This is a genomic window from Caulobacter sp. GW822-FHT01G02 (assembly GCF_058802865.1).
On sequence record NZ_JBXAON010000002.1, the window covers coordinates 110779 to 166750 of the forward strand.

Below are 55972 nucleotides of genomic sequence, written 5' to 3' on the forward strand. Positions count from 1 at the left end.
ACAACCGCTTCACCCATCGCGACGTCACCGGCGCCGTGGTCGAGCAGCGGGACCTCACCGTCGACGAGTTGGAAGCGACCCTGCGCGACGTCATCGGCCTGCCGGTCGAGCCTGAATGGCGCGACGTGCTGGAGAAGGTCGTCGCCTGGGGGACCCCCGCTTGACCACCGAATGGGAGGACGAAGCCTACGTCCTCTCGGCCCGCTCGCACGGCGAGACGGGGGCCATCGTCGAGCTCTTGACGGAAGGTCACGGCAAGTTCGCCGCCCACGTGGCCGGCGCGGCCTCGCGGCGGATGAAGCCGTTTCTGCAGCCCGGCGCGCGGGTCATCGCCCGCTATCGCGCCCGGGTCGCGGACCAACTGGGCTCGGCCACGCTGGAGCCGATGGGCGAGGGGCCTTCCAGCCTGTTCGACGACAGCCTGGCGCTGGCGGGCCTGTCGTCCGCAGCCGCGATCGCCGCGTCGGCCCTGCCGGAGCGCGAGGCCCATCCGGGCGCCTTCCATGCGCTGGAAGCCCTGATCCGCGTGCTGGAGATCCCCGACATCTGGCCGGCCGTCTATGTGCGCTACGAGGCGGGCCTCTTGCAGGAACTGGGCTTTGGCCTGGACCTCTCCAAATGCGCGGCGACCGGCAGCTTCGACGACCTCGTCTATGTCAGCCCGCGAACGGGGCGCGCTGTCAGCCGAGGGGCGGGGGCGCCGTACCATGACAAGCTGCTGCCGCTGCCGCCGTTCATGCTGTCCTCGCAGGGCGGCCTGGCCGAGGGCGATGTGAAGGCGGGCCTGGACATCACCGGCCACTTTCTCGAACAGTTCGTCTTCGGTCCGCTGAACCGGCCGCTGCCCGCGCCGCGCATGTGGCTGATCGATCGCCTGACGGAAGCGGGCCGACTGTGAGCGCCGTTCCGACGCTTTCCGCGCGAATTCGGTCGCCATCCGCGCTGGAAGCCGGAAAACCGGGGATCGTTCAGGCCTAACCGGTCGAATCATCGCGGCGATGTCTGCTAGGATCGCTACCCGGAGTAACGAATCCCCTCGATGAACAAGCCTGTCCTTCCTCCCGGCGGTCCTGACGACGGCGACCGCATCCTCGACGAGCCGCTGACGGAAGCCCTGTCGCGCCGCTATCTGGCCTATGCGCTCTCGACCATCGGCTCGCGGGCGCTGCCCGACGTGCGCGATGGCCTCAAGCCCGTGCACCGTCGCGTGCTGTACGCGATGAGCAACATGCGCCTGAACCCCGACGCCGCGGCGCGCAAATGCGCCAAGGTGGTCGGCGAGGTCATGGGTAACTTCCACCCGCACGGCGACCAGTCGATCTACGACGCCCTGGTGCGCCTGGCCCAGGAGTTCAGCCAGCGCATCCCGCTGGTCGAAGGGCAGGGCAACTTCGGCAATATCGACGGCGATAGCGCCGCGGCCATGCGCTACACCGAGTGCAAGATGACGGAAGCGGCTACGCTTCTGCTGGACGGCATCGACGAGGACGCGGTCGACTTCAAGCCGACCTATGACGGCCAGGACGAGGAGCCTTACGTTCTGCCGTCGGGCTTCCCGAACCTGCTGGCCAACGGCTCGTCGGGCATCGCGGTCGGCATGGCCACCTCGATCCCGCCGCACAACGCCGCCGAGCTGATCGACGCCTGCCAACTGCTGCTGGCCAATCCCGACGCGACGACCGAGGACATCCTCGAAAAGGTCCCAGGACCCGACTTCCCGACCGGCGGCGTCATCGTCGAGCCCCGCGCCTCCCTGCTGGAAACCTATGAGACCGGCCGTGGCGGCGTGCGGGTGCGGGCCAAGTGGGAGAAGGAGGACACCGGTCGCGGCACCTACCAGATCGTCGTCACCGAGATCCCCTACCAGGTGAAGAAGTCGGATCTGGTCGAGCAACTGGCCGATCTGATCGAGAGCAAGAAGGCCGCCCTGCTGGGCGACGTCCGCGACGAGAGCGCCGAGGACATTCGCCTGGTGCTGGAGCCCAAGTCCAAGAACGTCGAGCCCGAAGTGCTGATGGAGAGCCTGTTCAAGCTCTCGGCGCTGGAGGCTCGCTTCCCGGTCAATATCAACGTGCTGGACGCGCGCGGCACGCCGGGCGTGATGGGCATCAAGCCGGCGCTGATGGCCTTCCTGGCCCACCGCCGCGAGGTGCTGACTCGTCGGGCCCGTCACCGCCTGGCCAAGATCGAAGCCCGTCTGCACATCCTGGACGGCCTGCTGATCGCCTACCTCAATCTCGACGAGGTCATTCGGATCGTCCGCTACGAGGACAAGCCGAAGGAAAAGCTGATCGAGACCTTCGGGCTCTCGGACATCCAGGCCGACGCCATCCTCAACACCCGCCTGCGCCAGCTGGCCAAGCTGGAGGAGATGGAGATCCGCCGCGAGCACGCCGAGCTGGTCGAGGAACGCGACGGCATCCTGGCCATGCTGGCCAGCGAGGCCAAGCAGTGGAAGCTGGTCGGCAAGGGCCTGTCGGATGTCCGCGCCACGCTGCTGAAGATCAAGCATCCGCTGGACAAGGCCGGTCGAGCGACGGGCGTCATCGGCCGTTCGATCTTCGCCGACGCGCCGGTGGTCGACGCCGACGCCGCCATCGAGGCGATGATCGTCCGTGAACCAATCACCATCATCCTGTCGGAGCGCGGCTGGATCCGCGCCGCCAAGGGCAAGGTCGAGGATCCGTCCGAGCTGAAGTTCAAGGACGGCGACAAGCTGGGCTTCCTGGTCCCGGCCGAGACCACCGACAAGCTGCTGATCTTCTCAAGCGACGGCCGCTTCTTCACCCTGGGCTGCGACAAGCTTCCCAGCGCGCGGGGCCATGGCGAGCCGGTGCGTATGATGATCGAGCTGGACGACAAGGTGAAGATCATCGACGTCTTCCCGTTCAAGGCCGGCCGCAAACGCATTCTGGCCTCGAAGCTGGGCTACGGCTTCCTGATGCCCGAGGAAGAAGCGCTCGCGAACCGCAAGGCCGGCAAGCAGGTCCTGAATGTCGACGCCGCCGGCGCGGCCTTCTGCCTGGAAGCCGTGGGCGACCAGTTCGCGGTGATCGGCGACAACGGCAAGATCCTGATCTTCCCGATCGAGGATCTGCCGGAAATGCCGCGCGGCAAGGGCGTCAAGCTGCAGGCCTATCGCGAAGGCGGTTTGCGCGACGGCCTGTCGTTCAACGCCGAGACCGGCGCCTACTGGATCGACACCGCCGGCCGCCGCCGCGACTGGGCGGAGTGGAGGGAATGGATCGGTCGCCGGGCCGGGGCCGGCAAGCTGGCGCCCAAGGGCTTCGCGACCAATAAGCGGTTCAAGCCGAAATGAGCAGGGGACGGCTGCGTCGCCGCGCGCTGAGCTTGCTGGCCAGCGTCTTCGGTTGCGCGGCCGTCGCCGCGACCCCGGCCCTGGCCTTGCCCCTGCCGAGGGGCAAGCCGGAAGAGCAGGGCTTCAGCGCCGAGCGGCTGAAGAAGCTGGACGATCACATGCAGGCCATGGTCGACCGCGGCCAGATCGCCGGCGGCGTGACCCTGCTGGCCCGCCACGGCCGCGTCGTCCACGCCAGGGCCTTCGGCCATCGCGCCCTGGGCGGCGAGCCGATGCCGATCAACGCCATCTTCCGCATCCGCTCGGAGACCAAACCGGTCACCGGCGTGGCGATGATGATCCTGTACGAACAGGGTCTGTGGAACCTGGACGACCCGATCAGCAAGTTCGTGCCGGAGTTCGCCAATCTCCGCATCGCCACGGGCGTCGACGCGGCGGGCCAGCCCATCCTGGCGCCGATCACCCGCCCGCCGACCATGCGCGAGCTGATGACCCATACAGCCGGCTTTGCCTACGGTATCGCCGACGATCCCAGCAGTCCGGCCGACCAAGCCTACTACCGCGCCGGCGTGTTACAGTCCGGCTCGCTGAGCGAACTGGTTCAGAAGGTCTCGGGCCTGCCACTGTTTTCCGAGCCAGGGCGATTGTGGCGCTACAGCGTGGCGGCCGACATCCAGGGCTACATCGTCGAGAAGCTGTCGGGCGAGACCTTGCCGGTCTTCATGGAGGAGCACATCTTCGCGCCGCTCAAGATGAAGGACACCGCCTTCTACGTGCCGGCCCAGAAACAGCCCCGCCTGGCCGCGCTCTATGACGGAGATCCGGCGACGGGTGCGCTGGCGCTGGCCATGGAAGGCGCCTGGCGCGACGTCAGCAAGCCGCCGGCCGCGCCGTTGGGCGGGGGCGGCCTCGTCTCGACCGCTGGCGACTTCGCCCGCTTCGCCCAGATGATCCTGAACAAGGGCGTGCTGGACGGCGTGCGGATTCTCAAGCCCGAGACCGTGGCGCTGATGACCCAGAACCATCTGCCGCCCGGCTTCGTGGTCACGACCAACGGCACGACGGGCGTGCTCAACCCCGGACCCAAGCCGTTCCCGTTCGCGGCGGGCATGGGCTACGGCATCGACATGGCCGTGGCCGTCGATCCAGCCGCCTCGGGCGCGCCTGTAGGGCCGGGGACGGTCAGCTGGGGCGGCAGCGCCGGCACCTGGTTCTGGATCGACCCGGCCAACGACCTGTTCTTCGTCGGCATGATCCAGCGGCTTGGCGGCGTCGGCCCCGGGTTGGACGCCCAGTCGCGCGCCCTGGTGTACCAGGCGATCGAACGCCCGACGGAGATCGCGCTGGGGCAGCAGCCCGCCAGACCCTCCGCCAGGGCGACCGCCGCCCGTTAGAAGCAGGAAAGCTCCCTCCGCGGGGCGGAGGGAGCTTGTTTGCGGCCTGGTGAGCTGAAAACTAGGCCGCGAACAGGATATCGACCGCTTGAGTGACGCCGCCGACCACAAGGCCGGTGACGCCAGCCAGCTTGATCAGGCCGTCCCCCGCATCGACGCCGGTGACGCCGTTCTGGTGGAAGACATAGGTGTCGCCGTTCCACTCGAAGACGGTGTTGCTGTTGGCGGCCGTGATGCTCGCATAGGCGTTCAGCGCGTCATCGAAGGTGGCGTTGGCGACGAAATAGAGCTGTTTCTTCTCGCCTGGCCCGACCAGGCCCGGGAAGCTGAGGATATCGAAGCCCTTCTTGAAGTCGTCGATCACGGCGATGTCGGTGACCTTGCCGTTCACCAGGTGCAGGCCGGCGAAGCCGCCGATGTCCACGGAGTCGTAGCCCGAGCCGGTGGTGACGCCGCCGTCCAACTTTTCGACAAAGATCTGGTCATTGCCGGTTCCCGTGTCGATATGTCCGCGCATGATCCCGTTGTCGACAAAGACGATGTCGTTGCCGCCTCCGGTGTTGATGTGCTTGCCCGCGTCCAGTCCGCCGGGGCCATCGGTGATGATCGGCTTGATGACGTCGTTGCCGTCGCTGGCCAGGACGTGGGTGTTGTCGTCGGGCTCCCGGTTGTAGACGTCGACGTTCCAGTCGTGGGCGAAACGCGCGCTTTCGCCGGGCAATCCCGGGTCGTCGGGGCCTCCGGCCGCGTGGTGTCCGCCCTTGCCGTAGACCGAGAAGAACACCGACAGCGGGTTCGTCTTGCCGTCTATTGCGACGTCGGCGAGAAAGGCGCGGACGGCGTCCGCGTACGGGCCCTGGCTGCTTGTCATGGCCTCGGCCATCAGCGCGCCGACCATGGCCGCGCGCGTCCCGATGCCGTTACCGCCGTCGCCGCCCAATTCGGCGAAATATTCGCCCCGGGTGTAGGTCCCTCCGCGACCGTTCGGCACCTCCGCGTCGAGATAAGTCAGAATTTCGTCATAGGTGCGCTCGACGCCGAAGAGCTTCAGATAGGCCTTCTGGAACGTCGAATACATTGTTCCGTTTTCGCCGTAGGCCTTGATGAAGTTCTCCCGACCTTCACCGAACTTGGCCAGGTTGATCGCGAAATTGATGTAGCGGTTCACGAGATTGAACTGCGCGTAATAAGCGCTGTTCAGATTGTTCGGATTCCCGCCGACCGGCGAGAGCAGATAGTCCAGCCCCTGCGTGCCCAGGCTTATGTCGGCAAGGAAACCGTAAGCCATCACCGCCACCTCGGTCGTGGACTTGGCGCTGTCCTGGATCCAGCGCACAGCGGAGGCATAGCTCCAGAGGTCCCCGACCATGCCGCCTCTGTCGGCGTCGATGCCTTGCGCCATCATGGTCAGTTGTGCCGAGGCCGAAAGGGGAAGTTCCGCCTGCGTCGGCAAGCGGTGGATATTGCGGTAGATCGTGATCAGGTTGTCCAGGGTGGCCATCGCCAGCGTCGCCTTAAAATATCGTAATCCCTCGTGCAGTAAAAAATATACATGAACGACGTTCGAACAACCCGGTTCTTGATGAAATAACCTTAACCTTGGGCGTGACGGATCGCCTGTCATCCGGACGTTGAAAAAGCGGGTTTCAACGCGGATGCGCCCGCTCTAAGGTCGCGTCAAACATCTGTTCGGGGAGGACGCCTTGGCGTTTCGGAAGTTCATCGCGGCCGCGCTGGTCGCGACGCTGCTCGGCGGCGGCTCCACCGCGACTCTGGCTGCTCCCCTGGGGGCAGCGTCCAGCACGCCCGCCATCGCTCCCGCCGCGCCGGAAAGCGTCGGCTTCTCGGCCGAAGGCCTGAAGAAGCTGGACGCCCATATGCAGAACTTGGTCGACACCGGCCACCTGCCGGGCGTCACCACCATGCTGGTCCGTCACGGCAAGGTCGTGAACTACGAGGTCCACGGCAAGAAGGGCTTCGACGGCCCACCGATGACCAAGGACACGGTCTTCCGCATCTATTCCCAGTCCAAGCCGGTCACGGGCGTGGCCATGATGATCCTCTACGAAGAGGGCAAGTGGAAGCTGGACGACCCGGTCAGCAAGTACATCCCCGAGTTCGCCTCCCTGCGCGTCTTCAAGGGCGTCAATCCCGACGGTTCGTTCGACACCGTCCCGGCCGACCGCCCGCCGACCATGCGCGAACTCATGAGCCACTCGGGCGGCTTCGCCTATGGCTTGGTTCCCGACAACCCCATCGACAAGGCCTATGTCTCGACCGGCGTCCTGAGCGCCAAGTCGCGCGAGGAGTTCGTCCAGAAGGTCGCCGCCCTGCCGCTGGTGGCCCAGCCGGGCGCGCGCTGGAAGTACAGCGTCTCGGTCGATATCCAGGGCCTGATCATCGAGAAGCTGACCGGCATGTCGCTGGGCGACTTCATGCAGCAGCGGATCTTCGGGCCCTTGAAGATGGTCGACACCGCCTTCTGGCTTCCCCCCGAGAAGATGGATCGTCTAGCTTCGCTCTATCTTTGGGGACCCAAGGAACAGAAGCTGGTTCCCGCGACCGGATTCATGGTGCTGGACATCACCAAGCCGCCGGTCGCGGCCTCGGGCGGCGGCGGCCTGGTCTCGACCAACGCCGACTACGCCCGCTTCGCCCAGATGCTGTTGAATGGCGGCGCGTTGGACGGCAAGCGCATCATCAAGCCAGAGACCGTCAAGCTGATGCGCACCAACATGCTCAGCGACACGATCATGAATTCCAACGATCCGCCGTTCAATACGGCCGCGGGCAAGGGCTTCGGCCTCGATTTCGCGGTGGTGCTGGATAGCGCCAAGGCGGGGCCGTACGGGCAGGGGACCTACAGCTGGGGTGGCGCGGCCGGCACCTGGTTCTGGATCGACCCAACCAACGATCTCTTCTTCCTGGGCATGATCCATATCCTCAACAAGGGCGGCGATCCGACCATCAAGGACATCGACGATGACAGCGCCAAGCTGGTCTACGACGCCCTGATCGACCCTAAGAAATAACGCTCCTTCAAGAGCCAAGAACAACAACAGGGAGAACACCATGAAGGCCGCCGTCTATTATGAGACAGGGGCGCCGGACGTCTTTCGCTACGAGGACGTTCCCGACCCCGTCTGCCATCCGCAGGGCGTGGTGATCCGCGTCGAGGCGGTCAGCATCGAGGGCGGCGACACCCTCAATCGCGGCGGCGGCCAGATGGCGGGCAGCCCGCACATCGTGGGCTACCAGGCGGCCGGCGAGATCATCGAGGTCGGCGCAGAGGTCACCCACCTGACGGTCGGCCAGAAGGTCGTCACCGTGAACGCCTTCGGTTCGCACGCCGAGCTGCGCGCCGTTCCGGCCCGCAACGCCTGGCCGATCCCCGACGGCTTCGACATCCAGAAGGCTTCGGCCATTCCGGTGCCGTTCGGCACGGCGCACGAGTGCCTGTTCGGCGCGGGCCGTCTGAAGGCGGGCGAAACCGTCCTGGTCCAGGCCGGAGCGGGCGCTGTGGGCCTGGCCGCTATCCAGCTGGCCAAGCAGGCCGGCGCGACGGTGCTGGCCTCGGCCTCCAGCGACGAGCGACTGGAGCGCCTGAAGGCGTTCGGCATGGATCACGGCGTCAACTACAGCCGTGACGACCTGGTCGAGCAGGTGATGAAGCTGACCGGCGGCAAGGGCGTCGACCTGGTGGTCGACCCGGTCGGTGGCGCGACCCTGCAGGGCAGCCTCGGCGCCCTGGGCTATCGTGGACGCATCTCGCTGGTCGGCAACGCCGGGCGCGAGCCCATGAAGGTGGACGTGTCGTCGCTGATGGGCGGAAATCGCTCGCTGACCGGCGTCTTCCTCGGCGCGGAGATCATGACCGACCGCGTCCACGACATGATCCAGGAAATGATCGACCGGGCCGCCAAGGGCGAGCTGAAGGTCGTGATCGACAAGACCTTCCCGCTGTCCGAAGCCGCCGCCGCCCACGCCTATATCGAAAGTCGCCAGGCTGTCGGCCGCGTGCTGCTGATCCCCTGATGACCAGAATGACCAACCGTGTCCTGGCCCATACGGGCGTGAAATATCCGATCATCCAGGCTCCGATGGGCTGGATCGCTCGCTTTCCGCTAGCCTCGGCTGTCTCCAGGGCTGGCGGCCTTGGCGTCATTGAGACCTCTTCCGGCGAGACCGAGAATTGTAAGGTCGAGATCACCAAGATGGCCGCCAGCGGCCTGCCGTTCGGGGTGAACCTGCCGATCCTGTTCCTGCGCGACGACGCCATGCTGCGCTTTGTCTGCGAGAGCGGGGTCAAGTTCGTCACCACCTCGGCCGGCAGCCCGGCCAAGTTCGTCGGCCCGCTGAAGGACGCCGGCATCGTCGTCTATCACGCCGTCCCCACCGTTGACGCGGCGGTCAAGTGCGTCGAGGCGGGCGTCGACGGTCTCGTGGTCGAGGGCGCCGAGGGCGGCGGCTTCAAGAACCCGGAGGAGGTGTCCACTCTCGTCCTGCTGCAAGCGATCCGCGCGCGGGTCGACGTGCCCATTGTCGCCGCCGGCGGCATCTGCGATGGGCACGGCATGGCGGCGGCCTTCGCCCTGGGCGCCGAGGCGGTCCAGATGGGCACTCGCTTCGTCAGTTCGGCCGAGAGCCCGGTTCACGCCAACTACAAGGCGGCGATCACCGGGGCCAAGGAAACCGGCACCTGGGTGCTGAACAAGAAGGCCAGCCCCTGCATCCGCGCCATCAAGTCTGACCTTACCAAAGAGATCTACGACGCGGGGGTCATGCCGCCCGATGTGCTGAAGAACATCCTCGACGTCTATTTCGGCGGTGACATGGAGGCCGCGCCCGCCTTGGCCGGTCAGACCGTGGGCCTGATCGACGAGATCAAGACCGCCCAGCAGATCATCGACGAGACCGTCGCCCAATTCCACGACATCACTGGCCGGCTGGGGGCTTTGGCCGCCGCCCGCGCCTTCTAGGAGCTACAAAATGCAAGACCTGTTTTCCATCGAGGGCCGCGTGGCCCTGGTCACCGGCGGTTCGCGCGGCATCGGCGCGATGATCGTCAAGGGCTTCCTGACCTACGGCGCCAAGCGCGTGTACATCACCGCCCGCAAGGCCGCCGCCTGCGACGCCGCCGCCGAGGCGCTTAGCCAGTACGGCGAGTGCGTCTCGCTGCCGGGCGACATCTCGACCATGGAAGGCATTCAGGGCCTGGCCGATCGGATCAAGGAGCGCGAGGAAAAGCTCGACATCCTGGTCAACAACGCCGGCGCGGCCTGGGGCGCGGCCTTCGACGAGTTCCCGGAAAGCGGCTGGGACAAGACCGTCGACCTCAACATGAAGACGCCGTTCTTCCTGACCCAGGCCCTGATCGGCCCGCTGCGCGCCGCCGCCAAGGATCGCGTCGCCAAGGTCATCAACATCTGCTCGATCGACGGCCAGTCGGTGAGCAAGGAAGAGACCTATCCCTACGGCGCGTCGAAGGCCGGCCTGCTGCACATGACCAAGCGCATGGCCCTGCGCCTGGCGGTCGACAACATCGCCGTCAGCGCCATCGCGCCCGGCGCCTTCGCCTCGGACATGAACAAGGTCGCCCGCGATCACGCCGACGCGGTGTCGAAGGCCATCCCGGCCGGCCGTATCGGTTCGGAAGAGGACATGGCCGGCGCGGCCATCTACCTGGCCTCGCGGGCCGGGGACTATGTGATGGGCGGGGCCGTCACGGTGGACGGCGGGGTCAGCTTCGCGCGTTAGGAGGCCCATTCCGTCAGAAACGCCAAGGCCGGTCTACCGGCCGGGGCGAAGCGGCCGCGCTGGGCTTGAGACCAACCGCGCCGCGCTGACCCCAGGTCCCGGGAGAGCCTTCGCGAGGCTTCCGGGACCTGGGGGCGATGGCGGAGGCTAGGCCGCCCGGGCGACCGACGGGTTCTGGTCGTCTCCGATGCGGAAACGGCCGACCAGCCGCGTCAATTCATTGGCCTCGCCGCGCAGATTGCTGGCCGCGGCGGTGGCTTCCTCGACCATGGCGGCGTTCTGCTGGGTGACTTGGTCCATTTGATTGACCGCGGTGTTGACCTGGTTGAGACCGGTGGCCTGTTCGCGCGACGAGCGGGCGATTTCGGTGATCTGGTCGGTGATCTCGGTCACCTTGCCGACGATGCCGCTGAGGGCCTCGCCGGTCTGACCGACCAGCTTCACGCCGCGCTCGACCTGGGCGGTGCTGCTGGCGATCAGCGTCTTGATCTCCTTGGCGGCGTCGGCCGAGCGTTGAGCCAAGGCCCGCACCTCTTGCGCCACGACCGCGAAGCCCCGGCCGGCCTCGCCCGCCCGGGCCGCTTCGACCCCGGCGTTCAGGGCCAGAAGGTTGGTCTGGAAGGCGATCTCGTCGATAACGCCGATGATCTGGGTGATCTGCCCCGAGCTCTGTTCGATCTCCCCCATGGCCGCGACCGCATCGCGCACCACTTCGCCCGAACGCTCGGCGTCGATTTTCGCCGAGGCGGCGGCGTTCGAGGCCTGGATGGCGCCCTCCGCGCTGCGATTGACCGTCGAGGTGATCTGGTCGAGGGCCGCGGCGGTCTCTTCCAGACTGGCGGCCTGCTGCTCCGTGCGATGCGACAGGTCGTCAGACGCGCTGGCGATTTCGGCCGAGCCTCCCCGGATGGAGCCCGCGGTCGAGGCGATGTTGACGAGCGCGTCGCGCAGGCGGCTTACGGAGTGGTTGAAATTGTCCTTGACCGGCTGGGCCCTGGCCGAGAAGGCCGCATCGATCTTGTGGGTCAGGTCGCCGTCGGCCAGGGCCTTCAGGCCGTCCGCTAGGGCGTCCAGCGCGATCTGGTTCTCGGCGGCTTCGTCGCGCGCCTTTTGCTCGATCAGCGTCTGCTCGTGAATATCGGTCAGCGAGCCGCATGCGCGGATCAGGCCGCCTTCTATGTGAATGCACCCACCGGTAGCGCGGTACCAGCGATAGACGCCCTGCCGGGTCATCAGGCGATAGGTGACATTGTATCGCGCGGCGCCGGTCTTGTCGGTCAGGTGGGCGGCGAAGGCGGCGAACGTGGGTTCGACATCGTCGGGGTGCAGCTTGTCCGACCAGGAGCGGCAGACATTCGGAAAGTCTGCCTCGCTGGTGTAGCCGATCAGCCGGCGAAATTCCGGCGACCAGGTCCAGACGCTCTTGGGGTGCAGGGCGTCGGCGTCGTGCAGCACGGCTTCCCACAGGCCGATGCCACAGGCCTGATCCAGCAGTTCGGATCGTTCCTTCAGGTCCGCCAGTTGCTTCTTGAGGAGATTGATCTCGCCCGTCTTGCGTTCCGAGAAAAACATAATCCACATCCCCCTAACTGTCGCCGCGTTCACCGAAGCGTTTCACTAAATTTGGGATGAAGTGGTTTCCTGGGCGTTAACCAAGGTGCAGATTCAATTCCTCTGACCGCGATCTTTTGACATTCTTGCCAAGTTCACACGTTCCACTTTTGCGTGTCTTGAGGTTATTGCCGTTGGGAGACGTGTGCTCCGAGGTGTCTTCGGAAACGTTCCGTTACGGCAGGTCGTCCAGCGAAGCCGGCTCGGCGTCGCTGAGGTCGAGGTCGCAGGTGTCGTGCGAGTTGGGGCGCGAACTGGGCGGACGAGCGCCGCGTTCGCGGGCCGACATCAGCGACCAGCCGCCGGGCTTCAGGATTTCCAGCGGCGAGTAGCGCGCCTTGTAGGCCATCTTCTCGCTGCCCGGGACCCAGTAGCCCAGATAGACGTAGGGGAGGCCGCCCTGCTGGGCCTGGACGATGTGGTCCAGGATGACGAAGGAGCCCAGGCTCCGACGGTCAAGATCGGGATTGTAGAAGCTGTAGACCAGCGACAGGCCGTCGGCGAGCACGTCGACCAGCACGCAGGCGATCAGGTCGCCCGGGCCGCGGTCCTGTGACTTGCGGCGATATTCGATCAAGTGGGTGCGGACGGCGGTGTCCTCGACCATGGCCACGTAATCGGGCCAGGTCATCTCGGCCATGCCGCCGTCGGCGTGGCGAGCCAGCAAATAGCGGCGCAGCAGTTCGAACTGCTCCAGAGTCGCCTCGGCCTCGACCAGGTGGCGCTCGAGGTCGTCGTTACGGTTCAGGACCTTCCGCTCCGAACGCGACAGCACGTAGTCGGCGGCGGGCGCGCGAGCCGACTGGCAGGCGCGGCAGGTCTCGCAAGCGGGACGGTAGGCGATGTTCTGCGAGCGACGGAAACCGACCTGAGTCAGGCTGTCATTGACCGTCGGGCCGTCGGACAGGGGCAGGTGGGCGAACACCTTCCGTTCCTCGCGGCCGGGCAGGTACGGGCAAGGCGTGGGCGCCGTCAGAAAGAACCGAAGCTGTCGCGTCGGAAAATGCTGCGTCACTTGTAGGCCCTGTCCCCTTCAGCGTGTCTGCCGCCCAGAACGGGATTAGGGGGCATAGAGTTCAGTTGCGCAAGCTTCACGGAGCGCTTGCGCGTCGAACGGTCACAGGTTGTCCGGCAGGACCGGCTTTTCACGCAGCAGGATGATCGAGATGCGTCGGTTGCCCGCCAAGGTCGGGTCGTCGGCGTACAGCGGTTCGGAATTGGCCTTGCCCGACACCTGATAGATCCGGTCGTCGTCGACCCCGGCGCCGCGCAGCACCACGCGCGAGGCGTCGGCGCGCTCGGCCGAGAGCGCCCAGTCGCCGTCCTGCTTCTTGCCATAGGCGTTGGCGCTGGTGTGACCCGAGATGGTCACGCGGTTGGGCAGTTGGTTGATCACCTTGGCCACGGCGCGCAGCAGGATCCTGGCGCGGTCGTTCGGCTCGCGGGAGTTTTCCTTGAACATCGACCGGCCTTCCTGGTCGACCAGCTGGATGCGCAGGCCTTCCGGGGTCTGGTCGATCATGATCTGTTTCGACAGCTCGGCCAGTTCTGGCATGTCCTGCAGCGACTGGCGCAGGGACTGGGCGGCCGAGGCGAAGGCGTCCTGTTCCTTCTTGGCCAGGGCGTCGCGCAGGGCCTGCTCGCTGGCGGAGGCGAGGGAGGCCTGTTCCGAGCTCTGGCCATCCTTGCTGACATTATCGGGGGCTTCGGGCGCCATTTGCTGAATGACCGACAACTTGCCGTCGGCCTTGGCGCCGTCGTCGCCCAGCGAGGTGCCGCCCAGGATGCCGCCCGACCCGCTGGTCGTGGACGAGATCGAGGCCGGCGCGAAATAGTCGGCGATGCCCTGCTTCTGCTCGGGGCTGGTCGTGTTCAGCAGCCACATCAGCAGGAAGAAGGCCATCATGGCCGTCACGAAGTCGGCATAGGCGACCTTCCAGGCGCCGCCGTGGTGCCCGTGACCGCCGCCCTTCTTGACCTTCTTGATGATGATCGGCTGTTCGCTGTTGACCGCCATCGTGCTTAAGCCTGCTTAACCATGCGTCGCAACGTGCCCAAAGGACGTTAAGATGGGGTTGCCGAAGCCGCCGTCGGGCGCGTAATCCCGGCCTCTATTAAGTGGAGCAGCGGCATGAAGACGGCGTTTATCGGTCTGGGTGTGATGGGCTTTCCGATGGCGGGCCACCTGAAGGCGGCCGGCCATGAGGTGGCCGTCTACAATCGCACCGCCGAAAAGGCCCGCCGGTGGGCGGAAAAGCACGGCGGCCCGGCCTTTGAGACCATTCCTGAGGCCGTGACCGGCGCCGAGATTGTGCTGCTCTGCGTCGGCAACGACGACGACCTCCGCGACGTCGTGGCGCAGGCCCTTCCGGCGCTCGAGAAAGGCGTAACGGTCGTCGACCACACCACCACATCGGCCAAGGTCGCTCGCGAGATGGCCGAGTTGCTGGCTACGAAAGGTTGCGCCTTCGTCGACGCTCCGGTCTCGGGCGGCCAGGCCGGGGCCGAGAACGGCCAACTGACCATCATGGTCGGCGCCGACCAGGCGTCCTATGACCACGTGCTGCCGGTGATCGGGGGGTACGCCAAGGCCGTGCGTCGGATGGGCGAGGTCGGTTCGGGACAACTGACCAAGATGTGCAACCAGATCGCCATCGCCGGCGTCGTCCAGGGCGTGGCCGAGGCGCTGCACTTCGCCAAGCGCTCGGGCCTGCCGACCGAGGACGTGCTGGCCGCCATCTCCAAGGGCGCGGCCCAGTCGTGGCAGATGGAGAACCGTTGGCCGACCATGTCCGAAGGCAAGTTCGACTTCGGCTTTGCGGTCGACTGGATGCGCAAGGACCTCGGCATCGCCCTGGACGAAGCCCGCTCGAACGGCGCCCAACTGCCGGCCACCGCCCTGATCGACCAGTTCTACGCCGAGGTGCAGGCCATGGGCGGCAACCGCTGGGACACCTCCAGCCTGGTCGCGCGGCTAGAGAAGTAGGTCGGCGAGTTCGGCCGCGCTCCAGTCCGGATCGCGCGGCGCGACCACGATCGGGGCGGTCTGCTCAAAGGCCCGCGTCATCTCGACGGTCTGATCAAGATCGGGGGCGTCGAGGCTCTCGCTGACCACGATCGCGGTTACCGTTAGGTCTCGCGCCCGCAACACCTCCAGAGCCGTCAACAGGTGGCTGGCCGTGCCGAGATAGCTGCCGGCGACCAGCAGGACGGGCAAGCCTAGCGCGACCATCAGGTCGAGATTTGTGGCGTCGTCGGTCATCGGCGACATCACCCCGCCGGCGCCTTCGACGAGGGCAAGGTCGGTGTCGCGGCCGTCCAGCCAGGTTCGGCAGTCGGCGACCAGGTCGGCCATGACCAGGGTGTCGTCCTCCAATCTCGCCGCCAGGTTCGGGGCCAGCGGTGCGCGATAGCGGCGGGGCGAGATCTCGGCCCAGGCCTCGGGACGGCCGATCGCGATGGCGAGACGGGCGGGATCGCTGGTCTCGGGCGCTTCGGGATCGAAGCCGCTGACGACGGGCTTGAAGGCGTCGACGCGGAGGCCGCGCGCCCGAGCGGCCCGGAGCAGGGCGCACGCGACATGGGTCTTGCCGAGGTCGGTTCCCGTTCCGGCGACGAAAAGGGCTTTCATCGCAGCGCCGCCACGGCGTCGGCCAGGCGGATCACGTCGGCGTCGTCGTGCTCGGCGCTGAAGGCCACGCGCAGGCGGGCCGTACCCTCCGGCACCGTCGGCGGGCGGATGGCGACGACCAGGAAGCCCCGCGCCTCCAGCGCGGTCGAGGTGGCGAGGGCGGCCTCGGCGCCGCCCATGATCACCGGCACGATCGGGCTCTGGGCGTTGGGCAGGCCTAGGTGCTGGGTGAACAGGCGCGCCTTGGCGAGGGGGCGCTCGGTCAGTTCTGGCTCGCTCTCGATGATGTCCAGCGCCGCCAGGGCCGCGGCGGCCGAGGCCGGCGGCAGGCCCGTGGCGTAGACCAGCGTGCGGGCGCGGGTCTTCAGCAGGTCGATCACCGCCTGGGAGCCACAGACATAGCCGCCGTAAGAGCCCAGGGCCTTTGACAGGGTTCCCATCTGCAAGGGGATGTCCGCATCCGGGAACAGCGCCGCCGAACCTCGGCCTTGCGCCAACACCCCGACTCCGTGGGCGTCGTCGCTGAGCAGCCAGGCGTCGTGCTCGGCGCACAGCGCGGACAACTGATCGAGCGGCGCGATGTCACCGTCCATCGAGAACACGCCATCGGTCGCGACCAGGACGCGGCGGGCGAGGGGACGTTCGGCCTCCAGCAGGCGCGTCAGGTCCTCGACGTCGTTGTGGGCGAACTTGACGATCCTGGCGCCGGACAGCTGCGCGCCGCTCCAGATGCAGGCGTGGGCCAGGGCGTCGACGAAAACCGCGTCGCCGGGACCGACCAGGGTCGGGATCGTGCCGGTATTGGCCAGATAGCCCGAGCCGAACACGCAGGCGGCCTCCGTTCCCTTCAGGCGAGCCAGGCGCTTTTCCAGATCACTCAGCAGCGGATGATCGCCGGTCACCAGCCGCGAGGCGGCCGCGCCCGCGCCGTAGTTCAGCGCCGCCTCGGCCGCCGCCGCGCGAACGAGAGGATGTTGCGACAGGCCCAGATAGTCGTTGCACGAGAACGAGATCAACCGCTTGCCATCGCGCTCGACCACGGCGCCGTCGTGGTGGCGGGTGGGCTTGAGGCGGCGGCGCAGGCTCTTGGCGTCCAGGGCGGCCAGCTTCTCGCCAGCGAAGGCGTCGAGGCTCTGCATGTCGTTTCTCTTTGCCGTGGCTGGTGGGCGGGAATAGGCAGAGCGCCCCGAGTCCGCAAACGGAAACCGTCATGTCCGATCCAGCCTGGCTGACCGCTGGCGCGCCGCACGTCTGGCGTCCGTACTGCCAGATGAAGACGGCGCGGCCGCCGCTGCCGGTGGTGGCCACGCGGGGCTCGCGGCTGGTGCTGGCCGATGGGCGAGAGCTGGTCGACGGCTTGGCCTCCTGGTGGACGGCCTGTCACGGCTACAACCATCCGCATATCGCCGACGCGTTGCGGACGCAGGTCGAGGCCATGCCGCACGTGATGTTCGGGGGCCTGGCGCACGAGCCGGCCTATCGCCTGGCGGCGCGGCTGGCCCGGCTGCTGCCGGGCGAGCTGGACCACGTGTTCTTCGCCGAAAGCGGCTCGGTCTCGGTCGAGATCGCCATGAAGATGGCGCTGCAGTTCCAGATCAATCGCGGCGTTCGAGGTCGCACCAAGTTCCTGGCCTTCCGGGGCGGCTATCACGGCGACACCCTGGCGACGATGACGGTCTGCGACCCGGAGGAGGGGATGCACAGCCTGTTCGCCGGCGTCATGCCCGAACAGGTGATCGCCGATCTGCCGCGCGATGCGGCCAGCGAGGCGGCGCTCGACGCCCTGCTGACCGAGCGCGGCCACGAGATCGCGGCGATCCTGGTCGAGCCGTTGGTCCAGGGCGCGGGCGGCATGTTGCTGCATTCGCCGAACGTGCTGCGGACCCTGCGTCGGCTGGCTGACAAGCACGGCGTGCTGCTGATCTTCGACGAGATATTCACGGGCTTTGGCCGAACCGGGCCCCTGTTCGCCATGCAGGCGGCGGGGATCGAGCCGGACATCGTCACCCTCTCCAAGGCGCTTACCGGCGGAACTTTGCCGCTGTCGGCGGCGGTGGCCTCGCGCAAGGTGTTCAAGGCCTTCTGGTCCGATGATCCGGGCGCGGCCCTGATGCACGGACCGACCTACATGGCCAATCCGCTGGCCTGCGCGGCGGCCAACGCCTCGCTGGACCTGTTCGAGGATGGATCCTGGGCGGCCAATGTGGCGCGGGTTTCCACGGCCTTGGCCGACGGGCTGGAGCCTTGCCGAGCGAAGCGTGGCGTCGTCGATGTCCGGATCCTGGGGGCGATCGGCGTGGTCGAGTTCGACGCGCCGGTGGCGGTCGGTGATCTCTGCGCGCGCTTCGCCGAGCTGGGCGTCTGGATCCGGCCGATGGGCAAGGTCGTCTATCTCACGCCGGCCTTCACCACCCCGGACGGGGATCTCGAGCGGTTGACCTCGGCCGTCCGCGAGGTGGTCGGCGTTTATTGACCCGGAGGGCCTGGTCTGGTCCAAGCCCCCTCATGTCCTCCAAGTCGTCCCCACTGACCGGTCTGGAATACCTCGCGATACTGGGGATCATCCTGACCTGGGGGATCAACAACGCCGCCGCCAAGGTGGCGACGCACTACCTGCCGCCGATGCTGATGGGCGGGCTGAGGTTCGCCTCGGCGCTGGCCTTCCTGTTCCCGTTCATCAAGCCGCCGTTTCCCGAGCCGAGGAAGCTGCTGACCATCGTACTGCTGACGGGGCCGATCCATTTCGGCGTGATCTATATCGCCTTCAGCATGGCCGACGCTCTGAGCCCGCTGGTCGTGGCCAGCCAGCTCTGGATCCCGTTCACCGCCATCTTCGCCTGGCGGATGCTAGGCGAGACGATGCGAGCGCCGGCCGTGGCGGGCCTGGCGGTGGCGTTCATCGGCGTGGCGTGGATGAGCCTGGATCCGCACGGGGCAGGAGACCTGCCGGCAATCCTGCTGATCGTTTTCTCCAGCGCCTGCTGGGCCGTGGCTACTGTGCTGGTGCGCAAGACGCCCGGCATCAAGCCGTTGAAGCTGCAGGGCATGACGGCGCTGGTCGCCGCGCCCGTGCTGCTGATCCTGTCGGCCCTGTTCGAGACGAACCAGGTCGCAAGGATGCAGACCGCGCCGCCGATCGCCTGGCTGTGCGTGCTGTTCGCCGGCGTGGTCTCGACCATCGGGGCCAGCGCCCTGCTGTTCTGGCTGGTCCAGCGCCGCGAGGCCGGGCGGGTTACGCCATACTTCCTGCTGACGCCATTGGTCTCGTGCTCGATCGGCGTGCTCTTCCTGGGCGACAAGCTGACGGCCCAGCTGCTGATCGGCGGCGGCGCGACCATGGTCGGCGTGGCCCTGGTGGCCCTGACCGAGAAGCGCGCCAAGGCCGCCGAGGCCCTGGTCGAAAGCGCTAATCCCTAGGGGGCGGACATTCGGCGGCGGGTTCGCGCCTCAGGAGCGCCGATGTCGCCGCGATCTCGCTCTGGCCGCCGTCGTCGGCATAGACACCCGTCAGCAGCTTGCCGCTGACGCCCAGCGTCTCGCCGGCATGGGTCTGGATCAGGAAAAGGCCGTCGAGGTCGTCCAGATGATCGACGCCGACGAAGCCCGCGCCGACCGTGGCGTAGCCTTTGATCTTGTCGCCCGCGCCTTCGAGGATCCATCCGGGCGGCTTGTTGCAGACGGAGACGATCTCGGCGCCCGTCAGTCGAAGCTCGAAGGACTGGAGGTTCTGGTCGCCATTCGTCGGCCTCCAGGCCAGCGAGACGAGCTGTGTCGATGGCGAGGGCGTGGCGGCGGCCGCTTTTTCCGGCGGCTTGGCCTCCTTGGACGCCTTGGAGTCGTGGCAGGCGGCCGTCGCGGCCAGCAGAATGGCGAGAAGCGACAGCCGCCAGATACGCATGGGATTTCCCGCCACGAATAGAAACGTGGCGGAAGCCTAGAGCCTGTCCGCTTCTGATGGAAGCATCAGAAACGGATAAACAGGCTCTATCTCAAGTACTTAGAGCGTGGCAGGCGCCGAAACCGCTCACACTTTCGGCTGCCACGCTCTACAGCTTTACTTGAACACGCCGCAAGCCGCGCGCGCGCCGGCGCCGCCGATCGGTTGGCTCTTGTGGTCATCCGGGCTGGCGTGGACGACGATCGACGAGCCGTCGGCATCCAGCAGGGCGGGGCGGCCGCCGGCGCCCTTGAGCGACACCAGGGTTGAATAAGCCTCGGTCGTGGCCGAGCCGTCCGCGTTGGCGAAGACGTTCGGCAGGTCGCCGCTGTCGTTGGCGTCCGGGTTCAACAGGCCGTGGATCGTGGTGGCGGAGGTGTGGACGTGGGCGCCGGCCGACTTGAAGTCCGGTGCGCCGCAGTCGCCCTTTTCGTGGAAGTGCACCGCATGCCAGCCCGGCGTCAGGCCCTTCAGTTCCAGCTTCAGCAGCACCCCGTGCGGGGCCTCGGTCAGCGTGACCACGCCGGCGTCCTTGCCGTCACTGGTCTTCACCACGGCGGTCGCGGCGGTCTGGGCCCAAGCGGCGCCGACGCCGGACGAAGCGGCGATCAGAGCGGCGAGGGCGAGGGTGGTCGCGGCGGGGAGGCGGATCATGCGTTTTTCCTTCGGATTCAAGCAAACGGACGGGATGCAGCGCCCGGAAAGGTGGCGCCTTCCCCATCCGAATGCTAACTGTTTTCGACGGTTCCGTGTCCGATTCTGACGGCGAAAAATCCCCTTGAGCGACGATCAAAAAACTCTCCCCCCTGATGCTTCGGGCGGGGACGTAGCGCCCATCAACATCGAAGACGAACTGCGTCGTTCGTATCTCGACTATGCGATGAGCGTGATTGTCAGCCGCGCCCTGCCGGACGCGCGCGATGGTCTAAAGCCCGTGCACCGCCGCGTGCTGTTCTCGATGCATGAGCAGGGGCAGACTCCGGACCGTCCGTACGTCAAGTCCGCACGCGTGGTCGGGGACGTGATGGGTAAGTATCACCCGCACGGCGACGCCTCGATCTACTTCACCCTGGTCCGCATGACCCAGTCCTTCTCGATGGGCCTGGTGCTGATCGACGGTCAGGGCAACTTCGGTTCGGTCGACGGCGATATGCCCGCCGCCATGCGTTACACGGAATGCCGCATGGCCCCGCCGGCCATGTCGCTGCTGGCCGACCTGGACAAGGACACGGTCGACTTCGCCGACAACTACGACGGCAAGGAGCAGGAACCGACCGTCCTGCCGTCGCGGATCCCGAACCTGCTGGTCAATGGCGCGGGCGGCATCGCCGTCGGCATGGCGACCAACATCCCGCCGCACAACCTCGGCGAAATCATCGACGCCTGCCTGCTGCTGATCGACGAGCCGGACGTCACCACCGACCAACTGCTGGACCTGGTGCCAGGTCCCGACTTCCCGACCGGCGGCGAGATCATCGGTCGCGCGGGCCCGCGCCAGGCGCTGCTGACGGGCCGTGGCTCGGTCATCATGCGCGGCCTAGCCACGGTGGAGGAGATCCGCGCCGGCCGCGAAGCCATCGTCATCACCGCCATTCCCTATCAGGTGAACAAGTCCAACCTCGTCGAGTACATCGCCGAAATGGTCCGCGATAAGCGGATCGAGGGCGTCGCCGACATCCGCGACGAGTCGAACCGCGACGGGATGCGCATCGTGGTCGAGCTGAAGCGCGACGCCTCGGGCGAGGTGATCCTGAACCAGCTGTACCGCTTCACGGCGCTGCAGAGCTCGTTCGGCGTCAACATGCTGGCCCTGAACCGCGGCCGTCCCGAGCAGATGGGCCTGCACAAGCTGCTGCAGCTGTTCGTCACTTTCCGCGAGGAAGTCGTCGTCCGCCGGACGAAGTTCGAACTGGGCAAGGCCCGCGATCGTGGCCACGTGCTGGTCGGCCTGACCATCGCCGTCGCCAATATCGACGAGTTCATTCACATCATCCGCTCGTCCAAGGACCCGACCGAAGCCCGCGAACGCTTGGTGGCCAAGGCGTGGCCGGCCGGCGACATGCTGCCCCTGGTCGAACTGATCGCGGATCCTCGCACCCTGCAGGAAGATGGCGGCCTGATCCGCCTGACCGACGAGCAGGCCCGCGCCATCCTGGCTTTGACGCTGTCGCGCCTGACGGGTCTGGGTCGCGAGGAAATCGGCAACGAAGCCGCCGCCCTGGCCGAAGCCATCCGCGGCTATCTCGATTTGCTGTCCGACCGCGCCAACATCATGGCCGTGGTCCGCGAGGAACTGGTTGAGGTCCGCGAGAAGTTCGCCATTCCGCGCCGCTGCCAGATCGTCGACGGCGACGCCGACATGGAAGACGAGGATCTGATCGTCCGCGAGGACATGGTCATCACCGTCACCATGAGCGGCTACGTCAAGCGCACGCCGCTGGCGAACTACCGCACCCAGCACCGGGGCGGCAAAGGCAAGTCGGGTATGGCGACCAAGACCGAGGACGCCGTCACGCGCGTGTTCTCGGCCTCGACCCACGCGCCGCTGCTGTTCTTCACCTCGGGCGGCAAGGTCTACAAGATGAAGGTGTGGCGCCTGCCGCAAGGCGCCGCCAACTCGCGCGGCAAGGCGTTCGTCAACCTGCTGCCAATCGAACCAGGCGAGACGATCACCTCGATCCTGACCCTGCCGGAGGACGAGGCCACCTGGGGCGGCCTGGACGTAATGTTCGCCACCCGTTCGGGCAGCGTGCGCCGCAACAAGCTCAGCGACTTCGTGGACGTCCGCCGCAACGGCAAGATCGCCATGAAGCTGGACGAAGGCGACGGCATCGTCGGCGTCGCCGTCTGCAACAGCGACCAGGACGTGCTGCTGACCACGGCGGCCGGCCGCTGCATCCGCTTCTCGGTCGACGAGGTGCGCGTGTTCGCCAGCCGCGATTCGACCGGCGTGCGCGGCGTTAAGCTGGCCGGCGACGACACCGTCATCTCGATGGCCGTCCTGCGCAGCGTCGACGCCACACCCGCCGAACGCGCCGCCTATCTCAAGCACCAGCGCGCCATGCTGCGCGCCGCCGACGGCGACGAAGGGGAAGACGCCTCGGCGCCGGTCGAGGACGGCGAGGACGAGGTCGGGGAAGCCTCCCTGACGCCGGAACGCATCGCCGAACTGGGCGCGGCCGAGGAAATCCTGCTGACCGTGTCGTCGGAAGGCTTCGGCAAGCGCACCAGCGCCTATGACTTCCGCCGCACCGGCCGCGGCGGCCAGGGTCTGGCCGCGCAGGATCTCAGCAAGCGTGGCGGCCGTTTGGTGGGCTCGTTCCCGATCGAAGAGAGCGACCAGATCCTGCTGGTGACCGACCAGGGTCAGCTTATCCGGGTGCCGGTCTCGCAAATTCGTGTTGCAGCGCGGAATACTCAGGGCGTAACCATCTTCCGCACCGCGCAAGACGAGCATGTCGTCAGCGTCGAGCGCCTTGCCGATTCCGGCGGAGACGACAACCAGGGCGAGGACAGCGGGGCGGATGAGACCCTGTAAACCCTCGAACCCTTAGAGTAAGGGGGCTGCATGCGGGTTGGGCTTTATCCGGGGACCTTCGATCCGGTCACCAACGGTCACCTCGACATCATCGGTCGGGCCGTGAAGCTGGTCGACAAGCTGGTGATCGGCGTGGCGGTGAACATCGGCAAGGGGCCGCTGTTCTCGCTGGATGAGCGGGTCGCCATCCTGGAGAAGGAAACGGCGCACCTGACCAAGATCGCCCAGATCGAGGTCCGGCCGTTCGAGAGCCTGCTGATGCACTTCGCCCGCGACGTGCATGCTCAGATGATCGTGCGCGGCCTGCGGGCCGTGGCTGACTTCGAATACGAATTCCAGATGACGGCGATGAACCAGCAGCTGGATCGCGAGATCGAGACCGTCTTCCTGATGGCCGACCCGCGCCACCAGGCGATCGCCTCGCGTCTGGTCAAGGAGATCGCGGCTCTGGGCGGCGATATCACCAAGTTCGTGCCGGCGGGCGTGGCCGAGCAACTGCTGGCCAAGGTCGGCAGGGCCTGATCGACGATTTTCGGCCGGGCGGTGTCGGAACGCCGCCCGGCCGTTCGTTCCTCGGGACAGCGACAGCCCGGAGGCCGCATCATGAGCCCGACCATAACCGCCTTCAAGCAATCGCCCGATCGCGGCAGAGGCTTGGCGCGCGACATGGCGGTCCGCTGGGCGCTGGAGGAAGTGGGCCAGCCCTACGACGTCCGCCTGGTCACCTTTCCCCAGATGAAGGCGCCCGACCATCTGGCGGTGCAGCCCTTCGGCCAGATCCCGACCTATGAGGACGGCGATCTGGTCCTGTTCGAATCCGGCGCTATCGTCTTCCACATCGCCGAGCGCCATGCCGGCTTGCTGCCGGACGACGCCAACGCCCGGGCGCGGGCGTTGACCTGGATGTTCGCCGCGGTCAGCACCGTGCAGCCGCCGATCGTGGAGTTCGGCATGGCCACGATCCTGGAGCGCGACAAGCCCTGGTTCGAGGCGCGCCAACCGATGCTGGAACAGGCCGTCCGCACACGTCTGGACCAGCTCGCCAATCGTCTGGGCGACGCCGACTGGCTGAACGGCGACTTCAGCGCCGGCGACCTGATGGTGGTGGTGGTGCTTCGCCGTCTGGGCGCGTCCGGAATCCTGAACGACTATCCGAGCCTCCTGGCCTATGTCGCCCGGGCCGAGGCCCGTCCCGCCTTCCAACGCGCCTTCAACGACCAATTGGCGGTCTTCAAGGCCGCGTCGGAAGCGTAGCCGTCGCCCCGTTCCGGCCGGAATCGTGCGGTTGAACAGTCGCCGCACTTGTCGGGGCGACCGTGGCGTTCTACGCCGACCCCCGACTATTCTGTTCGGGGATTTCTATGAAGCTCGCCATGACCGCCGCCGCCCTGGCGCTTGTCGCTACGACGGCCTCTGTTTCGGCGGCCTCGGCCCAGACCGCCGACTGGCGCACGCCTGATCCGAACAACGTTATCGTCGTCGAGACCAACAAGGGGCGGATCATCGCCGAGCTCGATCCGATCGCCGCGCCCAACCATGTCGAGCGCGTGCGTAGCCTGGTAAAGAGCGGCTTCTATGACGGCCTGACCTTCTTCAGGGTTATCAGCGACTTCATGGCCCAGACGGGTGACCCCAAGAATACGGGCGAGGGCGGCTCGGACCTGCCCAACCTGACGGCCGAGTTCACCTTCCGCCGTGGCATGGACCTACCGCTGGGCGCGGGCTTCAAGGTCGGCAGCGGCGAACTGGGCTGGATCGGCGCGATGCCGGTGTCCAGCCAGAACTCGGCCCTGGCCGTGATGACCGCCGACCGCAAGGTGGCCAGCTGGGGGAACTTCTGCTCGGGCGTGCTGGGCATGGCTCGCGCCGGCGATCCCAACAGCGCCAACAGCCAGTTCTTCTTCATGCGCCAGCCCAACGCCTCGCTGGACAAGACCTACACCGCCTTCGGTCGGGTGCTGTCGGGCCTGGAGGTCGTGCGCAGCATCAAGGCCGGCGAGCCTGTGCCGGATCCGCAGGACAAGATGATCAGCGTGAAGATGCTGGCCGACCTGCCGGCCGACAAGCGTCCTTCGATCCAGGTGATGGATACCCGTGGCGCCGCCTTCAAGGCTCTGGTGACCAAGCGTCAGGCCGAGATGGGCCCTAGCTTCACCAATTGCGACGTCGACGTCCCCGTGCAAATTAAGTGACATGATCTTCTCGCGCACGCTCCTGGCCGGGCTCTGCCTGGCGGCGATCACCGGTCCGGCCCTGGCGACGACGCCCTCGGCTTTGGCCAAGCCTTCCGAGCAAGACTGGCGGACGCCGGCTCCGGACACGGTGATGGTGATCGACACCAACAAAGGGCGCGTGCTGGTCGAGCTGGTCCCGGATGTCGCTCCGAACCACGTGGCGCGCCTGCAGGAGCTGACCCGGGCGGGTGTCTATGACGGCCGCACCTTCTTCCGGGTCATCGACAAGTTCATGGCCCAGACGGGCGACCCGACCAACACGGGCGAGGGCGGCTCCGACAAGCCAAATCTGAAGGCCGAATTCACCTTCCGCCGCAGCGGCGAGACGCCGTTCGTGGCGATGGCCGCGCCGGCGGGCCTGGAGGTTGGCTACCTGAAATCGCTGCCGGTCGTCAGCCAGGCCTGGACCTGGAGCGACATGACCGCCGACAAGAAGGTCTCGGCCTGGGGAACCTACTGTCCCGGCGTGATCGGCATGGCCCGCGACGAGGACAACAACTCGGCCAACAGCCAGTTCTTCCTGATGCGCCAGCCCTATCCGTCGCTGGACAAGCGCTACACCGCCTTCGGCCGCGTGATCAGCGGCCTCGAAGCCGTGCGCGCCATCAAGACCGGGGAGCCCGTTCCGGCCCCGCAGGACCAGATGCAGAAGGTTCGTCTGCTGTCGGATATTCCCGAAAGCCAGCGGCCCCAGGTGCGGGTGATCGACCCGAAGGGCGCCTGGTTCGCCGCCGAGACCAAACGTCTTCGCGCGCTGAAGGGCGCCGATTTTTCGGTCTGCGACATTGATCTTCCGGTCGAGGTTCGCTGAGGCCTTACCGGTTTCTGGGCTCAACTTGGTTCACAGGTGGGCGTGAACCGCGCTAGAAGCGCGTTCACAACACTTGTCATCCAAGGGAAGACCATGTCGGCCGATCTCGAAAATACCCTGATCCTGACCCTCGAGAGCGGTCCGGTCACGATCAAGCTTCGTCCCGACCTGGCCCCGGGCCACGTGGCGCGGATCAAGGAGCTGGTGCGCGAAGGTTTCTATGACGGCGTCGTCTTCCACCGCGTGATCCCGGGCTTCATGGCCCAGGGCGGCGATCCGTCGGGCACCGGCCGCGGCGGTTCGGACAAGCCGGACCTGAAGGCCGAGTTCAACGACGAGCCGCACGTGCGCGGCGTGGTCTCGATGGCCCGCACCCCGAACCCGGACTCGGCCAACAGCCAGTTCTTCATCGTGTTCGACGACGCCACCTTCCTGGACAAGCAATACACCGTCTGGGGCCAAGTGGTTGAAGGCATGGAACATGTCGACGCCCTGCCGAAGGGCGAGCCGCCGCGCGCCCCGGGCAAGATCATCAGCGCCAAGATCGCCGCGGACGCCTAAGGCTCGCTTGCAGAACCTGAAGAAACGGCCTCGGACCTCGTCCGGGGCCGTTTCTATTTCGGGCCGCGGCGCAGGGTGATCAGGATAGGCCGGTGGTCGGAACCCAGGGCCGGGCCGCGCACGACATTCACCGCGTACCACTCGCTGCCGGCATAGACATGATCGATGGGCAGGAACGGGGCGGGGGCGACCATGACCCGCGAGAACTTGCTGGCCGGCCACGAGGGTATGGCGCGGGTCCAGCGGCGCAGGCCCAGGGCCTTGTCCTGACGCTTAAGGGTGAACGACCAGGGTGTCGAGTTGAAGTCCCCCGTGATGATCGTGCTCTTCTTGTCGAAGTCGGAGGCGAACCTGACCAGCTTGCGGCTCTGGTTCTGCTGGATGCCGGCCGGTACGGGCCATGTGTAGTGGACGCCCACGACCGTGAACGGCCCCTTGGCGTCGGCCAGGGTCGCCCAGGCGCCCGAGAGATAGGGGCGATCCGTCGGCATGCCGCCACGCGCGATCATCTTCTTGCGCGAGAATATCCAGGTCTCGCACTTGGAGACCTTGTCGCACGAGGCGAACGGGTAAGCGGTCTTCAGCGCCTGGATGGCGGGCCAGGCGTCGCCGGCGCCTTCCTCGACGATCACGACGTCGGCGTCCTGGGCCATGACCCAGGCGAGGCTCTTTTCGGGCGTCTTGTTATCGTGCCAGATGTTGAACTGCACGATCTTCAGGTCGCTCGCGGCCGGGGGCGCCGGCTTGAAGCGCCACGAAGCCCACAGCTCGGGCAGCATCAGCACCGAGCAGGCTAGCAGCGTCGCCACACCCAGACCGAGCATCACCCAGCGCTCGCCGCCGCGCGCGAAGATCCCGCCCAGCACCACCGCGCCGACGCCCATCATCAGCCACAGCGGGGCGGCATGGGTGAAGGCGTCCAGCCGATCGCTCCAGGCGCCGCCCAGGCACGCACCCGCGAAACCCAGGCCGACGAGGCCCAACATCAAGGCCGTGCCGCGGACGAGAAGGCTGAGAAGCTGAACGATCAGGCGCATGGGTCGCCCATAGCACGGCTCTGCCATGGATGCTTCGCCCTACGCGCCGGAAGGGTAGAAGAAGCCGTGTTCGAAATCGCGTATGTCTTGACCTTGCCGATCCATCGTGCGCTTGAAGCCCGCCCATGCGCCTTTCCGACTTCGATTTCGACCTGCCCGAGAACCATATCGCCCTGCGTCCGGCCGAGCCGCGTGACGCCGCGCGCCTGCTGGTGGTCCGTCCGGGGGAAGAGCTCGCCGACCACATTGTCCGCGAATTGCCCGACTTCCTGCGCCCTGGCGACGCCCTGGTCTTCAACGACACTCGCGTGATCCCCGCGCGTCTGTCCGGCCTGCGCGAAGGCCGGACGACGGGGGGGGCGGACGGCACGCCCGTGGCCGTCGAGGCGACTCTGCACCGCCGTGTCTCGCCCAGCCGCTGGAGCGCCTTTATGCGCCCGGGCAAGCGGCTGAAGATCGGCGACCGTGTGGCGTTTGGTTCCCAGGAAGACCGCGCCTGCGAGGGTGATCGCCTCGACGCCACCGTCGCCGAAAAGCACGAGGGCGGCGAGGTCGTGCTGGCCTTCGACATCTCCGGCCCGGACCTGGATATTGGCATCGCCAAGCACGGCGACATGCCGCTGCCGCCTTACATCGCCGCCAAGCGGGGCGAGGACGAGCGCGATCGCGCCGACTACCAGACCGTCTATGCTCGCGAGGACGGTTCGGTGGCCGCCCCGACCGCTGGCCTGCACTTCACGCCCGACCTGCTTGAAAGGCTGAAGGAAAAGGGCGTCTCGCTGCACTTCGTGACCCTGCACGTGGGCGCGGGGACCTTCCTGCCGGTCAAGACCGACGACGTTTCCGAGCACAAGATGCACGCCGAGTTCGGCGAGGTGAGCGCTCAGGTCGCCGACGCTCTGAACGCCGTTCATGCCGCTGGCGGCCGCATCATCTGTGTCGGCACGACGTCCCTGCGCCTGCTGGAGAGCGCCACTGGCGAGGACGGGATCGTGCGGCCGTTTTCCGACGAGACGGCCATCTTCATCACGCCGGGATACCGCTTTCGCGCCGCCGACGTGCTGATGACCAACTTCCACCTGCCCAGATCGACCTTGTTCATGCTGGTCAGCGCCTTCGCCGGCCAGGCGACCATGCGCGCGGCCTACGAACACGCCATATCCACGGGCTACCGCTTCTATTCCTACGGGGATGGCAGCCTGCTGTTCAAGGACGAGGCCCGCTGATGGCGTTTCCCTTCGAGATCAACGCCACCGACGGCAAGGCGCGCACGGGTGTTCTCAAGACTCCGCGCGGCGACATCCGCACGCCCGCCTTCATGCCTGTGGGCACCGCCGCGACCGTCAAGGCCCTGACCGTCGACCAGGTCAAGGACACCGGCGCCGACATCATCCTGGGCAATACCTACCACCTGATGCTGCGGCCCTCGGCCGAGCGGGTGGCGCGCCTGGGCGGCCTGCACAAGTTCATGCGCTGGGACAAGCCGATCCTGACCGACAGCGGCGGCTTCCAGGTCATGTCGCTGTCGGGGATCAGCAAGCTGACCGAGGAGGCGGTGACCTTCTCCAGCCACGTCGACGGCTCCAAGCACGTGCTGACCCCCGAGCGCTCGATCGAGATCCAGGCCGACCTGCTGGGCAGCGACATCGTCATGCAACTGGACGAGTGCGTCGCCTGGCCGGCCGAGGAGGCGAGGGCGCGCAAGGGCATGGAGCTCTCCGCCCGCTGGGCCCAGCGCTCGAAGGACGCCTTCGGGACGCGCGACAGCCAGGTGCTGTTCGGCATCCAGCAGGGCTCGACCTTCGAAAACCTGCGCCGCGAGTCGTCGGACCGTCTGCGCGAGATCGGCTTCGACGGCTACGCCATCGGCGGCCTGGCCGTGGGCGAGGGGCACGAAGCCATGTGCGAGGTGCTGGACTACGCCCCGGGGCTGTTGCCGCAGGATCGTCCGCGCTACCTGATGGGGGTCGGCAAGCCGATCGACCTGGTCGAGGCCGTGGCGCGCGGCGTCGACATGTTCGACTGCGTGCTGCCGACACGCTCCGGCCGTCACGGCCAGGCCTGGACCTGGGACGGCGCCATCAACCTGAAGAACGCCAAGTTCGCCGAGGACGAGACGCCGCTCGACCCGGACAGCGACTGCCCGGCCAGCCGCGACTATTCGAAGGCCTATCTGCGCCACCTGTTCAAGGCCGAGGAGATCCTGGGCCAGGTGCTGCTGTCCTGGCACAACATCGCCTTCTTCCAGGCGCTGACGGCGGCCATGCGCGCCGCGATCGCCGAGGGGCGCTTCGAACAGTTCCGCCGCGACTTCCGCGCCCGCCATCTGAGCGAAGGCTAGCCGCCCGGTTCGGCGCTGGAGCCTAGTCTCGGGGGCCTTGCGGAACCGTGGGCGCCTCTTCCTTGACGATCGGGAAGCGGGGTTTGAGCGGGCCGTAAGGATCGCGCGGCGGCGGCATGCCCGGATCGACGACCACGGGCGCGGTCGGCGGCTTGTGCTGCGGCGTGGCCGGCGGATTGCAGCCGCGCGCCTCGCCCAGGCCCTTCAGATAGGCCCGGCGGACATTGCCCGAGGTGATGGCGCTCTGGACCAGGCGGTCGTGACGCTCGGCCCCGGTCAGTTTCCGCACCCAGCCGCGCATCGGAATCATGTCCTGGGCCGTGCTGGCGAGCGCGCCCAGCGCCGCCTGGCCGGCCGCCTTGCGTCCCCGATCCATCAGATCCTCGCCGTCGACCGGCGGATTGCGGTCGATGTCCTCGCCCAGGGCGCTGTCGAGCGGCGTGACGAGGGCGATCAGGCTGACGCAATCGGCGCGAGCGGGGCGCTGATAGGGATCGTCCATCGCCTCCAGCAGCACGCGCGGGATCTTGGTGCGGACGATGTTCACATCGCGCAGCGGCGCGCTCATGGCGCCGGAGATGCCCTCCCGGTTCGCCTCGGACGTCGACCTGATTCGTCCGTCGTCGGTAGGCTCGACCGGCGTTTCCTGCTGCGGGGGAGCAGCGCCCAACAGCGGCGGCGCTTCCTGTCGCTGGCGCGCATGGACCGTTCCCGCCAGCGCCGCGCCGCAAAAGACCGCCAAAAGCAAGGTTCCACGCATGACTCACCCTAACCCGCCCACAGCTTTGCCGTCATCCGTCGGAAAAACGGCGAAACCATGCTTGCGACACGGAAGTCCCCCGCCTATGGTCCGCGCCGCTTCCAACCGGCTCCCGCCGGACGTTAGCGGGCCGGTAGCTCAGTGGTAGAGCATTCGACTTTTAATCGAATGGTCGTGGGTTCGAACCCCACCCGGCCTACCAATTCAATCTTCTGATCTTCAAGGATTTCGGAGCGTCTTTGCGACGCCGGGCGTCGCGTGATCGTTTGCGGAGCTCGGGTGTTCTGATAGCCAGTTCCAATGAACTGGTCGGCTCCCATCACCGTGAATCTTCCGCCCGATGCAACGCCTTGGAACAGGGTGCTGACGTTCCTGGGTCATTACGACATCCGGTTCTACTGCACGCCGGGGGCCTATGTGGACATCGGCGCTGGATCGCTGCCGTGCGTCAACAACCTGATGCTGGTGCCTGCCGGCGAGGCGGGAAAGGTTGGCGAGATCGGCCGCTTCTGCGAGATGCACCCTTCCGCCCGCATCCTGGTGCGCGGCGAGCACGCCAACGATCAGCCGGTCAACATCTGCTTTTCGGGTTTGCCGCTGGTCAATGGCGGCTTCGACCAACAGGGGGGGGAGCCCGTGAGGCCGTTCGCGACTATGTCGCTCAAGCTTTTGGCGCCGGGCCGAGTCACTGGCTCGCCGATCGCTGGGCATAGCGTAGCTGGTAGTTTTTCTGCGTCTTAAGTTGGGGTTTCTCGTTTGCCCCATTGTCGAGGTAGAGATTTAAGCGGCTCAGTTTCAACGACGTCGCTGGACCCCGATGGGGCTCCGCGCGTTCAGCCTTTGCCTAGAGCCATGTGGCGAGCCCGGACCCTGGACGACGATCAGACGATGACCGCCGAGACCGCCGCCCGCCGGCCGCCCGCGCCGCCGAGCAAGCGGCCTTTGTTCCGGCGGCGGTCCGCCATCCCGGGCTTCGGCCTGACCATGGGCGTGACGCTGACCGTGCTGTCGCTGATCGTTCTGATCCCCCTGAGCGCCGTGGTCCTGAAGGCCGCGCAGCAGTCGCCGGCCGAGTTCTGGGCCGTGGCGACATCGCAGCGATCATTGGCAGCCTACCGCCTGAGCTTCGGCGCGGCGTTCGTGGCGGCCGTGATCAACGGCGTGTTCGGCGTGCTGACCGCCTGGGCGCTGGTGCGCTACGACTTTCCCGGCAAGACCCTGGTCAACGCCCTGGTCGACCTGCCGTTCGCCCTGCCGACCGCCGTGGCGGGCATCGCCTTGGCGACGCTCTATTCGCCCAACGGCTGGGTCGGGCAGTTCCTGACTCCGCTGGGTATCAAGGCCGCCTACAACCCGGTGGGGGTGACCATCGCCTTGATCTTCATCGGCCTGCCGTTCGTGGTCCGCACCATTGAGCCGGTGCTGCGGGACGCCGCCGAGGACGTCGAGGAGGCTGCCGCCAGTCTGGGCGCGAACCGGATCGACACCATCCTGCGCATCGTCCTTCCGGCCCTGGCCCCTGCCTGGCTGACCGGCTTCGCCATGGCCTTCGCGCGCGGGGTCGGCGAGTACGGCTCGGTGATCTTCATCGCCGGCAACATGCCCTACAAGTCCGAGATTGCGCCGCTGCTGATCATCATCCAGCTGGAGCAGTTCGAATATGCGCGCGCCGCCACCATCGCGGTGGTGATGCTGACGGTCTCGTTCACGATGCTGCTGATCATCAACGGCATCCAGGCCTGGGCGCGGAGGTTCGACTGATGGCCGCCGCCAAAAACTCTCTGGAAGGGCGTCGCCGAGCCACCGACGATCCGCTCTGGGCCAAGGTCCTGGTGATCGGAACGGTCATGGCCTTCCTGGCGCTGGTCCTGATCCTGCCACTGGCCGCCGTGTTCGCCGAGGCGCTGCGCAAAGGTCTCGACGCGGCGCTGCTGGCGATCAACAACGCCGACGCCCTGGCGGCCGTGAAGCTGACCCTGATCACGGCGGCGATCGCGGTGCCGTTCAATGCGGCCTTCGGTCTGTGCGCGAGCTGGGCGATCGCCAAGCACGACTTCAAGGGCAAGGCGCTGCTGATCACGCTGATCGACCTGCCGTTCTCCGTGTCGCCGGTGGTGGCGGGCTTGATCTACGTGCTGATCTTCGGCCTGCAGGGATGGTTCGGCGACTATCTGGTCGACAACGACATCAAGATCATCTTCGCCGTGCCCGGCATCGTGCTGGCGACCGTCTTCGTCACTTTCCCCTTCGTGGCCCGAGAGCTGATCCCGCTGATGCAGGAACAGGGAACCGCCGAGGAGGAGGCCGCGGTTTCGATGGGGGCGAGCGGGCTGACAACCTTCTGGCGGGTGACCGCGCCGAACGTCCGCTGGGGGCTGATGTATGGCGTGCTGCTGTGCAACGCCCGCGCCATGGGCGAGTTCGGCGCGGTGTCGGTGGTCAGCGGCCATATCCGCGGCCTGACCAACACCATGCCGCTGCACGTCGAGATCCTCTACAACGAGTACGACTTCGTCGGCGCCTTCGCCGTCGCGGCCTTGCTTTGCCTTCTGGCCGTGGTGACCCTGGTGCTGAAGACGGCGCTGGAAGTCGTCCAACCCGGCAATAGCGGGTTTGGGCGCGGCCGCGGCGGACACTGAACGGACCTAACAGTCACATGACCATCTCCATCCGCTCCGTCGACAAGAAGTTCGAACGCTATCCGGCGCTCAGCAAGGTCGATCTCGAGATCGACGACGGCGAACTGCTGGCCCTGTTGGGCCCCTCGGGCTCGGGCAAGACCACGCTGCTGCGCACGATCGCCGGCCTGGAATTCCCCGACGCCGGCCAGGTGCTGTTCGATGGCGAGGACGTGACCTTCGCCTCGGCCGCCGATCGCCGCGTGGGTTTCGTCTTCCAGCAGTACGCGCTGTTCAAGCACATGACCGTGGCCAAGAACATCGCGTTCGGCCTCGATGTCCGGAAGGGCAAGGACAAGCCGTCCAAGGCCGAGATCGCCCAGCGGGTCGAGGACCTGCTGAAGCTGGTCGAGCTGGACGGCCTGGGCAAGCGCTACCCCTCGCAGCTTTCGGGCGGCCAGCGCCAACGCGTGGCCCTGTCACGGGCGCTGGCCGTGCAGCCCAGCGTGCTCTTGCTGGACGAGCCGTTCGGCGCCTTGGACGCCACGGTCCGCAAGTCGCTGCGCAAGGAGCTGCGCCGCGTGCACGACGCCACGGGCGTCACCACCATCTTCGTCACCCATGATCAGGAGGAGGCCCTGGAGCTGGCCGACCGCGTGGCCATCCTGAACAAGGGCTCGATCGAGCAGATCGGCACGCCCGATCAGGTCCATGACCAGCCCGAGACCGCCTTCGTCTGCGGCTTCGTTGGCGAGGCCAACTGCTTCGAGGGGCAGGTCGGCGGCGGCCAGTTCAGCGCCGGCGCGCTGCGCCTGCCGGCCGGCGGCGTTCGCGAGGGTTCGGCCACCGCCTATGTCCGGCCGCACGACTTCGTGCTGGACGACGCCGGCTTCGAGGTGCGGGTCGATCGCGCCCACGTGCAGGGGGCTCTGACCACGGTCAGCGCCACCGCCGCCGACGGCCGTCCGATCGAGATCAGCGCCTCGCGCGCCGAAGCCCCCCGTTTTCAGGGCACGGTGAAGATCGTCGCTCGCAAGGCCCACGTTTACGCTGCCTAAGGTTCTACCCGTTAGACCGAGATCGGATGAACGACGTTCAGCGTTGGCGCGTAGCGTCGTCGTCTGCGCTAAGGTCGTCGACGACTCGACGGGAGTTCTAAGGTCGCATGGTCATGGTCGAGCCCTCGGGCGCTGAACGCCGCGCGCATCCTCGGATGCCGGCGGCGCGCAAGATCTACATCGTCGACGATCCGCGCTCGTGGAAATGCTCGCTGCTGGATGTAGCCGAGAAGGGCGCGCGACTGTCGACGGCCGGCATCACCTCGCCGCCGGACAAGTTCATTTTCGTCGACGCCGGCGGGCGCCGGGTGCACCTGGCGCATGTCGTGTGGCGTTCGGGCGCCGAAGTGGGCGTACAGTTCCTGCAGACCGAGCGCATGGGGCCTCGCGCGGGCGGCGCTGCCGGGGCGTTGGATATCGCCCGTCGGTTCGCGGCCACCCTGCCGCCGGAGATCCTTCAGTAGGGTCGATCCTTCAGTAGATCACTGCTGCTGCTGCTGTTGTTGTTGCTGCTGGTGCAGTTCCTGCTTCAAGGCCGCGTCGGGACGGCGACGGCCGCCGGCGAAGCTTGGGCGGGCCATGCGCAGGAATTCCGGCTCGGCCAGGGCGGCCCGCGCGCGGCGGACGGTGACCCCCACGGCCAATTGGCTTTCGGCATCGCCCTTGTAGACCCCGCGCGACGGGGTGACGTCCGCATAGTCGCGGCCGACCGCCACGCCGACGTGGCGCTCACTGGTCATCATGTTGTTGGTCGGGTCCAGGCCGACCCAGCGAAGGCTGGGCAGGAACACCTCGACCCAGGCGTGGGTGGCGTCCGGGTCGGAGCGGTCGCCGGCGTCGCGATCGGTGAACAGGTAGCCGGAGACGTAGCGGGCCGGGATGCCCCACTCGCGGCAGATGGCCAGCATGATGTGCGCGAAGTCCTGACAGACCCCGCGCCCGGCGCTCAGGGCCAGGTCGATCGGGCTGTCGGCGTCGGTGACGCCGGGTTGGTATTCGAACGCCCTGTAGATGGTCTCGGACAGCATGCGGACCGCCGTCAGCGGGTCCTTGCGCCTTAGGGTGTCCAGGTCGTGCTCGTAGATGAAGGTCCGCAGGGCGTCAGTGGTCCGGACAAAGCCATGGGGGCGCAGGAAGTCGAAGCATTCGCCCCGCACGAACTCGCTGCGCATGCGGTCCCATTCGCCCATATCCAAGTGGTCTGGACGCTCGCCGGTCGGCTCGGTCTCGACGGCCGAGCGGGCGACGATGGTCAGCTTGTCGTGCGGCTGGGGCACGTCGAAGTGGTAGACGGCGTTGCCGAAGCTGTCGGCGTAGGAGAACACCTGGGCGGCTGGCTCCAGGTCCAGCTCGAAGCTGACCAGGCGCTGGCGGGCCGTCTTCTGAGGCTGCATCCACAGCTCCATCAGGCTCTCCCGCACGGGCTTCTCGTAGTGGTACTGGGTGACGTGGCGGATTTCGAGCAGCACGATCTTGGATCCTAGGCCGGAAGGCGCGTTTCGAGCGGATAGGCCACGAAGGTCTCGTAGATCGCTTCGTGGATGCGCGCGCATTCGTTGACGACGGTGGTCAGCAGCGGTCCGGCCCCAACGGCTTCCAGCTCGTCGACATCGGCGAACTGCAGGCGGGCCTTGAGGCGGCCCGCGAGGCGCTCGGGACCCGGGCGCTCGCCAGTGAAGGCGTTGCGAGCCATGGCCGACAGGTGCTGTTCGATCTGGGCTGTGGCGAAGCGGATCGAGCGCGGGAAGTCCTCGTCGAAGACCAGGAATTCCAGGATGTGCCGCGGCTCGATCTCGGCGGTGTAGACCCGCAGATACGGCTCCAGCGCGCAGGCCATGCGCAGCACGCTGACCAGGGCCACGTGGTCGTCGACGTGGCCGTGCACGGGGCTCTCCGCGAAGCACACTTCCAGCAGTCGCGAGACCAGCTGGGCGCGCTCCATATAGATTCCCAGCATCATGAACCGCCAGCTCTCGCCGTGGCTCATGGTGGTGTCGGCCGCGCCCTTGAACAGGTGCAGATCGGCGATGACGTCGTGCAGGAAGTTGGCCGAGCCGTCCGAGAATTCCTTGGCGGCCTTGTCGTCCGTGACCTTCAGATAGAGCAGGTTGAGCCGCTCCCAGGTCTCCGTGGTGATCTGGTCGCGGACCTGGCGGGCGTTCTCGCGCGCCCGGGCCAGGGACGAGACGACCGAATTGGTGTCGCTGCGATCCAGCACCAGGGCCTCGGCGGCCTCGAAGGAGCCGACGTCCACACCATCGGCGGGATCGCCCACGGCGGCCATGGCGATCCGCACCGCGTGGGCGCCGGAGTCGGTCTGGTCCAGGGTCGCGTTCAACATGACGCTGGAGAGGCGCGAAAGGTGCTCGGCCCGTTCGATGTATCGGCCCAGCCAGTAGAGGCTGTCAGCCACGCGCGCGAGCATCATGGGCGGGCGCTCCCGTTGCCGTGGCCATTGGTCTGGCCGTTCTCCTCGGCCAGCACCCAGGTGTCCTTGGAGCCGCCGCCCTGGCTGGAATTGACCACCAGCGAGCCGCGCTTCAGCGCCACCCGGGTCAGGGCGCCGGGCGTGACGATGGTCTTCTCGCCCGACAGGATGAAGGGGCGCAGGTCAACGTGGCGAGGCTCGATGCGTCCGTCGACCAGGCAGGGCGCGGTCGACAGCTGGATGGTCGGCTGAGCGATGTAGTTGTCCGGATCGGCCTTGATCGCCTGGGCGAAGTCGTCGCGCTCCTTCTGGCTGGCGTGCGGACCGACCAGCATGCCGTAGCCGCCCGAGGCGCCGACGGCCTTGACCACGTACTTGTCGAGATTGTCGAGCACGTGGCCCAACTGGCGCGGTTCGCGGCAAAGGAAGGTCTCGATATTGGGCAGGATGGCGTCCTCGCCCAGATAGTAGCGGATGATATCGGGGACATAAGCGTAGACGGCCTTGTCGTCGGCGACGCCGGTGCCCGGCGCGTTGCAGATCACCACATTGCCGGCGCGATAGGCGTTGAACAGACCGGCCGCGCCCAGCGAGCTGTCGCGCCGGAAGGTGAGGGGGTCGATGAAGTCGTCGTCGACCCGGCGATAGATCACGTCCACCCGGCGGATGCCGGTCGTGGTGCGCATATAGACCATGTTTTCGTGCACAACGAGGTCACGGCCCTCGACCAGCGGCACGCCCATCAGACGGGCCAGATAGGCGTGCTCATAGTAGGCGCTGTTATAGACGCCGGGCGTCAGCACCACGACCTGCGGATCGCCGCGCCAGTCGGCGGCCATGCTCTTCAGCGTGGCCAGCAGCAGGTCGGGATAGCGCTCGACCGGCCGTACGCCGGCGGCGCGATAGGTGCCGGGGAAGGTCCGCTTGGCCGCGTCGCGATTGGCCAGCATGTACGAGACGCCGGACGGGACCCGAAGATTGTCCTCCAGCACCGCGAACTGGCCGTCCTGGCAGCGGATCAGGTCGCTGCCGCAGACATTGGCGTAGGCCTTGTGCGGTACATAGACGTGCTGCATCTCGCGGCGATACGACGGCGCGCCCAGCACGAGCTCGCGCGGAACCACGCCGTCCATTAGGATCTGCTGATCGCCATAGATATCGGCCAGGAACAGGTTCAGCGCCTGCAGTCTCTGGGCTAGGCCCGCCTCGATCTTCGACCATTCCGCCGCGGGGATGATGCGTGGGAACAGGTCGGTCGGCATGACCCGCTCGGTGGTGTTGTCGGCTCCATAGACGGTGAAGGTGATGCCCTGCAGCAGGAACGAACGTTCCAGCGTCCGCTGACGCCCCGCCAGTTCCTCGGCGCCAAGGGTCGACATGCGGCCATGCAGCGGATCGTAGTGCGGCCGGACCTCACCCTCGGGCGTGAACATCTCGTCGTAGGCGATCCCCGGCAGGTACGCCGCCTCCGTCATCGGCAGGGTCGGTGCGTTCACGAGGGTTTGGGTCTTCGCCGCCACGCTTTTATCCACGTTTCTCACAACCTTGGGCGCGGACCGGTGAGCCCGCGCCGTCCCCGACTCTAGAGTGTAGCGACCACCATGCGCGCCGGATTCGACGTCCGCCACGTGGATGCGCATGACTGCTTATCATTTGGGCGCCATTCGCCCGCTTTGAGAAGCGCCGCTCGGGCAAGGTTCGTTGCATTTCCTGTCGTGACAGCGGCGCCACCCCGGACTACAGCAGGGCCCGGGGGCGCTTCGCGCGGGGAACGTGATTTGGTGCTTGGGCGGACTACCCTCGCGTTAACGGCGGTGATTTGGCTGATCGCCTCGGCCGCGCTTGCCGACGAGCCGATGGCCCAGATCCAAGGTGTCGAGGACAAATACCTGCGCGACGCTATCCAGCGCGCTCTGACCCAGTCCAAGACTTCCGCCCAAAGCCGCGCCGAAGCCCGTCGCCGCGCTCGTCAGGCCGGCGAGGACGCCATCGCCGTTCTGCGTGCCGAGGGCTATTATGGCTACACCGTCGAACCCGACGTCATGGACGGCGAGCCGCCGCGCGCGGTGGTCAAGATCACGCCCGGTCCCGTCTTCCTGATCGCCGATCCACGCATCGACTGGTCCGGCGCGCCGCCGGATGAGGGCACCCGCCAGCGCGCCGCCACCGCCATGCGCCTGACCGAGGGCGAGCCGGGCCGTTCGGCGGACGTAGTGGGCGCCGAGGGGCGTGTCGTCGCCCAGGTGGCCAAGCTCGGCTATGCCGACGCGGCCGCCGAGCCGCGCGAGGTCATTGTCGACCACGCCGACCACACGGTCCGGCCGGCCTTCAAGATCGCGGCCGGCGAACTGGTTCACCTCGACGGCATCGAGGTCGTGACCAAAGGGCGCACCAACGCCGCCTGGGTCAGCCGCTTGGCCCCCTGGGTGTCCGGCGACGTCTACGATCCCGAGGACGTGGCCGAGCTGGAGCGCCGCCTGCGCGACACCAGCGTCTATGATTCGATCTCGGTCTCGCTGGCGGGCACGGACAAGGCCACGGCCGAGGGGTATCGTCCCGTCGTCGTCACCCTGGCGGATCGCAAGTCGCGCACCATCGAACTGGGCGCGGGCTATTCGACCAACGAGGGCGCAGGCGTCGACGCGCGCTGGATCCGCTACAACCGGCTGAAGCGCGCCGACACCACGACCTACGCCCTGCGTTTCGCCAAGTTGGAGCAACGCCTGGGGGCCGAGATCTCGCTGCCGCACTGGCGCCGGCCCCAGCAGACGCTGAAGCTGAACACCGCCGTATTCCGCAACGACACCGACGCCTATAACGAAACCGGCGCCACGGTCGGGGTGGACCTGACCAAGCGACGGCAGACGACCGCCTATCGCACCTTCGGCGTCTCGCTCGATATCTCCCAGACCAAGGAACAGGTGAGCCGAAACGGCCTGGTGGCGGGCCGCAAGCTGAACCTGGCGACCTTCGCGGGCCTGGCGGCCTATGCCTGGGACTTCTCGGACAACATCCTTGATCCCAAGCGTGGCTGGCGTCTGGAGGCCCGGGGCGAGCCGACCTACGTGGTCGGCGACACGACCGTTCCCTACCTGAAACTGACCACCCAGGGCTCGGCCTATATCCCGTTCGGCCGGCAGGCCAGCACTGTGCTGGCCGGACGCCTTAAGCTGGGCGCGATCGTCGGCGGCGGCGTCCAGGACGTTCCGGCCTCGCGGCGCTTTTATGCCGGTGGCGGCGGTTCGGTGCGAGGCTATTCCTACCAGGCCATCGGGCCGCGCCTGACCGACAACACCCCGCAGGGCGGCATCTCGCTGGTCGAGACCTCGATCGAGCTGCGCCAGAAGATCACCTCGAAATGGAGCGGCGTGGCCTTCATCGACACCGGCGCCATCGGCACGCACAACACGCCGCAACGCGAGGACTTCCGGGCCGGTGCGGGTTTTGGTGTCCGCTACGACCTGGGCTTTGGCCCGATCCGCGCCGACGTCGCCGTGCCCATGGGCCGCCGCAAGGGCGATCCCGCCTTCCAAGTCTATCTCAGCATCGGTCAAAGCTTTTGAGCGCGGAGCACGACAAGCCTGACCTGACGGAGACCGTCGCCCACGCCGCCGAGGCGGCGGGCGAGGCCGCCGTGAAGGTCTCGAGGAAGATCGGCTGGGGCGGCGTGGTGCTGATCGCCGCGGCGATCCTGGCCGGCATCCTGATTGTCATGGCGGGCGGCCTGCGCCTGGCCCCCATCACCCCGCAGGGCCGGATGTTCCTGGAGGCTCGCGCCTCGGGGCTCAAGCTGGGCCGCATCGGCAGGCTGCATATCGAAGGCCTGTCGGGGGACATCTGGAAGAACTTCGGCGTCCGCCGCCTGACCATCTCCGATGAGAAGGGGATCTGGCTGGAGGCGCACGACCTGCGCGTGGCCTGGCGGCCGACCGAGCTGTTCGGCCGTCGTTTCCACGCCGAGAGCATCGACGCGCGCGATGTCATCGTGCTGCGACGCCCGACCATGGAGCCCAAGGGACCCAAGTCCAGCGCCGCGCCCGTGTCGGTCGATCTCGACGCCTTTAGGTTCCGCCTGATCACCCGCCCGGCCTTTAGCGGCAAGGACGGCGACTTCGACGTCGCGGGCGCCTACGAAATGGCGCGCCAGGGCGGGCAGAAGGGCAAGCTGGGCGTCGCCTCGCGCCTCCATGTCGGCGATCACCTGAACCTCGATTTCGACCTGGGTCGCTCCAAGAGCCTGCACCTGATCGCCGACGCGACCGAGGCCAATGGCGGCGCGATCGCTGGCGCGCTGGGCTTGCCGGCCAACCGCACCTTCGATCTGAAGGCCAAAGCCGACGGCACGACCAGCCGCGCGGCGTTCAACGTCTTGGCGCGCTCGGGTCAGGCGACGCCGCTGCAGGCCGACGGCGCCTGGACCGAGCAAGGCGGTTCGGCCCGAGGCCGCATCGATCTCACGGCCTCGACCTTGACCCAACGTCTGGCCCACATGTTCGGGCCGGAAGCCAATTTCACGATCGATGGCAAGAAAACGGCCCAGGACGGTCTGTCGGACCTGAACCTGGCGATCATGGCCCAGAACCTGACCCTTCACGGCCACGGCCTGGCGGATCTGGCCAAGAAGCGGACGGGGCCGGACGGCGTCGCGTTCAGCGCCCAGATCGGCGCCTTGAAGCGGATCGTGACCATCCCGCAGATGGGGCGCGGCCTGGCCGACGGCGTCTTCCGACTGGAGGAGGGCGGCTTCTCGGTCGAGGGTGATGTCGACGTCGCCGACCTGGAATTGCTGGGCTATCGCCTCAAGCGCGCCAAGGGACCGGCCAAGGTGCGCTGGGCCAAGGGCGAGCTGGAGATCAAGGCTGCGGCGACCTCGTCGGGCGGCGGCGGCACGGGCATTCTGGCCCTGCTCGGCCCCAGCCCCAAGGCCTCGTTCGAAGGAGCGCGGGTCAAGGGTGGTCGGTTCCTGATCAAGTCGGCCCGGATCGACGCCCCGAACCTGATCGTCACCGGCAAGGGCGAACGCGGACCGCTCGGCGGCCTGTCATTCGACGGCGACATGAAGGTAGCCAGCATGGGGCCGGTGCGGCCGGGCGCGAAGGGTTCGGTCACCGCCAAATGGACGGCCAACAGCTTCGCCAACCGGCCCTGGAGCTTCACGGTCGACAGTCGCGCGGCGGGTTTCGCCACCGGCTATCCCGAGATCGACCGCCTGCTGGGCGCAACGCCCCGCCTGAATGGCAAGGCCAGCTGGAACGACGGCGTCCTGGCCGTCGCGGACGCCAAGCTGGAAGGAGCCAACGCCAGCCTGCAATCCTCCGGAAAGATGACGGTCGCCAAGGCTCTGGAACTCGACTTCAAGCTGGACTGGACCGCGACGGGCCCGTTCCGCGCCGGTCCGGTCGAAGTCGCCGGCAAGGCGGCGGGGGACGGCCACATCGGCGGCACGCTGGCCGCCCCGAAGGCCGAGCTGAACGCCGATTTCGACCGCGTTGACCTTCCCATGCTGCCCCTGACCAAGGCGCATCTGACCCTGACCTTCGCGCGTGGCCCCAACGCCACCGATGGTGTCGCGGCGCTGCAAGCCGACAGCGGCTATGGTCCGGCGCGCGGCCGCACGGCCTTCCGCTTCTCGCCAGGCGGCATCGAACTGAGCGAACTGGACGTCGACGCCGGCGGCGCCAAGGCCAAGGGGGCGATGAGCCTGCGCGACGGGCTGCCGGCCATGGCCGACCTGACCGTCGCCATCGGCCCCGGCGCCTTCCTGCCTCAGGGCCAGGTCAGGGGCGCGGCCAAGCTGGTCGACGCGCCCGGTGGCGGCGGCGCCAGCGCGACCCTGGACCTGACCGCCGAGGACGTCGCGACCGGAGCCTGGAAGGTCCGTTCTGCGCGCATCAAGGCAGACGGCCCCTTGGCGCGCCTGCCGCTGTCGATCGATGCGCGCGGCGAGGCTCCCGGCGGCCGCTGGCGCATCGGCGGCACGGGCGACCTGGCGCAGAACGGCAAGATCTATGACCTCAGCCTCGACGCCGCTGGCCGCATGGGCCGCACCGAGATCAAGACCCGCGAGACGGCCAAGGTGCGTTTCGGCGACGGCCCGACCCAGGCTCGCCTACGCCTGGCCATCGACAAGGGACGCGCCGACATCGACGCCGACCTGGGCGGCGCCACGGCCATGCTGAAGGCGGAACTGGCGGGCGTGGCGATCACGGCCTTCAACCCCGATCTCGACGGCGACATCGACGGCTCGTTCAATCTGCGCGGGCAGGGCGAGGCCCTGGGCGGCGACTTCACCATGCGCCTTTCCAACGCCCGCGAACGCGGCGCCAAGATCGAGCAGTCGCTCAACGCCAAGGTCCACGGCGACCTGACCGACAGCCACCTGACCATCGTCGCCGACGGCGACAACAGTCAGGGCCTGAAGGCCGACGCCAACCTCGTCCTGCCGGTCGAGGCCTCGGCCCGGCCGCTGCGCCTGGTGATCGACAAGAAGCGCGGCGTGCAGGGGCAGTTCTCGGCCAAGGGCGAGATCAAGCCGCTGTGGAACCTGCTGATGGGCGCCGACCGCTCGCTGTCGGGGCGCATCAATCTGCAGGGCAGCATTGGCGGCACGCTCGCCGATCCACGCCTGCTGGGCTCGGCGACCCTGGACAATGGCGGCTTCGAGGACGGCCAGACCGGCCTGCGCCTGCGCAACGTCGTCCTTCGAACGGCCCTGGCCGACAACGCCATCGACGTCAGTCAGGCCATTGGCGAGGACGGGCAGGGCGGTACGATCTCGGGCCAGGGGCGGATCAGCCTGGCGCGCGACGGCGTGGGCAACTTCAAGCTCGACATGAAGAGCTTCCGCCTGATCGACAACGACCTGGCTTCGGCGGTCGCCAGTGGGCAGGCCTCGGTGAACCGTTCGGCCGACGGAAAGATCAAGTTGACGGGGGCGGTGACCCTCGACCGCGCCGATGTCTCGGCCCAGAGCAAGACGCCGGCCGGCGTCGTGGCCATGGACGTGATCGAGCGCAATCGCCCGCAGGATCTGGACCAGGGCCTGCAGCGCCGCCCGAACACGGGCGGCATGATTCTGGACCTGGACCTGAAGGCGCCGCGCCGGGTGTTCGTGCGCGGTCGCGGCCTGGACGTCGAGCTGTCGCTGGACGCCCATGTCGGCGGCACCTCCCTGGCCCCGCAGCTCTCGGGCGTGGCGCGCATGGTGCGGGGTGAGTACGACTTCGCCGGCAAGCGGTTCGAGTTCGACGACGACGGCGTGGTCTATCTGTCCAGCCAACTGGACCGCATCCGCCTGGACCTTTCAGCGACACGCCAGGACGCCTCCCTGACGGCGGTGGTCCGCATCAAGGGCACGGCCGCCAAGCCCGAGATCACCCTGACCTCCAAGCCCGAGCTGCCCAGCGACGAGGTGCTCAGCCAGGTGCTGTTCGGCGCCTCGGCCGCCCAGCTGTCGCCGATCGAGGCGGCTCAGCTAGCGTCCGCGCTCGCCTCGCTGGCCGGCGGCGGGGGCTTCGACGTGATCGGCAACCTGCGCAGCTTCGCGCGCCTCGATCGCCTGGCCTTCGCCGAAGGCGCCACGGGCATGACGGTGTCGGGCGGCAAGTACGTAACCGACGACGTCTATGTCGAGATTATCGGCGGCGGCCGGGAGGGGCCCGCCGCCCAGGTCGAGTGGCGCGTCCGTCGGACGCTGTCGCTGGTCTCGCGCATTGGCGGCCAGAACGACGCCAAGCTTTCCGTCCGCTGGAGAAAAGACTATTAGAGACGCAAGGCTGTTGCGCGGGCGACCGGTTACCTCCTCGGAGGTGACAACGATTTGCCCGCGGCCCTTGGTTATCTTGACTGAGGGAGGACAGGCTTTTCATGCGACTCAATTCAGAAGATCGTGCGGTTCTGGATCACATCGCGCGCGATGGCGGCCTGATCGTCGACCGCGCCGTGGACTGGTGCGCCATCAACTCCGGCAGCCGGCACTTGGCCGGGCTGGAGCGCCAGAGGCAAATTCTGCTCGACGCGGCCGCGCGCCTGCCCGCCGCGCCGATCGAGACGCCGCTGTCGCCGTCGCGGGAGATCGCCGCCGACGGCCGCGAGACCGAGTTTCATCACCCGCCGTCCCTGGCTGTCGTGGTGCGTCCCGAGGCCCCGGTCCAGGTCGTGCTGACCGGCCACTATGACACCGTCTATCCCGAGATGAGCCCGTTCCAGGTCGTTCGCACGCGTCCCGACGGCGCGCTGCACGGTCCGGGCATCGCCGACATGAAGGGCGGCATCTCGGTCATGCTGGCGGCGCTGGAAGGGTTCGAAGCTCACCCTGCCTCGCACAATGTCGGCTACCGCGTGCTGCTGTCGCCGGACGAGGAGATCGGCTCGATCGCCTCGGGGCCGGTGCTGGCGGATTTCGCGCGGCGCGGCCATGTCGGCCTGACCTATGAGCCGGCCCTCGCGGATGGGGCTTTGGCCTCTGCGCGCAAGGGCTCGGGCAACTTCCACATCGTCATCCACGGCCGCGCGGCCCATGCCGGCCGTGACTTCGCCGCCGGCCGCAACGCCATCATCGGCGCGGCGCGCGTGGCCGAAAAGCTGCACGGCCTGAACGGCCAGCGCGACGGCGTCACGGTCAATGTCGCCCGCATCGACGGCGGCGCGCCGCTGAACATGGTGCCGGACGTGGCCGTGGTTCGCTTCAACGTCCGCTTCCCGGAAGCGCAGGCCGCCGCCTGGTTCGAGGCCGAAGTCGCGCGCGTCGTCGGCGAGATCGGCGATGACCTGCACGCCCATCTGCACGGCCTGATCACCCGCGGCGCCAAGCCGTTCAACGCCGCCCAGCAACAGCTGTTCGGGGCGGTGAAGGACGTCGGCGCGCTTCTCGGGCAGGACATCGCCTGGAAGCCCTCGGGCGGCGTCTGCGAAGGCAACAACCTTTTCTCTTCGGGCCTGCCGAACGTCGACACCCTGGGTGTGCGCGGCGGCGATATCCATAGCGAGGCCGAGCACGCCTTTCCTGAAAGCTTCGTCGAGCGCGCGCAGCTCTCGGCGCTGATCCTGATGAAACTGGCCAGCGGCGAGATCGACGCCAGAGCGATCCGCGCGGTCATGGGGAGTGTCTGAATGCTTGTCGTCCGTCCCGCCGGCTCCGCCGACTTCGACGCCCTGATGGAACTGGCCGTGCTGTCCGGGCGCGGTTTCACCAGCCTGCCCGAGGACGAGCCCACCTTGCGCGCCCGTCTGGCGCTGTCGGAAGCCAGCTTCCAGTCCGGCGTCGCCCCGCCCGAGGCCTGGTACACCCTGATGCTGGAGGACCTGGAGGCCAATGACGTGATCGGCGTCGCCGGGGTCAAGGCGGGCGTGGGGCTGAAGCGGCCGCACTTCTCCTTCCGGGTGGTCACCCTGGCCCAATCGTCGCCGACCCTGGCGAAGCGCTTCGATCACCGGGCCCTGGTGCTGGTCAACGAGTGCGCCGGCTGGTCGGAGGTCGGCTCGTTGTTCCTGCGGCCCGAGCGCCGCAAGGGTGGGGCGGGGCGCCTGCTGGCCCAGTCGCGCTACATGCTGATCGGCCTGGAGCCCCAGCGCTTCGCCGAAATGGTGCTGGCCGAACTGCGCGGCTGGTTCGACGAGGATGGCGGGTGCCCGTTCTGGGACCACGTGGCCAGCAAGTTCTTCCGCCTGGAGTTCGACGAGGCCGACATGATGAGCGCCTCGACCGATGGCCAGTTCATCCTCGACCTGGCGCCGCGCCATCCGATCTATGCCGAGTTGCTGCCCCAGGAAGCCAGCGAGGTGCTAGGCCGTGTCCACCGCGAGGGCGAGGCGGCGCGGGCCATGCTGGAGGCCGAGGGCTTTCGCTATCAGGGGTTGATCGACATCTTCGACGCGGGGCCGACCGTCGCCGCGCGCCGCGACGACATCAAGACGGTGCGGGATGCGCGCAGCCTGCGGGTGAAGATTGGCGAGGACGCCTTCGGCGAGGAGGCCTTGGTCTCCAGCGGCGCCCTGGCCCGGTTCCGGGCGGCGCGAGCGCCCGTGCTGATCGACGGCGACAACGCGATCCTGGGACGAGAGACGGCCCAGGCTCTGGGCGTAGGCGAAGGCGACATGGTGCGGGTGAAGGCATGAGCGGCTTGTTCATCGACGGGAAGTGGCGTTCGGGGCGCGGTCCGGAGCTGGTCTCGACCGACCCGGCGACCGGCGAGGCGGTGTGGCGCGAGGCGGCCGCCACCGAGGCCGATGTCGCCGAGGCCGTGGCCGCGGCGCACCGGGCCTTCCCCGCCTGGGCCGACCAGCCGCGCGAGGCGCGCATCGCTGTCCTGCGCCGCTACAAGGAGATCCTGGTCGAGCGCGCCGCCGCCTTCGCCGAGGCCCTGAGCCGCGAGACTGGCAAGGCTCTGTGGGAAACCAAGGCCGAACTGGGCTCCATGGCCGGCAAGGTCGACCTGTCGATCAAGGCCTATGACGAGCGTACGGGCGTCACCGAGAACGCCATGCCGTTCGGCCGCGCCGTGCTACGTCATCGGGCCCATGGCGTCATGGCGGTGCTGGGGCCGTTCAACTTTCCCGGCCACCTGCCCAACGGCCACATCGTGCCTGCCCTGCTGGCGGGCGACACCGTGGTGTTCAAGCCGTCGGAGGAGACGCCTCTGGCGGGTCAGCTGATGATCGAGGCCTTGGAGGCGGCTGGCGCGCCGGCGGGCGTCGTCAACCTCGTCCAAGGTGACCGTGAGACCGGTCAGGCGTTGATCAACCAGGCGATCGACGGCTTGCTGTTCACCGGCTCGGCGGCGGCCGGAACCTTCTTCCGCCGCCATTTCGCCGACCGACCCGATGTGATCCTGGCCCTGGAGCTGGGCGGCAACAATCCGCTGGTGGTCTGGGACGCCGACGACGCCGAGGCCGTGGCGGCGCTGGTCGTGCAGTCGGCTTTCATCACCACCGGCCAGCGCTGCTCGTGCGCGCGGCGGCTGATCGTGCCGGACGACGCCTTTGGCCGGAAGGTGATCGAGGCGACGGCGGCTCTGGCCGACCGGCTCTCGATCGGGCCCTGGAACGGGGAAGGCGAGGCCTTCATGGGTCCGCTGATCTCGGCCCGCGCCGCCGAGGCCGCTCGCGCCATCGCTGACACCATGGGCGGTGAGCGCATCCGTTCGCTAAGGTCGGTCGAGGGGCTCAGCGAGGCCTTCGTGACGCCCGGGATCGTCGACGTCACCGGCGTCGACACGCCCGACGAGGAGCTGTTCGCCCCGTGGCTGCAGGTGCGCCGCGTGGCCAGCTACGACGACGCGCTGAAAGCCGCCAACGCCACGCGCTACGGTCTCTCGGCGGGGCTTATCTCCAATGAAGCAAAGCGCTGGGATCAATTCCTGAGCCGTATCCGCGCGGGAGTCGTGAATTGGAACCGGCCGACCACGGGCGCGGCGGGTTCGATGCCGTTCGGCGGCCTAGGCGCCTCGGGCAACCATCGGCCCAGCGCCTACTATGCCGCTGACTACTGCGCCTATCCCATCGCCAGTTTCGAGGCGCCGGCCATCACCGACACACTGAAGGACATCAAGGGCCTGCGCGGATGAGCAGCGCGGTCGAGGCCAATTGCGACGGCCTTGTCGGGCCGACCCACTCCTACGTCGGTCTCTCGCCGGGGAACCTGGCCAGCCAGAAGAACGCCGGCGAGGCGTCGAACCCGCGGGGCGCGGCGCTGGAAGGGCTTGGCAAGATGCGCCGCCTGGCGGATCTGGGGATCCCGCAGTTCGTGTTGCCGCCGCATGAGCGGCCGGCTGTAAGCCTTTTGAAATCCCTTGGCTTTTCCGGTTCGGAAGCGGCGGTGATCGAACAGGCCTGGAAGGATGCGCCGGCGCTGGCCGCCGCCGCCTGTTCGGCTTCGCCGATGTGGGCCGCCAACGCCGCGACGGTGACGCCCAGCGCCGATACGGCTGACGGCCGTGTCCACTTCACGCCGGCCAACCTGCTGACCAACCTGCATCGCAGCCTGGAAGGCCCGCAGACCACGCGCGCCCTGCGTCGTCTGTTTCCTGACGAAGCCCGTTTCGCCGTCCACGACCCGCTGCCGGCTCAGCCGCACTTCGCCGACGAGGGCGCGGCCAACCACGTCCGGCTCTGCGCTGAACACGGCGCGCCGGGCGTCAACCTGTTCGTCTGGGGGCGCGAGGCCTGGGGCCATTGGGACGGCAGGTTCCCGGCCCGCCAGACTCGCGAGGCCTTCGAGGCCATCCAGCGCCGCCATGGCGCGGCGCGGGCGGTGTTTCCGCGGCAGGGCCGCGCGGCGATCGAGGGCGGGGCGTTCCACAACGACGTGGTCTGCGTCGGCACGCGGGAGTGCCTGCTCTTCCACGAACGCGCCTTCGAGGATCGCGCCGGGATGGAGCGAGATATTCGCGACGCCGCCGAGGGGCTGTTCGAGCCGGCCTTCGTCGAGGTTTCGGAGGCTGACCTCCCGATGGCCGATCTCGTGGCCAGCTATCTGTTCAATTCGCAGCTTCTGGCGATCCCGGGGGAGGACCGCCTGGTGCTGCTGGCCCCGGCCGAGACGCGCGACAACCCGCGCGCCTTCGCGGTCGCTGAGAGCCTGGCCTCGTCCAACGGTCCGATCGGCCGCGTGGAGTATGTCGACGTCCGCCAAAGTATGCGCAACGGCGGCGGCCCGGCCTGCTTGCGTTTGCGGGTGGTCCTGACCGACGCCGAGCTGTCGGCGACGAATCCCGCCCAGCGGTTCACGCCGGCTCTGCACGCCACCTTGGCCGACTGGGTGCGGCGCCGCTATCGCGACCGCCTGGCCCCGGCGGACCTGGCCGACCCCGACCTGTTGACAGAGTGTCGGGAGGCTCTGGACGAACTCAGCCAGATCCTAGACCTTGGCGGAGACTTCTATCCATTTCAGAGGGCGTCATGAGCGTCACTATCCGGCAGGCGAGCCTCGACGACCTTTCCGGGATCTTAGCCACGCACAAGGCCGCGGCGGTTCAGCCGGGGCGGCTGGCGCGCACGCCCGAGGAAATCACGGAGGCCTATGTTCGCGGCGTGATCGAGACGCCAGGCGGCGTTTGCCTCGTGGCGGTCGATCAAGAGGGGAGCATCTGCGGCGAGATCCATGCGCGCCGTGAGCATATCGCGCTCTTCGCCCACGTGCTGGGCGGGGTGACGGTCGCGGTCCAGCCGGATCACCAAGGGCGAGGCATCGGCTCCAAGCTCTTCATGGCCTTGATCGCCGAGGCGCGCACCATGAGCCCGCCGGTGCTGCGCATCGAGCTGGCGGCCGGGGCGGGCAATCCGGACGCCATCCGTCTCTACGAGCGCCTGGGCTTCCAGCAAGAGGGGCGTCAGGCCAAGCGCGGTCTCTATCCCGACGGCCGCTTCGAGGACGACATCCTGATGGGAATGCTACTTTAGCGCCGTAGCGCCGCCAAGGCCTCGGGGAAGCGCCGCGATAGCGGAGCCTCCAGGCCATCGAGCTCGACGGCGTAGTCGCCAGAGCCTTCCGGCTTTAGGCCCGTCACGCGGGCCGTGTTGACCAGCCAGGACTTGTGGGTGCGCACGAAGCCCCGCGGGGCCAGTTCCTCCAGCACGGCGCTCAGCGACGAGCGCATCAGCGGTCGTCGGTCGTGGGCGAGGACGAATTCAACATAGTTGCCCGCCGAACGCACGGCCAGGATGTCGGCGACGGGAACGCGGGTCAGCCGCGCGCCGTCCTGGATGTCGAACGTGGCGGGCGGGGCGGGGACATGAGCCTCTGGGGGCTTCTGGGCGCTGCGCCGCAGGGCCAGCCAGTAGATGATCGTCGCCAGGCCGTAGGACATCATGTCCTTGCGGAACTCGTACGGGAACTCGGTCGAGAGCGGCCCGAAGTCGTAGCCCTCGTGCAGAATGACGGCGTGACCGAGCTTGCGCAGAGCCACGAAACTGGAGACGTGCAGGACCGAATAGACGAACACGGCGACGAGGTGCGCCGGGACGGCCTGCCACCAGCGCGGCTGCTTGCGCACCATCCAGAGGGCCATGGCCGCCGGAATGCCGAAGATGACCATGGTGACCAGCGCGCTGCTCACCTCCCAGATCGCCGGCCGGATCACGCCCAGTCTCGGCGCGTCGTGCTGGATGGTGAGGACGTTGACCACCGTGATCGCCGCGATCAGGCAGGCTCCAAGAATCCAGGCGCGGGTTAGCCACAGGCGTTCATCGCCGGTCATCCCGAAAAGGCCGCCGCTGGTCCCTAAAGTCTTTCCGGTCGTCCCAGCCAGCGACCGCTGATCCCCGGACGCTTGGCTGGCCGGGGCGCGCTGCGTCAGGTCCTTGGCATCGCTTTTCAAGCCGGACGCCTCTTCATGACCACGACTGCCTTACCCCTCGACCGGCGCTACGACCTCGACTGGATTCGGGTCGGCGCGTTCTTCCTGCTGATCCTCTACCATACCGGCATGTTCTACGTGCCGTGGGAATGGCACGTGAAGTCGCCGCACGTGGTCGAGGGGCTGATGCCCTTCATGTTGCTGACCAATCCGTGGCGCCTGACCCTGCTGTTCCTGGTCTCGGGCGCGGCGACGCGGTTCATGGCCGATAAGACATCGGTCGGGAAACTGACCTGGGCGCGAATCGCACGGCTGCTGCCGCCGCTGCTGTTCGCGATGTTCGTGATCGTGCCACCGCAGTCCTACTACCAGGTGGTCGAGTACATCGCCTTGCATCCGAACAGCGGTCTGACGGTCGACAACTTCTGGGTCCGCTACGCCACCGCCTCGGGCCACTGGTGCGGGACCGACGGCGAGTGCCTGACCACACCGACCTGGAACCACATGTGGTTCGTGGCCTATCTGCTGTTCTACACCCTGGTCCTGGCCGTCATGCTGCTGGTCTGGAAGAAGGCCGGCCAGCACATCCAGACGGCCGCCGAGTGGACGCTGAAGGGCGTGGGTCTGTTCGGCTGGCCGATCCTGTTCCTGGGGATGCTGCGCGCCACGCTCTACGCCAAGTATGGCGAGACCCACGCCCTGGTCGGCGACCACTATGTCCACGCGGTCTCGTTCAGCGCCTTCCTGCTGGGCTTCGGCCTGGCCAAGTCCGAGGTGCTGCGCGATCGCCTGACCGCCATGCGCTGGCCGGCGCTGGCGCTGGCTGTCGCGGCCTGGGCGGCCTGGAGCGTCTATGTCTGGACCTATCGCAGCGACACGGCGGTTCCCCCGCCGCAGCTGAAGCTGGTCATGCGCTTCGTCTTCGCCGCCGACACCTGGTGCGCCATCGTCGCCATCCTGGGCTTCGGGGCCAAGCATCTGGCCAACAAGGGCGGCCCGGCGCTACGCTACCTGACCCTGGGCGTCTTCCCCTTCTACCTGGTCCACCAGACCCTGATCGTGGTCATGGCCTACCATCTGGCCAAGCTGGGCCTGCCCCAGGGGCTGGAGGGCGCGATCCTGATCGTGGCGACGTTCGCCGGCTGTTTCGCCACCTACGAGATCGTGCGGCGCATTCCGGGCGTGCGGATACTGTTCGGCCTGAAGGGTCAGCCGGCCGCGGCCGAAGCCAAGCGCCCGCCGGCTTTCGCATAGGCCTGCGTGCCGCGCGTAATGACGGTGTCGCCGGGGAGGATCTCGGCGACACCAATTTCGCTGGCGCCCGCCAAGCGCTCATAGAGGGCGCTGAAGTCGCGCAGCGTGACTTCCTGCAAGGTCTGGATCGAGTCGATCACGAAATAGGCCTGCTGGAAGTCGTCGATCCGATAGTTGGTGCGCATCACCCGCTCCAGGTCGAAACCGATGCGGTTGGGCGAGGGATCGTCCAGGGCGAAGATCGACTCCGCCCGCGACGAGACGATGCCGGCCCCGTAGATCCGCAGACCCGCCGGCGTCTTCATCAGGCCAAACTCCACCGTGTACCAATAGAGACGGGCGAGATTGGTCAGGCGACCCAGGCCCACCGCCCGCTGGCCGCCTTGGCCATAGGCCTGCATGTAGTCGGCGAAGACCGGATCGGTCAGCATCGGCACGTGGCCGAAAACATCGTGGAAGATGTCCGGCTCCTGCAGATAGTCCAGCTCATGCGGCTTGCGGATAAACTGGCCGGCCGGGAAGCGCCGATTGGCCAGGTGGTCGAAGAAGACGTCGTCGGGCACCAGGCCCGGCACGGCGACCACGCTCCACCCGGTCAGGCGCTGGAGCTCCTCGTTGATACGATTGAAGTCAGGGATGCCCGTGCGGTGCAGGTCCAGCGCGTCGAGGCCGCGCATGAACGCGTCACAGGCGCGGCCGTGCAGCATGTCGGCCTGACGCTCATACAGGGTGATCCAGACGTCGTGCTCGGCCTGAGAATAGGTTTCCCAGCCTTGATCGATCGTCCAGTCGGGACGGGCGCCCGGGGGCGGTCCCTTGCTAAAGCCATCTCCGCTCATGCGACGACGCTACGCCCCGTATTTGGCAAATGCTGTTCGGAGTTTGCGCCCAGAACCGTGTTCGGCGGAGAAGCGTGCCGCCTAGTGGGAAATTCGGGGACGAAGCTTGTAAAGCCCGTGATCGAACGACTCGAAGATCACCGCCGTCTGCGGGTGGCCGACGGGCTCGCCGCTGTCGTCGGGCAGCAGGTTCTGCTCGGACACATAGGCGACGTAGCTGTTGTCCTCGTTCTCGGCGAGCAGGTGGTAGAAAGGCTGGTCCTTGGTCGGCCGGATGTCTTCCGGGATGGACTGCCACCACTCCTCGGTATTGGCGAACACAGGGTCGACGTCGAACACCACGCCCCGGAACGGGAAGATGCGGTGCCTGACGACCTGTCCGATCGCGAATTTGGCGAGTCTCGAGTTCATGGCGTTAAGGATAGCCGGGCGGACCTGACTGAATCCTGAACGTAGAGGTCAGAACGCGGAACACAAGCGGGCGCCTTTCGAGAGGCGAGCGCCGTGCTATGGTCGACTCGAAGTGAGGCTTCGCGACCGTTCGCGAAGGCCTGCGAGACAGGTAGTAGAGACCATGTCGGAGGCGCCGCGCGCGCCCGGCGCGCCACACGGCCGGCGCCGGAGGTCTCAGGATGAGTCCGTCGCTTGCTACGCGGCGCTCGACCTGGGGACCAACAACTGCCGCCTTCTGGTGGCCACGCCCACGCCGCGCGGGTTTCGCGTCGTCGAGGCCTATTCCCGCATCGTGCGTCTTGGCGAAGGGCTGTCGCAGACCGGCCAACTGTCCGAGGCGGCCATGGAACGCTCGCTGGCGGCGCTTAAGGTCTGCGCCGAGAAGATCCGTCGCCGCAAGGCGATCCGCGTGAAGGCCGTGGCCACCCAGGCCTGCCGGGGTGCGACAAATGGTCCCGACTTCGTCAGGCGCGTGCAGGAGGAAACCGGCCTCAAGCTGCAGATCATCAGCCCACGCGAGGAGGCTCAGCTTTCGGTCGCCGGCTGCATGAGCCTGTTCGACCGCGAGCAGGATGCGGCCCTGGTGGTCGATGTCGGCGGTGGTTCGACCGAGCTGTCATGGGTCGACCTGAAGGGCGGCGGCCTCGACGCCAAGCCGCGCCAGTTCGCCGCGTGGAAGCTGCCGATCAAGGCCTGGCTGTCGATTCCCGTGGGCGTCGTCACCCTGGCCGAGCGCTTCCCCGAGGGCGAGCGCGCCGAGGAAGGCTGGTTCCGGGCCATGGTCGACGACGTCAAGGTCCGGATCGAGGCTTTCCCGCACGCAGAGCCGATGCGCGAGATCTTCGCCGAGGGCAGGGCCCACCTGATCGGCACGTCCGGCGCGATCACCAGCCTGGCGGGTCTGCATCTTGGCCTGCCGCGCTATGACCGCAACATCGTCGACGGCCTCTGGATGGACCGCGCCGACTGCGACGTCGCGTCTGAACGCCTGCAGGGACTGACGGCGGCCGAGCGGGCCCTGGAGCCGTGTATCGGCGCGGATCGAGCCGATCTCGTCCTTGCCGGCGCGGCCATTCTCCAGGCCGTTCAGGAGCTGTGGCCATGTTCGCGCGTGCGTGTCGCCGACCGAGGGCTTAGAGAGGGGCTTCTGATGTCCCTGATGTCCGACCAGCAGAAGCGCCCGCGTCGGCGTCGTCGCGGCGGATCGTCCAAGAAGCCGGTAGCCGCATGAGCGATGAAGAGCCTCCCCGCAAGCGCATGGTCAAGCCGCCGGCCGGAGGCACCGAAGGCGGCCGCGCCAAGCCCGCGCGCCTGAAGACGGCCTATGGCCGCACGCCCAGCCAGCAGGCCTGGCTGGAGCGCCAGATCAACGACCCGTTCTCGGCCAAGGCCCGCGCCCTCGGCTATCGCAGCCGCGCGGCCTTCAAGATCAGCGAGATCGACGACAAGTTCCGCTTCTTCCATAAGGGCGCGAAGGTCATCGACCTGGGCTGCGCGCCGGGCGGCTGGCTGCAGATCGCCGTCGAGCGCGGGGTGACTCAACTGGCGGGAATCGATCTTCTGCCCGTCGACCCGGTGGCGCCGGCCCACATCCTGGAGATGGACTTCACCGCCGACGACGCGCCGGGCAAGCTTCTGGAGTTGCTGGACGGCCCGCCGGACATCGTGCTGTCCGACATGGCGCCCAACACCGTCGGCCACCGCGAGACCGATCACCTGCGCATCGTCGGCCTGATCGAGATCGCGGCGGAGTTCGCCATCGACGTGCTGAAGCCGGGCGGCGCTTTCGTCGCCAAGGCCTTCCAGGGCGGCGAGACCGCCGAGGTCATTGGTCGCCTCAAGCGCCACTTCGACAAGGTCCAGCACTTCAAGCCCAAGGCCAGCCGCGCCGACAGCTCGGAGGTCTTCCTGGTCGCGACGGGGTTCAAGGGACGGTGAACGGCCAGAGCGGCGTGATTGAGAAGCTGATCGCGCGGCCCTTCCGCAATCTGGGTCTGGCGGTAGTTTTCGTCCTGATCGTCGCCGCGTGCGCGATATTGGCCTACATGCGGGCGGGCTGGTCGTTCGATGAAGCCCTCTACATGGTGACCCTGACCA

Annotated in this window: 51 protein-coding genes and 1 tRNA gene (2 of these 52 running past the window's edge); 36 read left to right on the plus strand and 16 right to left on the minus strand. The window is 67.4% G+C overall.

What is annotated here, in order from left to right:
* The 4 genes from AC1RNC_RS06080 to AC1RNC_RS06095 all read left to right on the plus strand — a co-directional run.
* A protein-coding gene (locus AC1RNC_RS06080; protein WP_492884577.1) for an arylamine N-acetyltransferase family protein crosses the window boundary here: on the plus strand, positions 1-164 show its final stretch. It extends 688 nt beyond the left edge of the window; the window shows 164 of its 852 coding nt (coding positions 689-852); the start codon falls outside the window, past its left edge; the stop codon is at positions 162-164.
* Positions 116-898 carry a DNA repair protein RecO gene (gene recO / locus AC1RNC_RS06085; RefSeq protein ID WP_492839667.1) on the plus strand — a complete coding sequence of 261 codons (783 nt, stop codon included), beginning with the start codon at positions 116-118 and terminating at the stop codon, positions 896-898. The genes AC1RNC_RS06080 and recO overlap by 49 nt, the downstream gene beginning before the upstream one ends.
* 141 nt (positions 899-1039) lie before the next feature.
* Complete coding sequence (parC, locus tag AC1RNC_RS06090; protein WP_492884580.1) at positions 1040-3319, plus strand: DNA topoisomerase IV subunit A; 2280 nt, start codon at positions 1040-1042, stop codon at positions 3317-3319.
* Positions 3316-4713: a serine hydrolase domain-containing protein gene (locus tag AC1RNC_RS06095; protein WP_492884582.1), complete on the plus strand. Its 1398-nt coding sequence runs from the start codon at positions 3316-3318 to the stop codon at positions 4711-4713. The genes parC and AC1RNC_RS06095 overlap by 4 nt, the downstream gene beginning before the upstream one ends.
* Before the next feature lie 61 nt (positions 4714-4774).
* On the opposite strand, the gene AC1RNC_RS06100 is transcribed toward AC1RNC_RS06095, so the two are convergent.
* Positions 4775-6214 (minus strand): hypothetical protein, encoded by a 1440-nt coding sequence (locus AC1RNC_RS06100; RefSeq protein ID WP_492884584.1) that lies wholly within the window; start codon positions 6212-6214, stop codon positions 4775-4777.
* A 202-nt stretch (positions 6215-6416) separates the two neighbouring features.
* On the opposite strand from AC1RNC_RS06100, the gene AC1RNC_RS06105 reads away from it, so the two are divergent.
* From AC1RNC_RS06105 to AC1RNC_RS06120, 4 genes are read left to right on the plus strand one after another with little or no spacing between them, the layout of a single operon-like run.
* Positions 6417-7745 (plus strand): serine hydrolase domain-containing protein, encoded by a 1329-nt coding sequence (locus AC1RNC_RS06105; protein WP_492884586.1) that lies wholly within the window; start codon positions 6417-6419, stop codon positions 7743-7745.
* Between the two features lie 40 nt (positions 7746-7785).
* A complete protein-coding gene (locus AC1RNC_RS06110; protein ID WP_492884588.1) occupies positions 7786-8748 on the plus strand; it encodes a quinone oxidoreductase family protein in 963 nt (320 codons plus the stop codon).
* A gap of 8 nt (positions 8749-8756) precedes the next feature.
* The gene (locus AC1RNC_RS06115) at positions 8757-9692 is read left to right on the plus strand and encodes an NAD(P)H-dependent flavin oxidoreductase (protein ID WP_492884590.1); all 936 of its coding nucleotides are present in this window, start codon (positions 8757-8759) and stop codon (positions 9690-9692) included.
* Positions 9693-9702: 10 nt separating this feature from the next.
* On the plus strand, positions 9703-10470 hold the full coding sequence (locus AC1RNC_RS06120) for an SDR family NAD(P)-dependent oxidoreductase (RefSeq protein ID WP_492884592.1): 768 nt from the start codon (positions 9703-9705) through the stop codon (positions 10468-10470).
* A gap of 147 nt (positions 10471-10617) precedes the next feature.
* On the opposite strand, the gene AC1RNC_RS06125 is transcribed toward AC1RNC_RS06120, so the two are convergent.
* From AC1RNC_RS06125 to AC1RNC_RS06135, 3 genes are all read right to left on the minus strand, one after another.
* Complete coding sequence (locus AC1RNC_RS06125) at positions 10618-12051, minus strand: methyl-accepting chemotaxis protein (RefSeq protein ID WP_492884594.1); 1434 nt, start codon at positions 12049-12051, stop codon at positions 10618-10620.
* Between the two features lie 205 nt (positions 12052-12256).
* Entirely contained in the window at positions 12257-13096 is an 840-nt protein-coding gene (locus AC1RNC_RS06130; RefSeq protein WP_492839676.1) for an arginyltransferase, read from the minus strand.
* A gap of 102 nt (positions 13097-13198) precedes the next feature.
* A complete protein-coding gene (locus AC1RNC_RS06135) occupies positions 13199-14098 on the minus strand; it encodes a flagellar motor protein MotB (RefSeq protein ID WP_492884597.1) in 900 nt (299 codons plus the stop codon).
* A gap of 114 nt (positions 14099-14212) precedes the next feature.
* Here AC1RNC_RS06135 and AC1RNC_RS06140 point away from each other — a divergent pair, with 114 nt between their 5' ends.
* Positions 14213-15067: an NAD(P)-dependent oxidoreductase gene (locus AC1RNC_RS06140; RefSeq protein WP_492884599.1), complete on the plus strand. Its 855-nt coding sequence runs from the start codon at positions 14213-14215 to the stop codon at positions 15065-15067.
* Here the strand turns inward: AC1RNC_RS06140 and bioD are convergent.
* Entirely contained in the window at positions 15056-15712 is a 657-nt protein-coding gene (gene bioD / locus AC1RNC_RS06145) for a dethiobiotin synthase (RefSeq protein ID WP_492884601.1), read from the minus strand. The genes AC1RNC_RS06140 and bioD overlap by 12 nt on opposite strands.
* Positions 15709-16851, minus strand: a complete 1143-nt coding sequence (gene bioF / locus AC1RNC_RS06150; protein WP_492884603.1) for an 8-amino-7-oxononanoate synthase — start codon at positions 16849-16851, stop codon at positions 15709-15711. Before bioF ends, bioD begins: the two co-directional genes overlap by 4 nt.
* A 71-nt stretch (positions 16852-16922) precedes the next feature.
* Between bioF and AC1RNC_RS06155 the strand changes: the two genes are divergently transcribed.
* Both AC1RNC_RS06155 and AC1RNC_RS06160 read left to right on the plus strand, forming a co-directional pair.
* Positions 16923-18185, plus strand: a complete 1263-nt coding sequence (locus AC1RNC_RS06155; RefSeq protein ID WP_492884605.1) for an adenosylmethionine--8-amino-7-oxononanoate transaminase — start codon at positions 16923-16925, stop codon at positions 18183-18185.
* Positions 18182-19129, plus strand: coding sequence for a DMT family transporter (locus AC1RNC_RS06160; RefSeq protein WP_492884607.1), 948 nt, complete (start codon positions 18182-18184; stop codon positions 19127-19129). The genes AC1RNC_RS06155 and AC1RNC_RS06160 overlap by 4 nt, the downstream gene beginning before the upstream one ends.
* On the opposite strand, the gene AC1RNC_RS06165 is transcribed toward AC1RNC_RS06160, so the two are convergent.
* Positions 19119-19610, minus strand: a complete 492-nt coding sequence (locus tag AC1RNC_RS06165) for a hypothetical protein (protein WP_492884609.1) — start codon at positions 19608-19610, stop codon at positions 19119-19121. The genes AC1RNC_RS06160 and AC1RNC_RS06165 overlap by 11 nt on opposite strands.
* Before the next feature lie 156 nt (positions 19611-19766).
* Complete coding sequence (sodC, locus tag AC1RNC_RS06170) at positions 19767-20303, minus strand: superoxide dismutase[Cu-Zn] (protein ID WP_492884611.1); 537 nt, start codon at positions 20301-20303, stop codon at positions 19767-19769.
* A 124-nt stretch (positions 20304-20427) separates the two neighbouring features.
* On the opposite strand from sodC, the gene gyrA reads away from it, so the two are divergent.
* The 6 genes from gyrA (at position 20428) to AC1RNC_RS06200 (ending at position 26793) form a co-directional block, all read left to right on the plus strand.
* On the plus strand, positions 20428-23187 hold the full coding sequence (gyrA, locus tag AC1RNC_RS06175) for a DNA gyrase subunit A (protein WP_492884613.1): 2760 nt from the start codon (positions 20428-20430) through the stop codon (positions 23185-23187).
* A 30-nt stretch (positions 23188-23217) separates the two neighbouring features.
* Entirely contained in the window at positions 23218-23709 is a 492-nt protein-coding gene (coaD, locus tag AC1RNC_RS06180; RefSeq protein WP_125157476.1) for a pantetheine-phosphate adenylyltransferase, read from the plus strand.
* An 81-nt stretch (positions 23710-23790) separates the two neighbouring features.
* The gene (locus AC1RNC_RS06185; protein WP_492884615.1) at positions 23791-24441 is read left to right on the plus strand and encodes a glutathione S-transferase family protein; all 651 of its coding nucleotides are present in this window, start codon (positions 23791-23793) and stop codon (positions 24439-24441) included.
* A gap of 107 nt (positions 24442-24548) precedes the next feature.
* Positions 24549-25379 (plus strand): peptidylprolyl isomerase, encoded by an 831-nt coding sequence (locus tag AC1RNC_RS06190; RefSeq protein ID WP_492884617.1) that lies wholly within the window; start codon positions 24549-24551, stop codon positions 25377-25379.
* A gap of 1 nt (position 25380) precedes the next feature.
* Positions 25381-26232 carry a peptidylprolyl isomerase gene (locus AC1RNC_RS06195; protein ID WP_492884619.1) on the plus strand — a complete coding sequence of 284 codons (852 nt, stop codon included), beginning with the start codon at positions 25381-25383 and terminating at the stop codon, positions 26230-26232.
* A gap of 93 nt (positions 26233-26325) precedes the next feature.
* On the plus strand, positions 26326-26793 hold the full coding sequence (locus AC1RNC_RS06200) for a peptidylprolyl isomerase (RefSeq protein ID WP_492839687.1): 468 nt from the start codon (positions 26326-26328) through the stop codon (positions 26791-26793).
* A gap of 53 nt (positions 26794-26846) precedes the next feature.
* On the opposite strand, the gene AC1RNC_RS06205 is transcribed toward AC1RNC_RS06200, so the two are convergent.
* Positions 26847-27830, minus strand: a complete 984-nt coding sequence (locus tag AC1RNC_RS06205) for an endonuclease/exonuclease/phosphatase family protein (RefSeq protein WP_492884621.1) — start codon at positions 27828-27830, stop codon at positions 26847-26849.
* Positions 27831-27955: 125 nt separating this feature from the next.
* On the opposite strand from AC1RNC_RS06205, the gene queA reads away from it, so the two are divergent.
* Both queA and tgt read left to right on the plus strand, forming a co-directional pair.
* Positions 27956-29056: a tRNA preQ1(34) S-adenosylmethionine ribosyltransferase-isomerase QueA gene (queA, locus tag AC1RNC_RS06210; RefSeq protein ID WP_492884623.1), complete on the plus strand. Its 1101-nt coding sequence runs from the start codon at positions 27956-27958 to the stop codon at positions 29054-29056.
* A complete protein-coding gene (tgt, locus tag AC1RNC_RS06215) occupies positions 29053-30171 on the plus strand; it encodes a tRNA guanosine(34) transglycosylase Tgt (RefSeq protein ID WP_492885492.1) in 1119 nt (372 codons plus the stop codon). The genes queA and tgt overlap by 4 nt, the downstream gene beginning before the upstream one ends.
* A 22-nt stretch (positions 30172-30193) precedes the next feature.
* Here tgt and AC1RNC_RS06220 read toward each other — a convergent pair whose 3' ends face one another.
* The gene (locus tag AC1RNC_RS06220; RefSeq protein ID WP_492884625.1) at positions 30194-30931 is read right to left on the minus strand and encodes a hypothetical protein; all 738 of its coding nucleotides are present in this window, start codon (positions 30929-30931) and stop codon (positions 30194-30196) included.
* 127 nt (positions 30932-31058) lie between these two features.
* Between AC1RNC_RS06220 and AC1RNC_RS06225 the strand changes: the two genes are divergently transcribed.
* From AC1RNC_RS06225 to AC1RNC_RS06250, 6 genes are all read left to right on the plus strand, one after another.
* Positions 31059-31133 (plus strand) — tRNA-Lys (locus AC1RNC_RS06225).
* Between the two features lie 98 nt (positions 31134-31231).
* Positions 31232-31672 carry a hypothetical protein gene (locus AC1RNC_RS06230; protein WP_492884627.1) on the plus strand — a complete coding sequence of 147 codons (441 nt, stop codon included), beginning with the start codon at positions 31232-31234 and terminating at the stop codon, positions 31670-31672.
* Between the two features lie 147 nt (positions 31673-31819).
* Complete coding sequence (gene cysT / locus AC1RNC_RS06235) at positions 31820-32692, plus strand: sulfate ABC transporter permease subunit CysT (RefSeq protein WP_492884629.1); 873 nt, start codon at positions 31820-31822, stop codon at positions 32690-32692.
* On the plus strand, positions 32692-33570 hold the full coding sequence (gene cysW / locus AC1RNC_RS06240) for a sulfate ABC transporter permease subunit CysW (protein WP_492838402.1): 879 nt from the start codon (positions 32692-32694) through the stop codon (positions 33568-33570). The genes cysT and cysW overlap by 1 nt, the downstream gene beginning before the upstream one ends.
* A 17-nt stretch (positions 33571-33587) precedes the next feature.
* Positions 33588-34607, plus strand: coding sequence for a sulfate/molybdate ABC transporter ATP-binding protein (locus AC1RNC_RS06245; protein ID WP_492884631.1), 1020 nt, complete (start codon positions 33588-33590; stop codon positions 34605-34607).
* Between the two features lie 107 nt (positions 34608-34714).
* Positions 34715-35071: a PilZ domain-containing protein gene (locus tag AC1RNC_RS06250; protein ID WP_492884633.1), complete on the plus strand. Its 357-nt coding sequence runs from the start codon at positions 34715-34717 to the stop codon at positions 35069-35071.
* A gap of 18 nt (positions 35072-35089) precedes the next feature.
* On the opposite strand, the gene AC1RNC_RS06255 is transcribed toward AC1RNC_RS06250, so the two are convergent.
* From AC1RNC_RS06255 to AC1RNC_RS06265, 3 genes are read right to left on the minus strand one after another with little or no spacing between them, the layout of a single operon-like run.
* Positions 35090-36076, minus strand: coding sequence for a transglutaminase family protein (locus tag AC1RNC_RS06255; protein ID WP_492884635.1), 987 nt, complete (start codon positions 36074-36076; stop codon positions 35090-35092).
* An 11-nt stretch (positions 36077-36087) separates the two neighbouring features.
* Positions 36088-37035 (minus strand): alpha-E domain-containing protein, encoded by a 948-nt coding sequence (locus tag AC1RNC_RS06260; protein WP_492884637.1) that lies wholly within the window; start codon positions 37033-37035, stop codon positions 36088-36090.
* Positions 37032-38555, minus strand: coding sequence for a circularly permuted type 2 ATP-grasp protein (locus tag AC1RNC_RS06265; protein ID WP_492884639.1), 1524 nt, complete (start codon positions 38553-38555; stop codon positions 37032-37034). Before AC1RNC_RS06265 ends, AC1RNC_RS06260 begins: the two co-directional genes overlap by 4 nt.
* A gap of 258 nt (positions 38556-38813) precedes the next feature.
* Between AC1RNC_RS06265 and AC1RNC_RS06270 the strand changes: the two genes are divergently transcribed.
* The 7 genes from AC1RNC_RS06270 (at position 38814) to AC1RNC_RS06300 (ending at position 50433) form a co-directional block, all read left to right on the plus strand.
* Complete coding sequence (locus tag AC1RNC_RS06270) at positions 38814-40598, plus strand: autotransporter assembly complex protein TamA (RefSeq protein ID WP_492884641.1); 1785 nt, start codon at positions 38814-38816, stop codon at positions 40596-40598.
* Between the two features lie 71 nt (positions 40599-40669).
* A complete protein-coding gene (locus tag AC1RNC_RS06275; RefSeq protein WP_492885494.1) occupies positions 40670-44800 on the plus strand; it encodes a translocation/assembly module TamB domain-containing protein in 4131 nt (1376 codons plus the stop codon).
* Positions 44801-44901: 101 nt separating this feature from the next.
* Complete coding sequence (locus AC1RNC_RS06280) at positions 44902-46146, plus strand: hydrolase (protein ID WP_492884643.1); 1245 nt, start codon at positions 44902-44904, stop codon at positions 46144-46146.
* Positions 46147-47151 carry an arginine N-succinyltransferase gene (locus tag AC1RNC_RS06285; protein WP_492884645.1) on the plus strand — a complete coding sequence of 335 codons (1005 nt, stop codon included), beginning with the start codon at positions 46147-46149 and terminating at the stop codon, positions 47149-47151. It abuts the gene before it with no gap.
* Positions 47148-48599 (plus strand): succinylglutamate-semialdehyde dehydrogenase, encoded by a 1452-nt coding sequence (gene astD / locus AC1RNC_RS06290; protein ID WP_492884647.1) that lies wholly within the window; start codon positions 47148-47150, stop codon positions 48597-48599. Before AC1RNC_RS06285 ends, astD begins: the two co-directional genes overlap by 4 nt.
* Positions 48596-49936 (plus strand): N-succinylarginine dihydrolase, encoded by a 1341-nt coding sequence (astB, locus tag AC1RNC_RS06295; RefSeq protein WP_492884649.1) that lies wholly within the window; start codon positions 48596-48598, stop codon positions 49934-49936. Before astD ends, astB begins: the two co-directional genes overlap by 4 nt.
* A complete protein-coding gene (locus tag AC1RNC_RS06300; protein WP_395443981.1) occupies positions 49933-50433 on the plus strand; it encodes a GNAT family N-acetyltransferase in 501 nt (166 codons plus the stop codon). Before astB ends, AC1RNC_RS06300 begins: the two co-directional genes overlap by 4 nt.
* Here the strand turns inward: AC1RNC_RS06300 and AC1RNC_RS06305 are convergent.
* Positions 50430-51230, minus strand: coding sequence for a LytTR family DNA-binding domain-containing protein (locus AC1RNC_RS06305; protein ID WP_492884652.1), 801 nt, complete (start codon positions 51228-51230; stop codon positions 50430-50432). The genes AC1RNC_RS06300 and AC1RNC_RS06305 overlap by 4 nt on opposite strands.
* A 135-nt stretch (positions 51231-51365) precedes the next feature.
* Here AC1RNC_RS06305 and AC1RNC_RS06310 point away from each other — a divergent pair, with 135 nt between their 5' ends.
* Positions 51366-52583 carry an acyltransferase family protein gene (locus AC1RNC_RS06310; protein ID WP_492884654.1) on the plus strand — a complete coding sequence of 406 codons (1218 nt, stop codon included), beginning with the start codon at positions 51366-51368 and terminating at the stop codon, positions 52581-52583.
* Here AC1RNC_RS06310 and phhA read toward each other — a convergent pair.
* The gene (gene phhA / locus AC1RNC_RS06315) at positions 52538-53422 is read right to left on the minus strand and encodes a phenylalanine 4-monooxygenase (RefSeq protein WP_492884656.1); all 885 of its coding nucleotides are present in this window, start codon (positions 53420-53422) and stop codon (positions 52538-52540) included. The two genes, AC1RNC_RS06310 and phhA, sit on opposite strands and share 46 nt — an antisense overlap.
* Before the next feature lie 81 nt (positions 53423-53503).
* Positions 53504-53833, minus strand: coding sequence for a heat shock protein HspQ (gene hspQ / locus AC1RNC_RS06320; RefSeq protein WP_125157501.1), 330 nt, complete (start codon positions 53831-53833; stop codon positions 53504-53506).
* A gap of 163 nt (positions 53834-53996) precedes the next feature.
* On the opposite strand from hspQ, the gene AC1RNC_RS06325 reads away from it, so the two are divergent.
* The 3 genes in view from AC1RNC_RS06325 to AC1RNC_RS06335 are tightly spaced (each overlapping or abutting the next) and all read left to right on the plus strand, a layout consistent with a single transcriptional unit that may run on beyond the window.
* The gene (locus AC1RNC_RS06325; protein WP_492884658.1) at positions 53997-55106 is read left to right on the plus strand and encodes a Ppx/GppA phosphatase family protein; all 1110 of its coding nucleotides are present in this window, start codon (positions 53997-53999) and stop codon (positions 55104-55106) included.
* On the plus strand, positions 55103-55813 hold the full coding sequence (locus AC1RNC_RS06330) for an RlmE family RNA methyltransferase (RefSeq protein ID WP_125157503.1): 711 nt from the start codon (positions 55103-55105) through the stop codon (positions 55811-55813). Before AC1RNC_RS06325 ends, AC1RNC_RS06330 begins: the two co-directional genes overlap by 4 nt.
* Positions 55810-55972: the 5' portion of a potassium channel family protein gene (locus tag AC1RNC_RS06335; RefSeq protein ID WP_492884660.1), read on the plus strand. 884 nt of this gene lie beyond the right edge of the window; the window shows 163 of its 1047 coding nt (coding positions 1-163); its start codon is at positions 55810-55812; its stop codon lies off the right edge, out of view. The genes AC1RNC_RS06330 and AC1RNC_RS06335 overlap by 4 nt, the downstream gene beginning before the upstream one ends.

Bases quoted from the DNA above. Each gene is read 5' to 3' on its own strand.
- recO (WP_492839667.1), top strand. From the start codon at position 116: ATGGCGCGACGTGCTGGAGAAGGTCGTCGCCTGGGGGACCCCCGCTTG.
- AC1RNC_RS06260 (WP_492884637.1), bottom strand. From the start codon at position 37,035: ATGATGCTCGCGCGCGTGGCTGACAGCCTCTACTGGCTGGGCCGATAC.
- AC1RNC_RS06095 (WP_492884582.1), top strand. From the start codon at position 3,316: ATGAGCAGGGGACGGCTGCGTCGCCGCGCGCTGAGCTTGCTGGCCAGC.
- parC (WP_492884580.1), top strand. From the start codon at position 1,040: ATGAACAAGCCTGTCCTTCCTCCCGGCGGTCCTGACGACGGCGACCGC.
- AC1RNC_RS06220 (WP_492884625.1), bottom strand. From the start codon at position 30,931: ATGCGTGGAACCTTGCTTTTGGCGGTCTTTTGCGGCGCGGCGCTGGCG.
- queA (WP_492884623.1), top strand. From the start codon at position 27,956: ATGCGCCTTTCCGACTTCGATTTCGACCTGCCCGAGAACCATATCGCC.
- AC1RNC_RS06115 (WP_492884590.1), top strand. From the start codon at position 8,757: ATGACCAACCGTGTCCTGGCCCATACGGGCGTGAAATATCCGATCATC.
- cysT (WP_492884629.1), top strand. From the start codon at position 31,820: ATGACCGCCGAGACCGCCGCCCGCCGGCCGCCCGCGCCGCCGAGCAAG.
- AC1RNC_RS06135 (WP_492884597.1), bottom strand. From the start codon at position 14,098: ATGGCGGTCAACAGCGAACAGCCGATCATCATCAAGAAGGTCAAGAAG.
- AC1RNC_RS06230 (WP_492884627.1), top strand. From the start codon at position 31,232: ATGAACTGGTCGGCTCCCATCACCGTGAATCTTCCGCCCGATGCAACG.
- AC1RNC_RS06190 (WP_492884617.1), top strand. From the start codon at position 24,549: ATGAAGCTCGCCATGACCGCCGCCGCCCTGGCGCTTGTCGCTACGACG.
- AC1RNC_RS06330 (WP_125157503.1), top strand. From the start codon at position 55,103: ATGAGCGATGAAGAGCCTCCCCGCAAGCGCATGGTCAAGCCGCCGGCC.
- cysW (WP_492838402.1), top strand. From the start codon at position 32,692: ATGGCCGCCGCCAAAAACTCTCTGGAAGGGCGTCGCCGAGCCACCGAC.
- AC1RNC_RS06250 (WP_492884633.1), top strand. From the start codon at position 34,715: ATGGTCATGGTCGAGCCCTCGGGCGCTGAACGCCGCGCGCATCCTCGG.
- hspQ (WP_125157501.1), bottom strand. From the start codon at position 53,833: ATGAACTCGAGACTCGCCAAATTCGCGATCGGACAGGTCGTCAGGCAC.
- AC1RNC_RS06300 (WP_395443981.1), top strand. From the start codon at position 49,933: ATGAGCGTCACTATCCGGCAGGCGAGCCTCGACGACCTTTCCGGGATC.
- AC1RNC_RS06120 (WP_492884592.1), top strand. From the start codon at position 9,703: ATGCAAGACCTGTTTTCCATCGAGGGCCGCGTGGCCCTGGTCACCGGC.
- astD (WP_492884647.1), top strand. From the start codon at position 47,148: ATGAGCGGCTTGTTCATCGACGGGAAGTGGCGTTCGGGGCGCGGTCCG.
- AC1RNC_RS06305 (WP_492884652.1), bottom strand. From the start codon at position 51,230: ATGACCGGCGATGAACGCCTGTGGCTAACCCGCGCCTGGATTCTTGGA.
- bioF (WP_492884603.1), bottom strand. From the start codon at position 16,851: ATGCAGAGCCTCGACGCCTTCGCTGGCGAGAAGCTGGCCGCCCTGGAC.
- AC1RNC_RS06195 (WP_492884619.1), top strand. From the start codon at position 25,381: ATGATCTTCTCGCGCACGCTCCTGGCCGGGCTCTGCCTGGCGGCGATC.
- AC1RNC_RS06245 (WP_492884631.1), top strand. From the start codon at position 33,588: ATGACCATCTCCATCCGCTCCGTCGACAAGAAGTTCGAACGCTATCCG.
- coaD (WP_125157476.1), top strand. From the start codon at position 23,218: ATGCGGGTTGGGCTTTATCCGGGGACCTTCGATCCGGTCACCAACGGT.
- AC1RNC_RS06280 (WP_492884643.1), top strand. From the start codon at position 44,902: ATGCGACTCAATTCAGAAGATCGTGCGGTTCTGGATCACATCGCGCGC.
- AC1RNC_RS06155 (WP_492884605.1), top strand. From the start codon at position 16,923: ATGTCCGATCCAGCCTGGCTGACCGCTGGCGCGCCGCACGTCTGGCGT.
- AC1RNC_RS06325 (WP_492884658.1), top strand. From the start codon at position 53,997: ATGTCGGAGGCGCCGCGCGCGCCCGGCGCGCCACACGGCCGGCGCCGG.
- AC1RNC_RS06200 (WP_492839687.1), top strand. From the start codon at position 26,326: ATGTCGGCCGATCTCGAAAATACCCTGATCCTGACCCTCGAGAGCGGT.
- AC1RNC_RS06140 (WP_492884599.1), top strand. From the start codon at position 14,213: ATGAAGACGGCGTTTATCGGTCTGGGTGTGATGGGCTTTCCGATGGCG.
- sodC (WP_492884611.1), bottom strand. From the start codon at position 20,303: ATGATCCGCCTCCCCGCCGCGACCACCCTCGCCCTCGCCGCTCTGATC.
- astB (WP_492884649.1), top strand. From the start codon at position 48,596: ATGAGCAGCGCGGTCGAGGCCAATTGCGACGGCCTTGTCGGGCCGACC.
- bioD (WP_492884601.1), bottom strand. From the start codon at position 15,712: ATGAAAGCCCTTTTCGTCGCCGGAACGGGAACCGACCTCGGCAAGACC.
- AC1RNC_RS06110 (WP_492884588.1), top strand. From the start codon at position 7,786: ATGAAGGCCGCCGTCTATTATGAGACAGGGGCGCCGGACGTCTTTCGC.
- AC1RNC_RS06185 (WP_492884615.1), top strand. From the start codon at position 23,791: ATGAGCCCGACCATAACCGCCTTCAAGCAATCGCCCGATCGCGGCAGA.
- AC1RNC_RS06285 (WP_492884645.1), top strand. From the start codon at position 46,147: ATGCTTGTCGTCCGTCCCGCCGGCTCCGCCGACTTCGACGCCCTGATG.
- AC1RNC_RS06125 (WP_492884594.1), bottom strand. From the start codon at position 12,051: ATGTGGATTATGTTTTTCTCGGAACGCAAGACGGGCGAGATCAATCTC.
- AC1RNC_RS06100 (WP_492884584.1), bottom strand. From the start codon at position 6,214: ATGGCCACCCTGGACAACCTGATCACGATCTACCGCAATATCCACCGC.
- AC1RNC_RS06165 (WP_492884609.1), bottom strand. From the start codon at position 19,610: ATGCGTATCTGGCGGCTGTCGCTTCTCGCCATTCTGCTGGCCGCGACG.
- AC1RNC_RS06310 (WP_492884654.1), top strand. From the start codon at position 51,366: ATGACCACGACTGCCTTACCCCTCGACCGGCGCTACGACCTCGACTGG.
- AC1RNC_RS06205 (WP_492884621.1), bottom strand. From the start codon at position 27,830: ATGCGCCTGATCGTTCAGCTTCTCAGCCTTCTCGTCCGCGGCACGGCC.
- phhA (WP_492884656.1), bottom strand. From the start codon at position 53,422: ATGAGCGGAGATGGCTTTAGCAAGGGACCGCCCCCGGGCGCCCGTCCC.